Consider the following 56,625-nt stretch of genomic DNA (forward strand, 5'->3'; position numbering starts at 1 on the left):
CGCCATGGGACTGGATTGCAGCGGAGCCAAACTTGCCGACCACATGCGGCATGACAAGAAGATGGAGGGCGATACGCTGCCCTTCCTGCTGATGAGGGAAATCGGGCACGCTTATCTTGCGCGCGATGTTGCGCTGGATGATGTGGCGGCTTTTCTTGATGAACAGATGCACGAAAGCTGATCTAGTGTCATGACCGCGCAAACGATAATTCTCAATGGCGTAAGTAGTGCAGGAAAGTCGACGATTGCGAGAGCAATTCAAGCAAAGGCTGAGCGCCCATTTCTCCACGTTGCGATGGACGATTTCATCTCGATGGTCCCTAGCGGCAAAGAGTTCACATCGGATTGGTTTCCAGTCCAACACATGAAGGTTGCAGGCATCGAATTACCTAATATCGGGACCGGACCCAAAGGCGCGCGCCTGCTGACTGCGATGCGGACCTGCGTAAGTGGTCTCGCAGATTCAGGGCTGGATCTCGTGGTGGATGAGGTTTGCGAAGAAAGTCAAATTGCTGATTATCGATCCAGATTGTCAAAATCGCGTACCTTGTTCGTGAAAGTTGGCGCACCTATCAGGATAATCGAAAGCCGCGAAAAGTTGCGCGGTGACAGATTGATCGGACTGGCCCGCGCTCAGTCCATCAAGTTGCATCAAAATATCGAATACGACATGGAGGTTGATACATCGACCGATGAAGCGGAAGATATAGCAGCGCGTATTCTCGGCGAATGCGGCATGCGCAGCTAACTCGCAGATCTGGTCACTCACTGTCGATCACCTGCCTCGCGGCTGGATAATTTCGAGATTCGACTTCAAAGACGAAGCATAAGCTTCATGACCCTGTCGGGCGGCTGGGCAGTTTTGCGATTTTTGATCCGATTGTCGTCACATCCGCTTTATTGTTGGCCGTGAATTCGGCCATCATATCGTCGTGTTCGGCGAAAAGTGTCTCTATCGCCGGGCGCTGGTCGATAAGCAGATGCGCAATTCCAGGCGCAAGGCTTTCGCCGTCGCCAATCTGTCCAAGCAATGCCGCAATATCGCTGGCTGTTGCGTCGCGGGGTGATTTGAAGAAATTACCCCTGCGGTCGAAATATCCTGTCCCTCGTTTGGCCATGTCGTCTTCCCTTGCCGCGTTGAGCCGCGCAAAATTGCGCGATTCGCACCGCAAATAATCTCGCAAAGCAAGCAAGGTTGGTAGAGTGTTAACGTCCTTTTCTGTGCCAAATCGAGAGATTGTCGTCTCCATACAAAAATGCCGTAATATCGAATCAGCACCGATCGCAGAAAATTGCCGAGGCTTGTTCGAAAACAGAATCGCAGGATTTCGCGACCGGTTTATTCCAGTTCGAGGATGACCGCGTCGACCGCCAGGCTCTCGCCTTCCTGCGCGTTGATGGACGCAATCGTGCCCTCTTTCTCGGCGCGTAGGATATTTTCCATCTTCATCGCCTCAACCGTCGCAAGCGGCTGACCCGGCTGCACCTCTTCACCTTCGCCAACATGCAGCTTCACCAACATTCCGGGCATCGGGCAGATCAGCATCTTTGAAAGGTCGGGCGGCACCTTTTCGATCATGTGCTGTGTCAGCGGGGCGAGATCGGCCGGAAGAACCAGCGCCTCGTGAGAGGCCCCGCGTGTGGTCATTCTCCACCGAACGCCGGCCCGTTTGATCTGGACGGCCATTTCATTGTCGCCAGTGACCTGCGCAATCGGCATTCCGACTTCCCAGTCCCAAGTGCCGCTGACAGCCTCTCCATCGACAGTCGCACCGCCTGTCTCAAGCAATACGTCGAATGACCTGCCGTCCATCGTTACCATCCAGCGCGACGGCGGATTGTCGCAGCCATTTAGCTGCCCCGAAATCCGGCGCGCACGGACTTGCTGGGTGAATTCAGCGCCGGCAAACAGCGCCGCCAACTGGCGCTGCAACGCCTCGTCAGCAAATGCCCCTTCAAAGCCGTCGGGATATTCCTCCGCGATGAAACCCGTGGTCAGCTCCCCCGAGCGGAAGCGCGGGTGCTGCATGATCGCGCTCAGGAAATCGACATTGTGGCCCAGCCCCTCAATGCGGAAACGATCCAGCGCCTCTATTTGAAGATCAGCTGCCTCTTCGCGGGTCGGTGCCCATGTGATCAGCTTGGCGATCATGGGGTCGTAGAACATCGACACCTCGCCGCCTTCAAACACGCCGTCATCGACACGGATGCTGCCGGACCCGTGCGCGACGCCGCGCCGTGCCTTGCCCTGAACTTCGCCGTCATCGCTCCACCCTTCGACTGGCGGCGAGTAATGGACCAGGCGGCCTGTCGACGGCAGAAATCCGCGATAGGGGTCTTCGGCATAGACGCGGTTTTCAATCGACCAGCCGTCAATCCCGATATCGTCCTGCGTCATTGCCAGTTTTTCACCAGCCGCGACACGGATCATCTGTTCGACCAGATCAATGCCGGTGATCGCTTCGGTAACCGGGTGTTCGACCTGAAGCCGCGTGTTCATTTCAAGAAAATAGAAACTCTCGCCGGTCGGGTCCGCGCCGCTGACAATCAGTTCGACTGTGCCTGCCGAATGGTAATCGACCGCTTTGGATAGCGCGACGCATTGTTCGCCCATCGCTTTACGCATTTTGGGCGTGACGAAGGGCGACGGCGCTTCTTCGACGACCTTTTGGTGGCGGCGCTGGATCGAGCATTCGCGTTCATTCAGATACAGCACATTGCCGTGCTTATCGCCGAGGATTTGAATCTCGATATGGCGCGGGTTCTCGATGAATTTTTCGATAAACACGCGGTCATCGCCAAAGGAATTGAGCCCTTCACGCTTAGTCGCCTCGAACCCTTCGCGCACGTCTTTTTCCGACCATGCCAGGCGCATCCCCTTTCCTCCGCCGCCTGCGGAGGCCTTCATCATCACCGGATATCCTATGTCGTCCGAAATCTCGACCGCATGTTCGGTGTCGCGGATTTCCCCGACGAAACCGGGGACCACGTTTACACCGGCTTCACGCGCCAGTTTCTTCGATTCAATCTTGTCGCCCATTGCCGCAATCGCGGGAGCGGGCGGGCCGATGAATGCGATATTCTCAGCCGCCAGTGCGTCGACAAAGCTCGCGCGTTCGGACAGGAAACCATAGCCGGGATGGACCGCCTCAGCGCCTGTCTCCTTGCACGCGGCGATGATCTTTTCCGGGATCAGATAGCTTTCCGCAGCAGGCGCCGGGCCGATATGGACCGCCTCGTCCGCCATTTTGACGAACGGCGCGCGCGCATCGGCGTCCGAATACACCGCGACCGTGGCGATTCCCATTTTCCGGGCAGTGGTGATGACCCGGCAGGCAATTTCGCCGCGATTGGCGATCAGGATCTTGGAAAACAAACGGAACCTCCGACAGGATAACTGGCTTGCAAAAGCCTATGGCGTGTCATGCGCAGGCAGGCAACCTACCCAAACTGCCACCTATTCCGGGCCATCGGCAAGCGCGCGCAATTCTTCTGTCCGCGCCTTGGTCAAAGTGGTTTTGCACGTCGAGACAAGCAACGGTTCAAGGCTGCCTCCGCGCGCGGCATACCCATCGGTGCGGCAATGGGCGTCGCGATAGGCGATCCACGCGCGCTGCCCCTCAAGCAGAGACGCGAAATAGCCGGGCCTGTCATCCCAATCGGGCGTCCACCCATCGTCGCGAGCCTTCATTTTGGAGCTGGTAATTTTCCACTGCGCATTCAGATTGGCATCGGCTGCGCGGTATTCTGTCATAGCGCAGATGTTCATTTCCTGCTGGATACCGCGATCCGCGGCCTCTTGGTTGCAGACCGGTTCATATGGCTGCGCGCCTTGCAGCAGAAGCGAGAGTACGGATACGATCATTATATTCGTCCTTCTTCTCAGAAACTTCGAGCAAAACCGGTCAGAGCTGCGGCATAGTGCGGCGTGCCGCGACGTTCGCCTTCGCCAGTTACCAGGGACTGCACCGCTTCACCAAGGCTGGCGATACTCAACGGCGATAACGCGCCAAGCGGTTCGACATAGATGCCGATGGTGAACAGGATCGCGTCTGTATCCGGCAAGCGGCGCAAGGTCTGGCGCTCTGACCGCACGAACAGTGTCTCACCCGCATTATCCGACGTTACGTGGGCGAAAGGCTGATCCGGCAGCTCGCTGGCAAGCCACCTGCGCTCCCCCGTCGGCGCGATAAACCAATTGCAGCGGCCATAGATCGGCCCGGGTTTCAGCGTGTCCATGAACCGGTCCACCCCGCTCGCGAGGTGCTCTTCGTATCCGGCGATTGGGGAATGTAGCGCGCGCAGGGGCAGGCCGATCTTGTCCTTAGGCTTCCAGTCGGAAGGCCACGCGACCGCCGCGCCGATTAGGCGGTATACGTCCTCGTCCGGTTGCCGCGTAAGCAGGCACATATCCTCATGCGATGCTGCCGCTGCCTCCGCCAACCCGCCCCTTACGCCAACCATCGCTGCAAGCTCGCGCCCCGGCGCGTCGGCGTCTCGCGTCAATTGCACCCCAACGGGCCAGTCTGCGAACGCCGCCGCGCGCGCAGAAAGGTCCGGTTCGGGTTGCAGCCAATCGCCCTCATGGAGGCGCACCAATCCCATTTTGAGCTTTCCGCCCATCCGCGCCTTTGCCAGCAGCGCATCGACGGAAAAGCCCAGGGTCATCTGGCGGCGATCACTCTGCCGGTTCGCGAACCTTGCAGGCGCGCGCGGGCTCCTCACCCTGAAGCGCGGTCAGCCCTAGCTTTGCAAACAGCGCACCGTCGCTGTCATCGCCTGCGTTGGGCGCAGTGAGCAGCTTATCGCCGGTAAAGATCGAATTCGCCCCGGCCAGGAAGCACAGCGCCTGCGCGGCATCGCTCATGCTTTCGCGTCCTGCCGACAGCCGCACCATCGACCGCGGCATGGTGATCCGGGCGACCGCGACGGTGCGTACGAATTCGATGTCATCAATTTTGGCCATCGGCGTATCGGCCAGCATATCGCCCAGCACGGTACCCTTCACCGGAACCAGCGCGTTGACAGGCACGCTTTCAGGATGCTCCTCCAGCGTGGCGAGCGTATGGATGAAGCCGACGCGGTCCTCGCGCGTTTCACCCATGCCGACGATCCCGCCGCTGCACACATTGATGCCTGATTTGCGGACGTGATCCAGAGTATCGAGCCGCGACTGGAAATCGCGGGTCGAAATCACCCGCTCATAATATTCCGGGCTGCTGTCGATGTTGTGGTTGTAATAATCGAGGCCCGCTTCGGCGAGCATATCGGCCTGATGCGGCTCCAGCATTCCCAGCGTCATGCAGGTTTCCAGCCCCATCTCGCGCACGCCTTTCACGATTTCGACAATCGCTGGCATGTCGCGGTCTTTGGGATTGCGCCACGCGGCACCCATGCAGAACCGCTGGCTGCCGTGATCCTTGGCCTGCGCCGCTGATTGCAGCACCGCTTGCACATCCATCAGCTTCGTTGCCTCGACCCCGCTATCGGCCTTCACCGATTGCGAGCAATAGCCGCAATCCTCGGGGCAGCCACCGGTCTTGATGCTGAGCAGGGTGCAAAGCTGGACCTGTTCAGGCGGATGATACTCGCGGTGGATGCTGGCGGTTTGGAACAGCAGTTCAGTGAAGGGCAGGTCGAACAGTTCCGCGATTTCATCGCGGGTCCAGTCGGTGCGGGGGTGGGTCAAAGGAATGTGCTTTCGTTGATAGTGTTCTTCTCAGCCCTGCGAATGATCTGTCGGCAGAATGCCCACGATACTAGAGCGATAATGACAATGTTAATTGCGAACCAGACCCAAGCCATTGGGCCATCGGAATACGGGCCAGGCAACCCGAATAGTCTTCCCACAAATGTGTTCAAGAATTCGATGGCGTAACCAAGTGAGAAGAATAAGAATGTCAGAAGTGTAGCTGCGGCAATTTCAAGTTTTCTCACTCAGCAGCCTCGTCCAATCCTTCGCCCAAAGGCGGCATATTATGTCCGAGCAGCGTCAGAATATCCGCCGCGCATTCGACCACGTTTGATCCGGGGCCGTAAATACCCTGCACCCCTGCTTCGCGCAGGAAATCATAGTCCGATGCCGGGATCACCCCGCCTGCTGTCACCTTGATATCGCTGCGTCCCGCGTCTCTTAGCAAGCGGATCAGTTCCGGGATCAGGGTTTTGTGCCCCGCTGCAAGGCTTGACGCGCCGATCACATCGACGTCCGCTTCCAAAGCCATGTCGCGGGTTTCTTCGGGTGTCTGGAACAGCGGGCCTGACACAACCTCGAAACCCATATCAGTAAACGCAGATGCAATCACGTTCGCGCCGCGATCATGGCCGTCCTGCCCCATTTTGGCGACAAGAATGCGCGGCTTGCGGCCAAGGCGGCGTTCGACGGCATCGACACCGTCCGTGACCTGCGCCCAGCGGCGGTCGAATTCGTATGCGGTCTTGTAAACGCCTGTCACCGGCTTTGGCGTGGCGTCGTGGCGGCCAAAGACCTGCTCCATTGCCGCCGAAATTTCGCCAAGCGTCGCGTCTTGGCGTGCAGCCTCTACCGCCTTTGCCAGTAGGTTCACATCGCCTTTCGCCTCCATTTCGGCGAGCACTTTTGGCGGGAGCGGAACACCCCGCTCATCGCGGCCGTCACCCAGCGCCGCACGCGCAGCCGCAGGGTCGGTCGCCGCCGCCTCTCTCAGCGCCTCAAGCGCGGCCTGACACGCCGCTTCATCGCGCCCTGCCCGCACCCGCTCGATCCGGGCGATCTGATCCTTGCGCACTTTCGCATTGTCGATATCGAGCGTTTCAATCGGGTCTTCGGTTTCCTTGCGGTATTTGTTGACTCCGACGATCACGGTTTCGCCCTTATCAACGCTCGTCTGCTTTTCCGCCGCCGCGCGTTCAATCGCAGCCTTGGGCGCGCCGGTGGCGACATATTTGGTCATGCCGCCCGCTTCATCGACCTCGGCCATCAGCTTTTCAGCTTCTTCGACGAGCGTCGCTGTCAGCGCCTCGATATAATGCGAACCGCCCAGCGGATCGACGACATTGGTGATGCCGCTTTCCTCTTGCAGAACCAGCTGCGTGTTGCGGGCAATCCGCGCGGAGAAATCGGTCGGCAGCGCGATCGCCTCATCCAGCGCATTTGTATGCAGCGACTGCGTGCCGCCAAGCGTCGCGGCCATCGCCTCTATCGTGGTGCGCATCACGTTGTTGTAGGGATCTTGCTCTTGCAGGGAGACACCGCTGGTCTGACAGTGCGTGCGCAGCATCTTTGAGCGTTCCGTTTTCGCGCCCAGCCCGTCCATCACCTTGTACCATAGGGTCCGCGCGGCGCGCAGCTTCGCAATCTCCATGAAGAAATTCATGCCGATCCCGAAAAAGAACGAGAGCCGCCCTGCAAACGCATCAATATCCAGCCCGGTCGCCATCGCCTTTTCGGCGTATTCCTTGCCATCCGCGATGGTAAAGGCGAGTTCCTGCACCGCCGTCGCTCCGGCTTCGTGCATGTGATAGCCGCTGATCGAAATCGAGTTAAATTTCGGCATGTTGGCAGAGGTATATGCGATGATGTCCGAAACAATCCGCATCGATGGTTCGGGCGGATAGATGTAGGTGTTGCGGACCATAAACTCTTTCAGAATGTCGTTCTGGATCGTGCCAGAAAGCTTATCCTGCGAAACGCCGGACCGCTCCCCCGCGACGATATAAAACGCCATGATCGGGATCACTGCGCCGTTCATCGTCATGGAGACGGACATCGTGTCGAGCGGGATCTCATCGAACAGCACCTGCATGTCGGCGACCGTATCGATGGCAACGCCTGCCTTGCCCACATCACCGACCACGCGCGGGTGATCGCTGTCATATCCGCGGTGCGTGGCGAGGTCGAAAGCGACCGACAGCCCCTTTTGCCCCATCGCCAGATTGCGGCGGTAAAATGCGTTGGATTCCTCTGCGGTAGAAAACCCTGCATATTGCCGGATCGTCCACGGGCGGCCTGCATACATGCTGGCCTTCACCCCGCGTGTGAACGGCGCAAAACCGGGGAGACCCGGATCGAAATCCACGTGATCTTCTGCGGTATACAGCGGCTTGATCGCGAAGCCCTCGGGCGTTTCCCATGTCAGGTCGCGCCCTTTCGATTCCTTCTCGGCGAGGGCTTTCCAGTCGGCGGGGGTCGGTTTGTCGGTCATGTCAGGGGCTCTAACGGTATTGCGAGGTTCAAAAAAGGCCGCGCCGCAGATTTCATCACAATCCCGTCCCGACGGTCCACTGCGCGAATGCGATTGCGCCGCCGGTTACGGCAAACATCAGGCCGAACCAGCCCAGCAGCGCGCGGTCCATCTTTGACACGTCGGCGCGGGCTGGCGCGCGAACTGCGCCCGATGCGATGGTCAATCCAAACGCCGCGCAGACCGCGCCGATGATGATCCCGCTCAGGCCGGGTTCAATGCAGCCCGCCCCGCCATGCGTCAGGATTGTATTGCAGGGATCAAATGAAAGAGCCTCCAACCAAGAAAAAATGGCCGCACCGGTTGCCAGAGCTGCGAAGAGCGCGGTGAACAGACTTCCGGTCTCGCCCGATCCTTGTTCCCTGGTCATGTGTCAATCTGCCCTGCGATTACTGGCCTTTGAACTGCGCTTTGCGCTTTTCGAGGAAGGCTTTGCCGCCCTCTTTCGCATCGGCGCTGCGGCCTGCGATGTGCTGGGCCTCCGCCTCCGCAAGCAGGACATGCTGGAGATTGCCGTCGAGCGCGGTGGCGATGTTGCGCTTCATCGCGGCGTAGGCAAGCGTCGGACCATTGGCGAGCTTTTCTGCCAGTGCGCGCGCTTCGTCCATCAACGCATCATCGTCAACGCATTTGTAGATCAGGCCCCATTCCTCGGCCTGCTCTGCACTGATTTTCTCGCCCAGCATCATCATCCGAGTGGCGCGCGCGCGGCCAATCGCGCGGGCAAGTAGCCACGTGGAGCCACCATCCGGAACAAGGCCGATATTGACGAAAGCCTGCAGGAAATACGCCTTCTTAGCCGCGATCGTGAAATCCGCCGCCAGCGCGAGGCTGCACCCGACGCCCGCCGCAGGACCGTTGACCGCGCAGATCACCGGCACATCGGCGCGGATCAGATGACTGATCGCTGGGTTGTAATGATTGTTCAGCGCCTCATGAGAGCCGCCCTTGCCCGTCAGCGGATTATCGCCGCTGCGCGCGGAAAGGTCCGCGCCTGAACAGAAGCCCTTGCCCTCTCCTGTAATCAGGACGGCGCGGGCATCACCCAGATCGTAAAACACCTGCCCGATTTCGTCCGCCATTTGCGGCGGCATCGCGTTCAGCCGGTCGGGACGGTTCAGGGTGATGGTGGTCAGCGGGCCGTCTTTATCGACGCGAATGGTTTCGTAGGACATGTTTCTCTCTCTCGCTGGGCGATCCGGTCAGTTCGACCAGTGCGCATCCTCTTTCGGTGTTTCCATGATTTCTGTAAGCATGCCCTGCATGTCCTTTGGATGGACGAAAAAGATAGGAGTGCCATGCGCGCCAATGCGCGTTGGGCCAAGGATGCGTTTGCCCTTCCCCTCAAAGTCGGCGCGCGCCTCCTCGATATCGGGAACTTCGAAGCAGACATGATGCTGCCCGCCAAGAGGGTTTTTGGCGAGGAAGTTGTGGATCGCGCTGTCCGGGCCAAGCGGCTCGATCAGTTCAATTTGAGTGCCATCGGTGTAATTCTCACCTGGCGTGTCGATAAAGCAGACCTTCACGCCCTGTTCGGGCAGGTCGAACGGTGTGTGAATATCAGTCGCGCCCATCGTGTCGCGGTAATGCACAATGGAAGCTTCGATAGAAGGCGTTGCAACGCCGATGTGATTTAGGCGGCCGAGTTTCATTTCATAGCTCCAAGAAAGCTCTTACGCCCAACACTGTCATGGCAATTCCCATAAAAGTGAACACAACAAAGCAAAACCAGAATTGAAACTCATTCTTGCTTCTTGATGCCTGTGAAAGCTCCGGAAACTCGCCTCGCACGAAGCCCCGAAAGGCGTAAGCAAATGCGAGAGGTCCGAGGATCAAACCCCCGATGGAGCGATGTGAGATCGATGCGCTGTCCAACGGATCAGCGACGGCAAGCAGGGCCACAATGAGCACCACGCCGAAGAAAAGCATGTACTGCCGATCCTTTTCGCCCTTCTCACTCACAGCGGAATATTGTCATGCTTCTTCCAAGGGTTCTCTAACTGCTTAGTCCGCAGCTTCCTTAGCCCCAGTGCAATCCTCCGCCGCGTGTTTCGCGGGTAGATCACCTCGTCGATATAGCCGCGCTGTGCCGCGACGAAGGGGTTGGCGAAGCGGTCTTCGTACTCCTTCGTTTTCTCGGCGATCTTTTCTGCGTTGCCGCGGTCTGATCGGAAGATGATCTCTACGGCGCCCTTTGCGCCCATCACCGCGATCTCTGCGGTAGGCCAGGCGTAATTCAAATCCCCGCGCAGGTGCTTTGACGCCATGACGTCGTATGCGCCGCCATACGCCTTGCGCGTGATGATCGTGATCTTGGGCACGGTCGCCTCGGCATAGGCGAACAGCAGCTTTGCGCCATGTTTGATGATGCCGCCCAGTTCCTGAGAGGTGCCGGGCAGAAAGCCGGGGACGTCGACGAACGTCACAATCGGAATTTCAAACGCATCGCAGAACCGCACGAATCGCGCAGCTTTCTTCGATGAATTGATGTCGAGCACGCCCGCCAGCACCATCGGCTGGTTCGCGACTACGCCCACGGTGCGCCCCTCGACCCGGCCAAACCCGCAAATGATGTTCGCGGCATGGGCGGGCTGAATTTCGAAGAACGATCCCTCGTCCACCGTCTTCGCGATCACCTCATGCATGTCGTATGGCTGGTTCGCATTGTCCGGGATCAGGGTATCGAGGCTATCTTCTACGCGGTCGAACGGATCGTCCGTCGGCAGCGTGGGCACTTCCTCGCGGTTGGACAGCGGCAGGTAATTGAAAAACTCGCGCGTCGAAAGCAGCGTTTCGATGTCGTTTTCAAACGCGATATCGGCGACGCTCGTCTTGGTCGTGTGCGTCACCGCGCCGCCCAGTTCTTCCTGAGTGACTTCTTCATTGGTGACCGTCTTCACGACATCCGGGCCGGTCACGAACATGTATGAGCTGTCCTTCACCATGAAGATGAAGTCGGTCATCGCGGGCGAATACACCGCGCCTCCCGCGCACGGCCCCATGATGAGGCTGATCTGCGGCACGACACCGCTTGCCAATACGTTGCGCTGGAAAACTTCGGCATATCCGCCGAGTGACGCCACGCCTTCCTGAATACGCGCGCCGCCGCTGTCATTCAGGCCGATGACGGGTGCGCCAACCTTCATCGCGGTGTCCATCACCTTGCAGATTTTCTCCGCATGGCGTTTTGACAGTGAGCCGCCAAACACGGTGAAATCCTGGCTGAAGACATAGACAAGGCGGCCATTGATCGTGCCCGATCCAGTGACCACGCCATCGCCGGGGATTTTCTGTTCGGACATGCCGAAATCGACGCAATCGTGCTCGACATAGGCGTCCAGCTCTTCAAAGCTGCCCTCGTCCAGCAGCACGGATAGCCGTTCCCTTGCGGTCAGCTTACCCTTGGCATGCTGCGCGTCGATCCGCTTTTGCCCGCCGCCCATTTTGGCAGCTGCACGGCGGCGTTCCAGTTCGGCGATATTGGCGGACATGTCTGATCCCTGTTTGCAAACTTGATGTGTCGATGCCGGAGCCGCGCGGCAGCGTCAACGTATCAAAAACGCGGATCGCGCTAGAATTTGAGTGTGATGCTGCGGGCGAGTGCGGGAGATATCGACTCCGCAATTCGCAGTGTCTTGGTCATGCCGATATTGGCTTCATCACGGTCTTTTTCGATCGCCTCGACAATCTGCCGAGCGCATTCCTCCGGCGACATTTTCTTGACTGCCCTGCCGGCATTCATCTGAGTATCGACCACAGGAGGCAACGCCTCGATCACGCGGACATTGGTGTTTTTCATTTGTTCGCGCAGTGCCAGAGAATAAAAGCGCAGACCCGATTTCGTCGCGCAATAAACCGGCTGGCGCGCAGCAGGTGAGATAGCCAGGCCGCTCGTAACATTGACAATCCCTGCTTCGGGTTGTGCCTGCAGTCGCTGCGCCAATGCAGTGATCAAACGGATCGGCGCGTTCAAATTGGCGTAGATGCAAACGTCAGTGGCATCGGCATCCGGCGTGCCCTTGCGGAAATCGTGATCAACCAATTGTCCCGCATTGTTGATCAGCACGTCAAGATTGCGGGCGCCCCATGCCTCCAGCAGCGCATCGACACCTGCTGCATCGGAAAGTCCCGCCGAAATTGTCTCAAACCCTTCGCGTGCCATTGCCGCCAACCGATCAGGATTCCGCCCGGTCACAACGACCTTTGCACCCTTATCTTTCAGCTGGAGCGCCATTTCACGGCCTATGCCAGCGGTCCCGCCGGTAAGCAGGATTGTCTTTCCAGAGATTTCCATACGCCGGAGCGTACAACGATTATTTCATCAAAACCAGCTCTTCGGCAACGGTTGGATGGATCGCCGTGGTTGCATCGAAATCAGCCTTGTTCATGCCGGCTTTTACCGCGACCGCCGCGGTTTGCATGATTTCTGGAGCATAGGGACCGATCATGTGAACGCCTAAAATCTGACCATTCGCGCCGTCGCAGATCATTTTGACAAGACTGCGTTCGTTGCGGCCCGCCACAACGTTTTTCATCGGGCGGAAATCCGATGTATAGACCTTTACCTGGCCGTATTGTTCTTTCGCCTCGCGCTCATTCAGGCCCACTGACGAGATAGGCGGGTGGCTGAAGACTGCGCTTGGAATGCAGGAATGGTCGACCGAATACGGTTCGACATCGCCAAACACGCTGTCGGCAAACGCCTGTCCTTCGCGGATTGCAACCGGGGTCAGTTGCACGCGGTCGGTCACGTCGCCGACGGCGTAGATGTAATCGACATTCGTTTTGGAAAATTCGTCGACTTTGATCTCGCCCCGCTTGCCCAGTTCGACCCCGACATTTTCGAGGCCAAGCCCCTCGACATTGGGAACACGGCCAGTCGCGGCCATCACGAGGTCGAAAGTCCGCTCTTCCACGCCAGTCATCTTTACCGCGAAGGTGCCGTCATCGCGTTTTTCAAGCTTCTCGACCTCGGCACGGAAAAGGAATTCGATCCCCTTGGTCATGGATATCTGCATCAAACGGTCGCGCATGGAAAAATCGTAACTGCGCAAGATCACATCGGACCTGTTGGCCACCACGACTTTCGATCCGAATTCATTGAAAATACCGGCGAACTCGTTTGCGATGTAGCCGCCGCCCAAAATCAGGATGCAGCCTGGAACTTCGTCCAGATGAAATGCCTCATTCGAAGTGATAACATGCTCGTTGCCCGGAAAGTCCGGCACATGCGGGGTCGCCCCTGTCGCAATCAGGATGTGCTTCGCCGTTACCACCTTGCCGCTGGCTAGAGTGATTTCGTGCTCGTCAGTGATTTTGGCATGTTCGTGGAACAGCGTGACATCGTGCTTTTCCAGAGTTTCGGTGTAGACGCCCTCAATCCGGCCCACGTCCTTCATCACGTGATCGCGCAGCTTTACCCAGTCAAAGCTCTTGCCTTCGATGGTCCAGCCAAATTGCTGGCAATCCTCAAGATCTTCGGCAAATTGCGCGCCGTACACGAGCATCTTTTTCGGCACACAGCCGCGGATGACACAGGTGCCGCCAACGCGGTGTTCCTCTGCCGCAGCAACGCGTGCGCCATGTGCGGCAGCGACGCGGCTGGCGCGTGTGCCGCCCGAACCGATGCCGATGGTAAAGAGATCGAAATCGTATTCGGTGTCAGCCATGCATGATGCTCCTGATAATGATCTGCGCCCTATGGCGCGGCTGGCAGCAATTGCCAACCGCGCGGGATGCGCACCTTCCGTTTTCGGGTGCGCTGTTCGCAGTTCATACGCAGGGGGTTACGGAAGGTTTCGGATACGCCTCCGGTCTTAGTCGGAGCGACCACCGCCGCCGCCGCCGGGCTTACCGCCCCTCCCGCGGCCACCGCCGGGCCTTCCGCCACTGGGGCGGCCGCCACCTTGTCGGCCCCCGCCACCGGCATTCTTCGGCCTGCCCTGACGGTTGGGGTGCTTGCGCTTTGGCTTTCCGCCAGCGCCGCCGCCTGCGCCGTCTGGACGATCACCGCGCGGTTTGCCGCCGCCAGTTGGACGCGGCCTGATTTTCTTGTTCGACACGCGGTTCTGCCCCTTTGGCGGAGGCTTGGTCGGGCCGACCCCTTCCACAACGGCGCGAAAGTTTTCCGGCAGGTCCAGCCGCTCCAGCTCAGCGTCGGTGTTGCGCTGAATATCCTTGAGATACGACCGTTCATCCTCGGCGCAAAACGCGATGGCAATGCCTTCCCGGCCTGCGCGCGCGGTGCGTCCGATCCGGTGGACATATTGTTCGGGCACGTTGGGCAGTTCGTAATTGAGTACGTGGCTGACACCCGGAATATCGATCCCGCGCGCTGCAACGTCGGTTGCCACAAGAATGGCGACTTTGCCGCGCCGGAATTCATCGAGCGCGCGCTGGCGCTGCGGCTGCGATTTGTTGCCGTGGATGGCATTGGCGGCAATGCCGCGCTGGGTCAGCTTCTTCACTACGCGGTCCGCGCCGTGTTTCGTCCGGCTGAAAATCAGCACCCGCTCCATTTCCCCCGGCACATCGTGCTGGCCCGAAAGGATCATCTCGAGCAGAGCCTGCTTTTCGTCCTGCTGGACCATGAACAGGTACTGGTCGATCCGCTCTGCCGTCGTCGCCGCCGGGGTCACGCTGACCTGCACGGGATTGTTGCAGTAATTGCTGACCAGATCCTTGATCGCTTTCGGCATCGTGGCGCTGAAGAACAGAGTCTGGCGCTCTTTCGGGACAAGCTGGTTGATCCGCTTAAGCGCGTGCACGAAACCAAGGTCGAGCATCTGGTCTGCTTCGTCCAGCACCAGCACTTCGACACCGGAAAGGTTGAACGCTTTCTGGTCGATCAGGTCGAGCAGTCGGCCCGGCGTCGCGATCAGGATGTCGGTGCCGCGGTGCAATTTGTTCCGGTCCTTGTTCACCGAAGTGCCGCCTACGATGACTTGCACTTTCAGACCCGCCAGCGCGCCGTAATCCTTGGCGCTGTCAGCGATCTGTGTGGCCAGTTCACGCGTTGGGGCGAGGACCAGCATACGGCAGCTTTTGAACGGTATCTGGTTATCGGAATCGCGCAGCCGGTCGATGCTTGGCAGCATGAATGCCGCCGTCTTGCCAGTGCCGGTCTGGGCAATGCCAAGCAGGTCGCGCCCTTCGAGAACGGGCGGAATGGCCTGTTCCTGAATTGGGGTCGGCGTGTCGTATCCTTTCAGATCGAGCGCCTGGAGAACGGGCTGTGAAAGCCCGAGTGTTTCGAATGTCATTGAGTAAATACTCGCAATAAATGCGGTGCGGCGGCAGATTCCAGACGGAATCGCAGCGCAGCGCGGGGGGTTGAAACCGCCCGCGTGAAAAGGGAAGTCTGTTAGATAATCACAAGGTCATGCGCCGGGGCAGATATGTCATAACCGCCGCTTCACGCGAGGCTTGCATGCCTTGTTCGCCGCTCAGATGGGCCTGACGCGCGCAAAAGTCAATCGCGGTGTGCACTGCAGCATTGCCGCTACCGCACCGGATACGGCAACGGCACCGGAAGAAATCCGAAAGCCTTAGAGGCTGTCGCGCATCTCCTGAAACGATAAACGTGCCGAATAATTGGCAGCCACCGGCATATCGGCGGCGTCACGCGCTGGCTCGAACGTGTGATGTTTGAGCAGAACCGAACACATTTTCTGCTTCACGTACGCCCGGCGAAAATCGTCATCGATCGCGCAGCCGGTCACATCGCCGTTTTCGTTGACGGTCAGGGTGTAAGCAATGTGCGTGCGCCAGATCCGCAAACGGGATGCTGTCTTAAGGACCGCCCACTCGCCGTCGAATTCGACGAGCTTTACAGGTTCCGCCGCCATGTTCGCGGATGCTTTCGTCAGTTCGTCCTTAGCCATCGCTGCCGGTGTGATTGCGAGTGCAGCAATTGCAGCGAATGACGAAATGAGGCGAACCATCGAATATCCTTTGTTGTGGTTTGGCGACTTGAATTGGAAGCGCCGGATACTACGCAAAACACCTGCGCGCGCAATTATATCCTGCATAAAATGCTGCAGCGCAACGTAACGCGAAAATCTCGCGCTGGGTTGGAATAATCTTGCGAAGGCACCTCAGATAAATCCAAGCCCGTGAAACACGGTTAAGGCGCGTTAAGAGAATCGGGTCCGTTACAGCAGACCCGCTGCTTCCATGAGTGCCGTTGTAGACGGATCAAACTGACCCTCGCCTGAATCAAGCTGTTTCGCGATGGATTTGCCAAGCTCAACGCCAAATTGGTCAAACGGATTTATCCCCATCAGCACTGCGTTGGCGAAAGTGCGATGCTCATGAAACGCAATCAATGCGCCCAGCATCGCTGGATCGAGGTCATCGACGAGGAATATCGCGGAGGGCCGGTCGCCTTCGTAAGAGCGCGCCGGATCGTCGGAGTGCTGCCCCGCCATCAGCGCCGCACCCTGTGCAAGGCAATTCATAAGGAGTGCCTTATGGTGGGCCGGGTCAAGCTCGTCCCCCGGAGCAATGCTGGCAATAAAATCGACCGGGATCAGGTGCGTACCCTGGTGTAGCAGCTGGAACACCGCATGCTGCGCATCGGTCCCCACACCGCCCCATGTCACAGGCGCTGTCGGTCCGCTTACCGGATTGCCATCGGCGGTCACGCTTTTGCCGTTCGATTCCATTTCCAGCTGCTGGAGGTAATCGGGGAACAGCGCCAGCCGTTCATCATAGGCGAACACCGCGCGCGTCTGGCAGCCGCGAACCCGCGTGTAATACTGATCGGCAAAGGCGGCGAGCAGCGGAGCGTTTGCGCGCCCTTCGGTATCGCGGAAATGTGTGTCGATTGCGTGGGCGCCGGCAAGGAAGGCGCGGAAATCATCCATGCCGACCGCCATCGCAACCGGAAAGCCGATGCTTGACCAAAGCGAATACCGCCCTCCGACACTTTCGGGGAAAGGGAGTATCCGTGTTTCATCGACGCCCCATTCTACCGCCCGTTCCGGGTTCGCGGTCAATGCTATGACGCGGCCAGTCGGGTCGGTCACCCCTTCGTCCGCAAGCCATTTCAGCGCGCTCGCGGCGTTGGTCATCGTCTCCGTCGTGGTGAATGTCTTCGATGCGACAGCAATCAATGTCGCGTGCGGGTCACAGCCAGCAAACGCCTGCTCCAACGCCAGTCCGTCTATATTAGAGACGACATGCACGTCCACCAACGCCAGGTCGCGGGTCAAAGCATCCACGGCAAGGTCCGGGCCAAGCGCCGATCCGCCGATCCCGATATGGATAAGATGCTTTACCTCACCCAGCGCGCCCTGGTGGATTGCCTCCACCAGCATGCCCATGCGCGCCAGCAATGCCTCTGCCTCTTCGACCTGTGTTTCGGTGCCGCTGCCCCGCATCGCGCCGTGTGTCGCAGGCCGCCCCTCTGTCGGGTTCACGATCCCGCCATCGAACATGGCATCGCGTGCGGCCCCAAAACCGCTCGCTTCGACCAGCTCCTCAAACGCGGACAGTACGTCATCATCGAGATGCGTCTTGGACCAGTCGAGCAACATGCCATTGGTCCCGTGGCCGGGGATCTCAAACTCGAACCGCTGGCTCAGCTTGGCCACTCTGTCGGCATCTGCATCGAACAATTGCGCCAGCGTAGGCTGCGGCAAATCATTGAGACGGGACCAGATTTCATTGTGAGTATCGGAAGCCATGCAGCAAACCCCTTTGCGCGTTCAGTGTGTGCGAGTAAGGGGGCGGGCGATGGATGTTAAGACCCAATCTGCGACTTTGACGCAATCGGACGAAAATGCGTCCGGCGAAAGCTGGGGCAGCTTTGCGTTTTTCCTGCTGAAATTGGTCGTTGTGGTGTTCCTTTTCCGAACTCTGGTCTTCTCTCCCTTTTCGATTCCGTCGGAAAGCATGTTGCCGCGCCTTTGGAACGGGGATTACCTGCTGGCAGCAAAGTGGTCCTATGGCTTTTCCGGCAATTCGCTGCCGTTTGACGCTGGCCTGCCGCAAGGGCGCATCTTTGCAAGGGAGCCCGAGCGCGGCGATCTCGTCATCTTCAAACACCCCATCGACAACACCGATTATATCAAACGGGTGATCGGCCTGCCAGGTGACACGGTGGCCATCCTTGGCGGGCAGATCGCGCTGAACGGCGAACTGGTCCCGCGCCGCGCAGTGGGCGAATTTGACATTCCGATTTCTCAAAACACGACATGTGCGTGGGGCGGCGAAGAGGCCGTAAGCGGTGATGGAACGGCCGTGTGCCGATACAGCCAATTCGAAGAAACGCTGCCCGGCGGCAGAACCATCCCGGTGCTCGATTTCGGGCTGACGCAAGGCGACACGTTCAGCGCTGCAACTATTCCCGAAGGTCACATGTTCGTGATGGGCGATAACCGCGACAATTCGCGCGACAGCCGGTTCGAAGCGATGTCGGGCGATGCAGTCGGCATCGTCTCGCAGGACAGCCTTGTGGGTGAGGCTTCGATCATCATGTGGTCGACCGATGGCAGCGCCGAATGGCTGAAGCCGTGGACCTGGTTTACAGCCGCGCGCTGGGGCCGGATCGGAACCGTGCTGTGACCGCGCTCACCCCCGAAACGCGGCTGTGGCTGGAAGAGCACGGATTTTCCGTCAGTTCAGAGGCACCGTGGCTGGAGGCGCTGACACATGGTAGCTTTAACGGCGGGGCCAGCGACATCAGCGAGCGGGATTACCAGCGGCTAGAATTTCTGGGCGACCGCGTGCTGGGGCTGGCCGTAGCGAGCTGGCTTTACAGCGCGGGCGACGCACCCGAAGGCAAACTTTCCCAGCGCCTCAACGCGCTCGTCAGCGGGGCGACCTGCGCGCGCATTGCCCGCAATATCGGCCTTCCCGACCATATAAGGCTGGGCAAGCAGGCACGCGAGGATGGCGGGGCCGACAGCAACAATATCCTTGGCGATGTGATGGAGGCGCTGATCGGGGCAAGCTTTGTCGAACACGGCTTCGATACGACACGCGCGCTCATCTACCGCCTCTGGCAAGGCGAACTGGACGGCGATGCGGGCAAAGCAAAGCATCCGAAAAGCGCGCTGCAGGAATGGGCCGCAGGCAATCGCCGCGCCATGCCCAAATACGAAGTGACGGATCGCAGCGGACCGGACCACGCCGCCAGTTTCACCGTCAAGGTAAGCATTCACGGAGTGGGCGAAGCCGAAGGCGTCGCCACGAGCAAGGGCGAGGCTGAAAAGCACGCTGCAAAAGTATTTTTGGAGAAATTCGGGTGAGTTTGGAACAGGCGCCAGCACAATGCGGCGTGGTCGCGATTATCGGCGCGCCCAATGCGGGCAAATCAACTTTGGTCAATCAGCTGGTCGGCCAAAAGGTCGCGATCACCAGTGCCAAGGCGCAGACGACGCGCGCGCGGATGCTGGGCATCGCGCTATACGGAACGGTGCAGATGATCCTGGTCGATACGCCCGGTATTTTCGAGCCAAAACGCAGGCTGGACCGCGCCATGGTCAGCGCCGCATGGGAAGGCGCAGACAGCGCCGACGCGATTGTCCTGCTGGTCGATCCGATCAAACAGCGCCGCCACGAACTGATGCCGCTTCTGGAGGCGCTGTCGAAGCGGCCTGAGAAGAAAATTCTGATCCTCAACAAAGTCGACAAGGCAAAGAAAGAGCCGCTCCTCGCGCTCGCAGAGGAATTGTCGGCGCTGGCCGAATTCGAAGAGATTTTCTTTATCTCCGCGCTAACGGGCGACGGTGTGCCTGAAATAAAAGAGGCGCTGGCAAAGGTGATGCCCGAAGGTCCGTGGATGTATCCCGAAGATCAGGTTTCCGACGCATCGGAGCGCCTGCTGGCCGCTGAAATTACGCGTGAGCAGGTCTACGCCCAGCTGCACGAAGAGCTGCCCTATGATGCCGCAGTGCGCCCGGAAAGCTACACCGTGCGGCCTGACGGCAGTGTCGAAGTGCGGCAGCAAATCGTGATCGCCCGCGATAGTCAGAAACCGATCGTGCTGGGCAAAGGTGGTCAGAAAATCAAAGCGATCGGCGAAGCTGCGCGCGCCGAACTGGCGGAAATCTTGGGCGTAAAGGTGCACCTGTTCCTACACGTCAAAGTCAGCGAAGGCTGGAGCGATGACAAGGAAGTCTTCGAGGAAATGGGCCTCGACTGGGTGAAGTGAGGCTCCGGCCCTAACGCTTTTTAGCGATCTTGATCTTCTGCTGTTTGGCGAAATTCTTGGTCGAATCTTCGCTGCGGTTCAGCGCTTTTGCGATCTGTTTCAGGCCCTGCCCTTTGGAGGCGAGTAGCCTCAACCGCCCGGCTTCCTCCGCATTCCATGGTTGTTTGTGGCGCTCAAAATGTTCTTTGCTCATCAGCGCGGCCTAGGGCGTTGCATCCGCCATGGCGAGCGCAATCGGCGCTAATTGCCGCCCAGCTTTTCCAGCTTGGCTTTCAGCGCGCCCTCATCAAATGGCTTGACGATATAATCGTCTGCGCCCGCGCCAATGCCTTCGTGGATGTCCTTTGCCTCTCCGTTGGAAGTGCAGAAGATCACGATGGGTTCTTTCGGCGTTGGAATGGAGCGCAATTGGGTGACGAATTCGATCCCGTCCATTTCCGGCATGTTCCAGTCGGTAAGCACGATGGCCGGCATCGCTTTCTTACACTGGGCAAGCGCCTCTTCGCCGTTTTCCGCTTCGACCGGGACATAGCCCAGACTTTTCGCGATCTTCGATGAAACCTTGCGGATCACGCGGCTGTCATCGACGATCAGGCAGATTTGCGCGGCGTCTTTCCGAGCGCCATCATCACCGAAACGGTCGCGCATGACCTTTGCAGCGGCGACTATACTTTCGGTCTGCCCGTTGGCGGGATCGGGTTTAGGGGCGCGCGCAATTGCCTCTTCGGCCTGTCTGACAGCCTCGGGAGACGCATCTGGCGCATGCGCGGTGTCCGGCGCAGATTTGGAAGCAGAAGTGGCTTTGGCATCGGCTTCATCAGCCGCCGTCTGCGAACGCGCCTGGGTCAGACGTTCGGCAAGGCTCTTGCCTTCGCCAAGGTGCCGGTTGCGGTTTGGCCCTGCATTGCGTTTGATCAGATTTTGAATGGTTCGTGCTCCCCTCCGAGCGTGGCGAACTGGTCTTCGCCGCGTAGGTCGTGTCCGGAATCCTCGTCGTGCGATGTATCGCGCGTCATGTCGTCCAGCACCGGCTCACTAGCGCCTTCGCCGGGGGTCATCCGAACGTGCAAATAGGGCATCCAGACATCACCAAATTCAGCTTTCTGATACCACACATCGATGACATCATAGCTAGCCCACATCCCGTCCGGTTCGCGCAGGCGCAGCCCTTCACCGATGCGCGGTACCGCCGCAAAGCGGACGCGCGCCTGGTTCTGGTGGGTCTCGTTCTGAACTTCGATTTCAATCACGTGGCAATGTCCTCGATTCCATAAGGACATATTACGAGCCAATGCTTGACGATTTACGAACGTATCAGCGTGAAAACCAAGATTATAGAACTGGTTAATCCAAGGTTTCGGCTTACTTCGCCGGAGCCGCTTTCTTGGCGGCCGGTTTCTTCTTGGCGGCGGTTTTCTTTGCGGGTGCCTTTTTCTTTGCAGGCGCTTTTTTGCCCTTTTTCTTTGCCGGTCCTTTCGCCGCGCGCGCGTCGATCAGCTCGATCGCCTGCGCCGCCTCGATATCTTCCGGCTTCACATCTTTAGGGATCGTCGCGTTGACAGTGCCGTCGGTCACGTAAGGGCCATAGCGGCCCGGCATAACCTTGATCTCGCCGCCGCTGGTCGGGTGTTCGCCCAGCGTCTTGATCGGTTCAGCCTTACCTCGAGAGCCACCTTTCCGGTTCGCCGCCTCGGCCAGCATCGTGACCGCAGCGTTCATACCGGTGTCGAAGACATCGCGGGTGGATTGCAGTTTGGCGTATTTGCCATCGTGACGCAGATAGGGGCCGTAACGGCCGATGGCTGCCTCAATTTCCTTGCCAGTTTCTGGGTGCGCGCCAACAATACGCGGCAGGTCGAGCAGCTTGATCGCCCATTCCAGATCGAAATCGTCGAGGTCTTTGGGGATAGAGGCGCGCTGTTTCTTCTCATCGACCTCCATCTCGACATAGGGGCCGAACCGGCCCGACTTGCGGTGGATTTCCGCGCCTGTTTCGGGGTGCGTGCCCATCAGGCCGTCCTCGGCAGGATCTTCGCCGTCCGCGCCCGGCTGTGCGAAACGGCGCGTGTATTTGCATTCGGGATAGTTCTGGCACGCGACAAACGCACCAAATCGGCCCCCGCGCAGGTTGAGCTTGCCGCCCTCGCGCCCTTCCTGCTCGCAAAGCGGGCAGAAACGGGCATCCTTGCCGTCTTCGCGCGGCGGGAAGAGATAGTCGGAAAGGTATTCGTCGAGCACCTCGGTGACTTCGCTCGGCAGCTTTTCCATGACCTCTTCGGTCTTGGGTTTGAAGTCTTTCCAGAACTTGGCGAGCAAGGTCTTGTATTCCTCGCGCCCGTCCGAAACGACGTCCAGCTCCTCCTCCATTCCGGCGGTGAAATCATAGGCGACATATGTCGGGAAAAACCGTTCGAGAAACGCCGTGAGCAAACGTCCGCTTTCCTCGGCGTGAAACCGGCTTTTCTCCATCCGCACATAATCGCGGTCGCGCACCGTCTGGATGGTAGAGGCATAGGTCGATGGGCGTCCGATGCCCAATTCTTCCAGCCGCTTGACGAGGCTCGCTTCGGAGAAACGGGGCGGCGGCTGGGTAAAGTGCTGGTTCGCCTCAACTTCGTTTTTCGCCGGCACATCGCCGTCCTTCATCGCGGGCAGCAGGCCGTCTTCATCATCATCAGACTTGTCATCGAAGCCTTCCTGATAGACCGCGAAGAAACCAGGGAATTTGACGACCTGGCCATTGGCGCGCAGTTCATGCTGGCCGGTCGCCTCGCGCAGGGTGACGGTGGTGCGTTCTAGCTGGGCGGCGGCCATCTGGCTCGCCATCGCGCGCTTGAAAATCAGCGAATACAGCTTTGCCTCGTCCCCTGACCCAACCTTGTCACGGCTGAAATTGGTCGGACGGATCGCTTCGTGTGCTTCCTGTGCGTTCTTGGCCTTGGTCGAATAGAAGCGCGGCTTTTCAGGGCGGTAGTCATCGCTGAACCGTTCCGATATCGCATCGCGCGCAGCCATGATCGCGCTCATGTCCATCTGCACACCGTCGGTACGCATGTAGGTGATCGCGCCCGCTTCATACAGCGACTGCGCCAGCCGCATTGTGTGGCTCGCGGAAAATCCGAGCTTGCGCGAAGCCTCTTGCTGCATTGTCGATGTCGTGAATGGCGGCGCGGGGTTGCGTTTCAGCGGTTTGGTTTCGACGCCCTCGACGGTGAAGCGCCCTGCCTCGACAGCAGCTTTCGCCTCCATCGCGGCGCCCTCATTGCCAAGGCTCAGCTTTTCCAGCTTTTCGCCCTTGTACCGCACCAATCGCGCATCGAAGGCTGTCCCGTCATGCTGCAATTTCGCGAGCACCGACCAGTATTCATCCGCCCGGAAAGCCTCGATCTCACGCTCACGGTCAACAATCAGACGCAGCGCAACAGACTGGACGCGGCCTGCCGATTTGGCACCGGGCAGCTTGCGCCACAGAACGGGCGAGAGAGTAAATCCGAACAGATAATCGAGCGCACGGCGCGCCAGATATGCATCAATCAGCGGCTGATCGAGTTCGCGGGGAGACTTCATCGCCTCGGTGACGGCGGATTTGGTGATCGCGTTGAATGTGACCCGGTCCACCTTGGCCGGAAGGTTCTTACGCTTTCGCAACAATTCCTGGACGTGCCAGCTAATCGCTTCGCCTTCGCGGTCGGGGTCGGTCGCGAGAACCAGCCGGTCGGCATCCTTGGCCGCGTCGCTGATCTCCTTGAACCGCTTTTGCTTGTCGCGGTATAATTCCCAATCCATCGCGAAGTCTTCATCGGGCCGCACGCTGCCATCCTTTGGCGGCAAATCGCGAACGTGGCCGTAACTGGCCAGAACCTTGAAATCCTTGCCCAGATATTTCTCGATAGTCTTCGCCTTGGCCGGCGATTCAACAATAACAAGCTGCATGATGGTCCGGTCTATGTCCCTACACGTGTACGTACGCGCGAGAGTGGGATCGGGGCCCGCGCGCCGTCAAGTGGTCATTCAAGGGTGTCGATGAGTTGATCCATCTGCCCTGATTGCAGGCCATATACCGCAACGCCCAGCAATGTCAGCCATGCCGATGCAATATAAATCGCGGCATTCACGGCGATAAGGATTAGCGCGCCGCCAGCATCCACGGCAGATCCGGCATCGGGAACGGCAGTGAAGAGTGCGCCAAAGGCCGCGAAATGAATCGCGACCGGCGGCAACAACGCGATTGAGAGCGGCATTTGGGCGGGCTGCGACGCGTGCCAGCTCCACCGCATCGCGGCAACAGCCCCTTCATCAGTGGTGACAGCCCGCGCGTAGGCGGAGAGCCAACGCATCATCAGATACAGTCCGGGCAGTAGCAGTAAGAACAGGCCGAAAGTAACCGCAAAACTGATCAAAAGGCCAAGCCCGAAATAGGTGCCAAGCCCGCTTCGCATCCCATGGACAAGGAGACCGCCCGCCTTCATCACACCGACCAAGAGCGCAAAACCCAGTCCCCACATAACAATGGTCAGGATAAGGTTGGCCGCGTCGGCATCGTAAAAATAGATATCGAAAACCGAATATGTCGCGGTGTAGATTAAAACATAACCGATCAGATACGCGCTACCTGCTTTTGCAAGCCGCAGCTGTTCATCATGAATGTCTGCGAGGGTTAGCGGACCCAAGATCGCTACTCAAAGACCTCGGCCAGTTCATCGGCATTGTTATGCAGCAACCGGTACACCGCGACCGGAAACGCGATGAACAGGACGGTCGAAATGCCATCCGCCACGGCGACCGCAATTACGCCAGGAATTGATGTGAGCTGGTCTGCCAACGCGAACGCCCCGCCAATGACCGAGCTTATAATCAGCACTCCGACGAAGAGGATCAGCGCCGCGCCAAGGATCGACCAGGAATACCCGCGCACCCTGTTCCAGCTTTCCCCGAATGTATCCATCGCAGGCGTGTCGGCTTCCACGACCAGCGGCAAAACCATGACCCAACGTATGGCGAGGATTATGCCGGGCACGATCAGGATTAAAAATCCAAACACGATCCCGATGGAGGACAAAAGATAGATACCGAACCACGGCCAGAACCTGTCGAAACCGGGCGAAATTGTCTGACGGACGATGGCTGCAAGCAGCCAGTATAACAGCACCACACCGGCAATGGTCGATGCAATCACCACGATCACGGCGAGAATGCCCTTCGCCATCAGGCTTTCGGTCAGCATGAAGCCAAACCCGAAACCCATCGCGTTGCTCGAAGAGGGATCAATATAGGTGGTTATCGCGCCAATCGGAATCCACATGGCCAGAAAAATGCCAATCGCCCTGGCATTTTCGCGGATCTCTTCCACGGTCTGGTTCAGCAAATTGCCGAGCGTTGCTTGTTCATTCATTTTCCGGTTCGCCCCTGCTTGATCCCTTATCTGTCAGACTGCCTTGGTCAGGCTGATCAGTCCACCTGTATGTCGTTCAAGTTCCCCGGTAATTTCCAGCTCGAGCAGGGCCATGTGCACGGCTGAGGGGCTCGCACCCGATTGGCGGATCAGTTCATCAATCGCGATGGGGGCTGTAGAAAGCAGCCCTTCTATCGCTTCGGCTCCCTCCAGCGGATCGGCCTCCGCCAGTTCGCTGTAATCGAAATTGGCAGCATCCTCCGCCACCCGGAACGTGGACCGCGGTGCGCCGGTAAAACTTTGCAGCAATTCAATCACTTCTTCCGGGCTTTGCACCAACACCGCCCCGTCGCGGATCAGCTGGTTGCAGCCGAGCGAGCGGGTGTCGAGCGGCGATCCGGGTATCGCCATAACCTCGCGTCCCGCTTCGCCCGCCAGCCGCGCGGTGATGAGCGTGCCCGATTTGGGCGCAGCCTCTACCACCAGCGTTCCGCTTGCCAGACCTGCGATAATGCGATTGCGACTGGGGAAATGCCGCCCGCGCGGCTCGGTGCCCGGCGGCTGTTCTGCGATCAGCAGCCCCTCGTTTGCAATCCGCTCCTGCAAATCGGAGTGCTGCGGCGGATAGGCAATGTCGATGCCGCTCGCGATGACGCCGATGGTGCGCGGAAATGCACCCTCATGCGCTGCTCCGTCGATGCCGCGCGCTAGCCCGGAGACAACGGTAAAGCCCGCTTGCGAAAGTTCGGCGGCGAATTCGCGTGCCAGTTTGACAGCCGCCGCGCTGGCATTGCGCGCGCCAACCATGGCGACGCACGGCTCGCTCGCCAATTCCAGCTGGCCGCGGCAGGTTACGATGGGCGGCGCGCTTTCCAGCTCTGCCAGCAAAGCGGGATAATCCGCCTGATCGTGAAACAGATAGCGCGCGCTCGCTTGACGCACAGCGCCCACCTCGCGCTCAATCCGATCGGCAGGTGCGGCTTTATACGGCGATTTTCCGCGCGCCGCGAGGTCGGGCAGTGCCTCCAGCGCCTCTACCGCCGTGCCGAACCGCGCAAGCAGTTTGGCATAACTGACCGGCCCGATATTGGGCGATCGCAGCAGGCGAATGCGCGCAAATGCCTCTGCCTGCGATAGTCCTGTTGCGGCTGGCGCGTTCACTTTTTGCTGCCGACCTTCGGTTCCTCACCCTTCGTCAGGCGGGCGATGTTTTCGCGGTGGAGATAGACGATTAATCCGGCAATCGCGGCCAGAACGGGGAAAAACTGCGGAAAGCCAAACAGCGGAGCGGCAGCAGCGGCAGCGATAACCGCGCTCATCCCGGCGAGCGAGGAAATGCGGAATATCGCCAGCATCGAAACCCAGATCAGCGCATAAACAAGGCCCAGCGGCCACGCGAGGCCGAACGCAACGCCGGCATTGGTGGCCACGCCCTTGCCGCCTTTGAAACCGAGCCAAACGGGAAAACAATGCCCAAGCACCGCGCCGCCCGCAGCAAACGCCTTTGCCACGTCGCTGTTATCGCCCGCCCAAATCAATCCGGCGGCGAAAACGGGCGCGAAACCTTTTACGAGGTCGAGCAGCAATGTGCCCGCCGCCAGCCCTTTATTCCCCGTCCGCAGCACATTGGTCGCGCCGATATTGCCGCTGCCAATGCTGCGCACATCGCCCAGCCCTGCCGCCTTGGTCAGCAGCAAGCCAAAGGGTATCGAGCCTGCAAGATAGCCGAGCAATGCGGCGAATAACGGTTCCATGATGACCCCAATGTGCTGCGCGGACGGTCAAACGCCCGCTTTCCTTTTGCCGTTGCCTAAGTAATAGACCGCAGCGCGGCAAGTTTACAGCGGACAATTATAGCCATTTCAGACCCTTCTTCCCCTATCCTCCTCTTCGATTCAGGCATGGGCGGCCTTACCGTATTGGCTGAATTGCGCGAGGTTTTGCCGGATGCTCCGGTGATATACGCGGCCGATCTGGCGGGCCTGCCTTATGGGACGAAGACGGAGGCAGAGGTCGCAGCGCGCGTTTGCGGGTTGCTGGGGCGCATGGCCGAACGGTATCGCCCGCGCCTGATCTGCATCGCCTGCAATACAGCCAGCACAATTGCGCTGGGCATGGTCCGCGATGTGCTGGAAATCCCGATTGTCGGGACGGTGCCCGCGATCAAGCCTGCGGCGAAGCTGACGCAGACTGGCGTGATCGGCCTCCTCGGCACGGCGGCGACGGTTCGCCAGCCCTATGTTGACCGGCTGGAACAGCAATTTGCCGCCGATGCCGTGCTGCTGCGCTGCGCCGCGCCGGCACTGGTCGACCTTGCCGAGGCAAAGATTGCAGGCCGGGCCATCGCGTTGGATGACGTGCGCCGCGCCGCAGCAGGACTGCTCGATGCGCCGCGCGGCGGAGAGATCGACACGGTCGTCCTTGCCTGCACCCACTTCCCTTTGCTCGAGGAGGAGCTGGCGCAGATATTCGGCCCGCAGGTCCGCTTTGTTCACGGGGCAGAAGGGATTGCCCGCCAGATCGCGGCGTTGACCGATGGACAGCCTTTCGCCCGCGCTTGTCCGGACCGCGCGATTGTCACAGGCGATTCGGGCGCTTCGGGCATGGAACCGGTGAGGAAACACCTCAAAAAATACGGGCTCGATCAACTCGATCAGTTTTAACTGCGAGCGAATCGCAAAGATCGCGGTGGCAAACAGGGAACCGATTGCCTATTTCGTCGCTGTTGAACGCGGTTCCTAACGCCGCACTGCCGACGAGAGCGCACGTGAATTACGATAAAATTTTCGATTCCGCGATTGACCGACTGCATGAAGAAGGTCGTTACCGCGTCTTCATCGACATCATGCGGAACAAGGGCGCCTATCCCAATGCGCGCTGTTTTCACGGCCATAACGGCCCTAAACCGATCACCGTGTGGTGCTCGAACGATTACCTGTGCATGGGCCAGCATGAAAAAGTCATCGGCGCGATGGAAGAGGCGCTGCATGATGTTGGCGCGGGTTCCGGCGGCACCCGCAATATCGGCGGCAACACGCATCTTCATGTCGAGCTGGAGCGCGAGCTTGCCCAGCTGCATGGCAAAGAAGGCGCGCTTACCTTTACCAGCGGATACGTGTCCAACGATGCGACGCTTTCCACGCTGGGCAAATTGCTGCCCGGCTGCGTCATCTTCTCCGACTCGCTGAACCACGCCAGCATGATTGCCGGCATTCGCAATTCGGGCTGCGAAAAGCGGATTTTCCGTCACAATGACATGGCGCATCTCGAGCAGATGCTGGCCGCCGAACCTGCGGAAACGCCAAAAGTCATCGCATTTGAAAGCGTGTATTCGATGGAAGGCGATGTCGCCCCGATCCACGCGATCTGCGACCTTGCCGAAAAATACAACGCCCTCACCTATATCGACGAAGTGCACGCCGTGGGCATGTACGGCGAACATGGCGGCGGCATTTCAGAGCGGGACAGCGCGGCGCACCGGATCGACATTATCGAAGGCACACTGGGCAAAGCGTTCGGCGTGATGGGCGGTTACATCGCGGCCGATACCCGCGTGATCGACTGCATCCGCTCCTATGCTCCGGGTTTCATCTTCACCACATCGCTTTCGCCGGTGCTGGTGGCAGGTGTGCTTGCCTCGGTAAAACACCTCAAATCCTCCAGCATCGAGCGCAATGCGCAGCAACAGGCCGCCGCAATGCTCAAACTGAAATTCGCCGAAGCCGGTTTGCCAGTGATGGATTCAACCACGCACATCGTCCCATTGATGGTCGGCGATCCAGTGCACGCAAAGAAAATCAGCGATATTCTTCTGGCGGAATACGGCGTCTATGTGCAGCCGATCAATTTCCCGACCGTGCCGCGCGGCACGGAGCGGCTGCGATTCACCCCCGGCCCCCATCACACCGAAGTGATGATGGATGAACTGACAGACGCGCTGGTCGAAATCTGGGACCGGCTCGAAATGGATCTGGCCGAAGCTGCATGACCGCCGCCGCCCTAGCGTCCTTTGTTATCACGCAAAGCTGCGCTAGCTGCTGTCATCAAACGTGACATCAGGAGAGACTTGTGAGCGGCAATGCAGACCAGAAATACGATGAAGTTGTCCTCGGGCGGCGTTCAATCAGAGGCTATCTCGACAAGCCGGTTCCGCGCGCGCTGATCGAGGAAGTGCTGACGCTCGCGATGCGATCTCCCACCAGTATGAACACGCAGCCATGGCATTTCCACGTCATCACCGGGGAGCCGCTGGACCGCATCCGCAAGGGCAACACCGAGCGTATCCTTGCTGGCGAGCCAGACAGCCGCGAATTTCGGCGCGGGGAGCCATTTGCCGGCATCCACCGCGAACGCCAGATCGGCGTGGCAAAACAGCTGTTCGGCGCGATGGGCATAGAGCGCGATGACAAGGAAAAACGCCAGGACTGGGTGCTGCGCGGTTTCCGCCAGTTTGACGCGCCAGTCTGCGTGATCGTCACCTATGACCGGGAACTCGGCACCAGCGATGACACCGCATTTGATTGCGGCGCGGTCACCACCGCGCTCGTCAACGCGGCATGGTCACGCGGGCTTGGCTGTGTCATCAATTCGCAAGGGATCATGCAAAGCCCGGTGGTGCGCGAACACGCCGGAGTGCCGGACGATCAGGTCATCATGAAAGCAATCGCACTCGGCTGGCCCGACCCCGATTTCCCCGCAAACGCAGTGGTCAGCGAGCGTAAAAGCGTGGACGAGGCGGCGCGGTTTGTGGGGTTCGAATAGCCTGGGCCGCGCATCTCTTGGTCAGGCCACTGCGCCTTTTGTGTTCACAACCAGCGTATCGGCCTCGATGCAGCGCAGCAGGTCACTCGTCACGCTGCCGATAGTCGCTTGTTCGAACCCGCTTGCTCCGTGACTGCCGATCACGGCGAGGGCATCGGGCACGGTTTCTAGCCCGCGGCGCATCGCGACGGTCGGCCCGCCCTTGACCAGATCGAATGTGACCCCGCCTAGCCGCGGTTCTTTCACGGCAAGCGCGCTGATGAATTCTTCCATGTTCGACCGCTCGGCGCTTTCTATCTCGTCGGCGACATATTGGTCTTTCTGAAACGCCTGAAATGGCACGTGCCAGCCGTGGATGAGATGCATCTCTGCGTCCGGGAACATCCGGGCTGCGGTCAGGATTGCAAACTCCGACCCCTCCGAGAAATCCGTGCCCGCAACGATGTGGCTATAGGGGCCGTGCGCCCGGTTTTTCGTCACCAATACGGGCTTTTCGGTGTTACGCAGGACGTAATCCACCGCTGTGCCCAGCAGGTAATCGCCAATGGAATTGTAGCGCGCTGGGCCAATGACCAGCATCGATACGTCATCGACCATACAGGCATTTGCGATCGCTTTGGGCGGCGAGCCGGACACGAATTCAAATTCGACCGCTTCTGATAGCGGATCAGCCCCAGTCGCCTCACGCATCTTGCGATTAAGCTCCGCAATGTCGGGTGAATCATCTTCAGGAAGATTAGTTGCATGGACGAAGCGCAGCTTTGCGCCGGTCCGTTCGCTCAATTGTTTACCGCGATCAATCGCCCGATCCCCGCGTGAGCTGAAATCTGTGGCAACGACGATAACATCCCATGACATCGCATCTCTCCCCGACTGACAGGGAGATTGTGTATCATAAGCTGCAAATGTTTCTCAATAGCTTTGTGCGTCAGGCCGCTTATCTTAGCGAGACCACATTATCACTCGGTTCGCGCACACGGGTTCCGTTGAACAAGCTCAGCATAGGTTCGTCTGTCACAACGACGCATTCGGCATCGCCAAACCCGTTAAAGCCGGTTTTCATCGCCGCGCCGTATGCGCCCAGCATACCGATTTCGATGTAATCGCCAGCTTTGATATCGCCGGGAAGCGGGAACGGGCCTGCCATGTAATCGGCGTCATCGCAGGTCGGTCCGTAAAACGCGAAATCCTCCAGCGGATCGCGCAAATCCTCCTCCAGTGCGTTCACGGGGAAACGCCAAGCCACGTGCGCGGCATCGTATAGCGCGCCGTAGGCTCCATCATTGATGTACAGCTCATCGCCGCGCCGTTTCTCGACCCGCACGATCATGGAGCTGTATTCCGCGCACAGCGCCCGGCCCGGCTCGCACCACAGCTCTGCGTTATAAGCGATTGGCAGCGCGTAGAAATGCTGGTGGATGATCGCGAAATAATCATCGAGCGGGGGCGGCTCCATCCCGGGATAGATACTAGGAAAGCCTCCGCCCACATCGATCATGTCGATGACCACGCTGGCCTCTGCAATCGCGGCGCGGGTGCGATCCAGCGCCTGCACGAATGCGAACGGCGTCATCGCCTGGCTGCCGACGTGGAAACACACGCCCAGCCAATCACAATGCTGGCGGGCCTGCTGCAACAGCACAGGCGCTTCGGTAAGATCGCAGCCGAATTTGCTGGCGAGCGAAAGCTCCGAATATTCCGAAGAGACCCGGATGCGCACGCACAGGCGCAAATCGGTCGCCGCTTCACCGGTTTCGGGATCGCGGCAAGTCTCTACGATTTTTTCCAGTTCCTCCGCCGTGTCGAGGCTGAAGGTTTTGACGCCGTGTTCGAAATACGCCTCGCGGATCGCCTTGCGCGTCTTGATCGGGTGCATGAAGCACAGGCTCGCATCGGGCAGGACACCGCGCACCAGCCGCACCTCTGCGATGGAGGCGACATCGTAATGCGTCACGCCTGCATCCCACAATACCTCGATCAGGTCAGGGGCGGGATTGGCTTTGACCGCATACAGCACCTTGCCGGGAAATTTCTCGACAAAGAAACGCGCAGCGCGGCGCGCGGCGTGCGGGCGGTTCAGGATGACCGGCTCTTCGGGCGATAGCGCCCGTGCTACAGAAATGGCGTCAGAGTAGGTGTGCAATTCAAGGGACCCCCAGAAGGTTCAGCGTTTAACCAAACGGTTTTGAGGCTGCCTTGCGGTAAAAGTGTCCCTTGGGGCAGCGGAAGCGCGCATATAGCGATGCTGCGCGCTCTCGCAACTATAAATCATACACGCGGTGAAAGTTCCGTGATTTAGAACGAAATCGCTGGTGCCTGATCGACAGTGCCCTTTTCGCTATCGTCGAGCTGGTGGAAATCCGCCTGCTGAAACCCGAGCGCACCTGCGAAGAGCACCGCCGGGAAATTTTCACGCGCCGTGTTGAACCGCGCGACCGCAGCATTCAGCGCGCGGCGTGCCGCTGCCAGCTTGTCCTCGACATTGGCGAGTTCGCGCTGCAATTCCTGAAAATTGGCCGAAGCCTTGAGATCGGGATACGCCTCTCCGAGAGCCAGCAGGTTATCCAGCGCGATCTTCAGCCCCTGTTCGTCACCCGAAGAGGGCGAGCCTTTCGCAGCCTGATTGCGAGCGGAAATCACCGCCTCCAGCGTGGATGCCTCGTGACCGGCATACCCCTTCACCGTCTCGACCAGGTTGGGGATCAGATCGTGGCGCTGGCGCAATTGTGCATCGATATCGGCCACGCCCTGCCGCACATTCTGACGCAGACCCACCAGCCGGTTGTAGATACCCACGACCAGAACCGCCGCCAAGACGATCACTGCCAATACGATGATTGCGCCAAAACCCATTGTCCGCCCCTCCTTTACCGGGCAACTATATACTAACGGGGACAGGTTAAAAGATCGCATTGGCGCAGCACGCCGATGGGACAAGACGGCACGGGGGTGGCCACATTGATGCGGGCGGATGTTCAGGGATTGATGGCGGGGGAGCTGGGGGACTGGCTGTCCGATCAATCAATCATGCGCGAAAAGGCGAAAAAGACCGCATTTAACCGCTGGTTTTTCGGCGGGATCATTTTGCTGCCGATCCTTGCATTTCTATGGTTCGGCCCATTCGGCGAATGGCGCATGTTTGTCAGCTTTGCCGGGATCGCGGGGGTCAGCGCGTTCGGGTATCAGCCGATCCACGAGGCAAAGAAAGCGATCAAAGTCGGGATCAATTCGGCCATCGCGCGCAGCCTTGGCATCGAATACCAGCATGAAGTCGAGCCGGGTGCAGAATTCGAGGCATGCAAGCGATACGGTCTAGTCCCCGGATATGACCGCGACAGCTTCGAGGATCGCTGGTTTGGCGATGTCGAGGGGCATTCTTTCCAGCTGTACGAAACGCATCTGAGAGAGCGCCGCGGGTCAGGTAAAAATCGCCGCTATGTCACGGTGTTCCGCGGCGCCATTATCGCGATGGGTTTTGGCCGCCCGTTTCATTCGACCACCCTGCTCCAGCGCGCGGGAAAGCATAAATCATGGTTGGGCCTCGGCGGGCGCAAGGATAGCGTGACGTTCAGCGGCCACCGGCTCGATTACGTCGATCAGGTGCACCCGGCGTTCGAGGACGTTTTCGAGGTGTGGAGCGACGATCAGGTCGAGGCGCGCGTGATTGTCCACCCGTCCTATGTTGAGCACCTGCTCGCGCTGGAGCAGGCGTTTCACGGCGATGCGGTGCGCGCCCTGTTTGCACGCGGGCAGGTGATTGTGGCGGTCGAGAGCGGCAATCTGTTTGAGAGCGGATCGCTCGACGAAGCAGGTGATCATCAGCGCGTTGAAGCTGCGGCGGATCAATTCTCCGCGCTGGCCAAACTGGCCCTTGCCATCAACCAGAACGAGCGCGGTCGCACACTGGATGCGGACTAAGCGCGCTGCTTAACTAAGCCGTCCGCGAAAATCCTCGTAATCGAACCGCTTTACGCATTCGAGCGCGTCTGTTTCGCTGTCCCACAGCCAGATGCTCGGCAATTGCACGCCGTTGAACGTGTTGGTCTTCACCATGGAATAATGTGCCTGATCGAGGAATGCGAAGCGCGCCCCGGCCTCTGCGGGCACGGGCAAACGGTAATCGCCGATGACATCGCCGGCGAGGCAGGACGGCCCGCCAAGGCGGATCGGGATGCTTTCATCTTCAAGCTCGCCCATCATTGCCGGGCGATATGGTGCCTCCAGCACATCGGGCATGTGACATGTGGCGGAGATATCGGTGATGCCAATGGGCACTTCGTTAAAGCCGGTATCGAGCAGCGTGCCGACCAGAATGCCCGCATCGAGCGCAATGGCCTCCCCCGGCTCGATAATGATCTCCGCGCCTGTATCGGCGGCGGCATCGCGCAGAAATTCGGTTAGCGCATCACGCTCATAATCGGCGCGGGTGATGTGGTGCCCGCCGCCCATGTTGATCCATTTGAGCTGGCCGAACCACGGTTCGATCACGTCGAACACGCGGTCCCACGTTGCGCGCAGCGGTTCGAACGTCTGTTCGCACAGATTGTGAAAATGAATGCCCTCCACACCCTCCATCGCTTCTTCGGTCAACTGGTCGAGCGGGAAGCCTAGACGCGAGCCGGGCGCGCTGGGATCGTATTTCGCCACTTCACCAGTCGCGACCATCGGATTGATGCGCAGACCCACAGACACATCACCGCCGGTGGTTGCCGCATGGTCGAGAATATGCGCCGCGCGTTTCATCTGGCCGGGTGAATTGAAGATAACATGTTCAGACAGGCGGCAAATCTCGTCCAGTTCCTCCGGTTTGAACGCGGCGGAGTAGGTCGCGATTTCGCCGTCGTAAAACTCCGACGCCAGCCGCGCTTCCCACAGCCCACTGGTCGATACCCCGTCGAGGTATTCGCCCAGGATGTGCGCGGTCGACCACATGGAAAACGCCTTGAGCGCCGCGAATACCTTGATGCTGGCACCATCGCTCGCGGCTTCGTCACGGATACCCGCGAGGATCTGGCAATTCGCGCGCAGCTTTGCCGCGTCAACGACAAAAGCGGGGCTGTCGACGCGCGAAAGATCAAACTGGGCGAACGCGCCCGGATCACCGGCTTTGGTTTGCATGTGTGGGTCCTGTCTGGTTTCTCTGTCCGAAACAAACTCTAGAACGAAACCGGCCCATCCAGTTCAGTCACCTGCCATGGAAGACCGTGTTCGTTCAGCATTTCCATGAAGGGATCGGGGTCCATTTCTTCCATGTTGAACACGCCCTCTCCGCTCCATGTGCCGGTTACCATCATCGCAGTGCCGATCATTGCGGGCACGCCTGTGGTGTAGCTGACCGCCTGATTGCCGGTTTCTCTGTATGCAGCCTCGTGCGAGCAGATGTTGTTGATGTAGAACGTCTTCTCGCCTGAACCATCCAGCGCTTCGCCGGTGGCTATGCAGCCGATATTGGTGTTGCCCTTGGTCGTTTCGCCGAGGCTCTCCGGCTTTGGCAGAACCGCGGCGAGGAATTGCAGCGGCACGATTTCCTGCCCCTGATACCGGACCGGCTCGATGCTGGTCATACCCACATTCTGGAGCACGGTAAGGTGTTTGATGTATTCATCACCAAACGTCATCCAGAACCGCGCCCGCTCAATTTCGGGATTGAATTTGGACAGGCTTTCCAATTCCTCGTGATACATCAGATATGCCTGGCGCGTGCCGACCTTTTCAAAATCGAACGGGGTTGAAACCTGCATCGCAGGCGTTTCCACCCACTCGCCGTTTTCCCAATGCCGGGCCGGAGCGGTGACTTCGCGAATGTTGATTTCGGGATTGAAGTTGGTCGCAAACGCCTGACCATGATCTCCGCCATTGCAGTCGAGGATGTCGAGTGTGCGGATCGTCTTGAGCTTGTGCTTCTTCAGCCACATTGTGAACACGCTCGTCACACCGGGATCAAAGCCGGAGCCGAGCAGCGCCATCAGGCCCGCTGATTTGAACTTGTCGTGATAGGCCCACTGCCATTTGTATTCGAACTTCGCCTCGTCCTTCGGCTCGTAATTGGCGGTATCGAGATAATCTACGCCCGCCTCCAGACAGGCATCCATGATCGGCAAATCCTGATACGGGAGCGCGAGATTGACAACGTGGGTCGCGCCGACCTTTTTGATGAGGTTGACCATAGCGGGCACTTCTTCCGCGTCGATTTCGTATGTGGCGATGGTTTCGCCCGTGCGCTCTCTAACGCTCGCAGCGATGGCGTCGCACTTCGACTTCGTTCGGCTGGCGAGGTGGATTTCTGGGAAAATCTGCGGGTTCATAGCCATTTTGTGGACGCAAACCGAGCTGACGCCCCCTGCCCCGATCACCAGAACTGTCGACATAATCATGACCTTTCAAATTCGATTCTTGCGCGCTCACTACTGCAATGCGCTAAGTGGGACAAATGATCCGGTGTTTCCTACATCGGCGTCTTTCGGCAGGGTGAAATCATGGCAAATCCAATTCCAACACAGCCTATCGCTTCACGAGACGAAAATCGTTTGAAATCAGAGAATTCTTCTTCGCCAAGACCGTGTCACATGCGGTCCATGTCTCCCTACAAACCGGGGGCAACCGCATGAGCGATCAGGTTCGCAAACCCAATGCCGACGGTGTCGCAGCGGCGCTGGAAAGCATTCAGGCAATCCCGCTTGCGCCCACGCCCCTGCTTCCGGTCGAGATCGGCGGCGTGCAGGCGCATGTGAAGTGCGAGAACCTGCAACCCATCGGCGCGTTCAAGATCAGGGGCGCATGGTGGCGGCTCAAAAGTCTGGATGACGATCATGCCGTCGCCGTGTCGAGCGGCAATCACGCGCAGGGCGTGGCATGGGCGGCGCGCAAGCTGGGCCTGCGGGCAACCATCGTCATGCCGCGCGATGCGCCGCAGGTGAAACTGGACAACACCCGCGCGCTGGGCGCGGATATCGTGCTGTACGAACGGCCGGGGGAAGATCGCGACGGCGTGGCGGCGAAAATTATCGCCGAAAAAGGCGGCACGTTGGTCCATGCGTTCGGCGATCCTTGGGTCATGGAAGGGCAAGGAACCGCCGGGCTGGAGCTTGCGGCGCAACTGGGTCACGAGCCGAGCCGTATCATAACCTGCTGCGGCGGAGGCGGCCTCGCCGTGGGCCTGAGCCTCGCCTGCCCTGCAAGCGCAATCCATATCGTTGAGCCAGTGGGCTGGGACATGGTTGGCAAGGCGTTGGCCGCAGGCGAAATCGTCGAAGCTGCCGCAGACGCGCCGAAGACCATTTGCGACGCCCTGCAACCCAACGCGACCAAGCAGCTCAATCTCGACATGCTGGCCGGGCGGGCAGAACCGGGGATTACTGTCACGGATGAAGAGATTCGCGCGGCGCAGCGGTTTGCGTTTGCAAACCTGCACATCGTGCTCGAACCGGGCGGAGCAGCCGCGCTCGCCGCTGCACTGGCGAGCAAGGTGCCCGTCGACCCGGACACTGTCATCATGCTGACAGGCGGCAATGCCGATCCAGCCGCCTATGCCCGAACTATCGCAGCGGCTGAGACCGCAGAGGCGGTATAGCGGGTTTGACAATCCTCGCGCGCTTTCGCAGGGAGCGTGGCGATAGAGGGAAAAGGGGATCGCTTTCATGCAGGCACAAATGCTCGCGCCCGCCGCGATATTGGTGGTGTGGACGCTGATTGTCATGTTCTGGATCATACCGACGCGTTTTGGCGCGGTTGCAAAGATCAAGGACAATTCCAGCCTTTCCGGGCGCACGGGCCTGCGCGGCGGCGACCTGGAAGGCGTCATTCCGGACAAAGCAAATTGGCCTGCGCACAATCATACGCACCTGCATGAACAGCCGACGCTGTTTTACGCTACCGCAATTATGCTGGCGATTGCGGGCCCGGGTGCTCTCGATGTGACGCTGGCATGGGTATATTTGGCGCTGCGTATCGTGCATTCCCTGTGGCAGATACTCGTCAACACGCTGCCTGTGCGTTTCACCCTGTTCCTCGTCAGTTCGATAGTTCTGGTCGTCTTGGCCATCCGCGCGGTATTGGCGACTGTGTTCGCTGATCCAGCATCGCTTACCTGAATACAATTGATCGGAAAATTTGAGACATGATTGGAATGGATATCCTGCAACCGGCGGTCGCGCTGATGATCTGGACGATGATCATGTGGGCGTGGATGTACGCAACCCGAATTCCCGCAATGGGCAAAGCGCCCGATATCGAAAGCCCGGCCAAGCTGGTGGGCACCACCGGTTCTGAATTGCGCGCCAAATTGCCGGAAAAGGTCAATTGGAAAGCGGACAATTACAATCACCTGCACGAACAACCTACGGTGTTTTACGCGGTGGCAATCGTGCTCGCCATCCTTGGCTCTGGCGATGGGATGAACGCGTTTCTAGCGTGGATTTATGTGGGCCTGCGCGTGGCGCATTCGCTCGTGCAAGTCACCGCGAACCGCGTCATGGTTCGGTTTGTCCTGTTCGCGCTTTCCAGCCTCGTGCTGATTGCGCTGATATTCCATGCAAGCATCATGGTCTTCGACATTCACATTTGATGGTGCCGGGCGATGAGCGGCGGAGGGTGTTACTCCGCCGCTTCCACCTCGCGCTCTGCTGGCGCAGCTGCCATAGTGGCGAGGAAACGCTCCCCGTCCAGCGCGGCCATGCAGCCCATTCCCGCCGCGGTGACCGCTTGCCGATACACGTGATCGGTCACATCGCCAGCGGCGAACACGCCCGGCAACGCCGTTTTCGGGGTCCCCGGTTCCACATCGAGATAGCCGCTTTCGTCCATGGAAAGCTTACCCTTGAACAGTTCGGTCGCGGGGGCGTGGCCGATGGCTACGAATGCGCCGTCGACCTCCAATGTCGATTTTTCGCCGGTTTGCGTGTCTTCCAACGCGAGGTGATGCAGGGAGCCGTCTTCGCCCGCCTCGAAACTGGTGACCGTCTTGTTCCAGAGCGCGGTAATCTTGGGGTGGTTGAGCAGGCGGTCCTGAAGGATTTTCTCCGCGCGCAATTCATCGCGGCGGTGGATCAGGGTCACATCGTCGGAATGATTGGTCAGATACAGCGCCTCTTCGACGGCGGTGTTGCCGCCGCCGATAACCGCGACCTTCTTGCCCCGGTAAAAGAACCCGTCGCACGTCGCGCAGGCCGATACACCCTTGCCGCCCAGTTCCATTTCGCCTGGCGCGCCCAGCCATTTCGCCTGCGCGCCGGTGCAGATCACCAGAGTGTCGCCGACATATTCATCGCCGCTATCGCCGATCGCCGTATAGGGCGGGCCATTGTCGAGATCGACCGAGACGATGGTGTCCCACATCATGCGCGTGCCGACATGTTCGGCCTGCGCCTTCATCTCTTCCATCAACCACGGCCCCTGCACGACATCGCGAAAGCCGGGATAGTTTTCGACATCGGTCGTGATGGTCAACTGGCCGCCGGGTTGCAGCCCCTGCACCACAATCGGTTCAAGCATGGCGCGCGCAGCATAGATTGCCGCGCTGTATCCTGCCGGGCCGGAGCCGATAATAAGCATCTTGGTGCGATGGGTGGTGGCCATGTTTTGTATTCCTGTTGAACTGAAGCCCATGACTTAGGCGTTCATGCGCCGCGCTTCAATTCGCGCACGCAAGGATTGTCTTACGCATCCACAAGCTGTTCTTTGATTGCCGCCTGTTTCGCCGCATCCACCTGCAAAACTGCGTCCAGATAGCGGTCCGGATCGCCAAAGCGGCTTTGCACAGAATCGCGGGCTGCATTCAGAAACTCGGCATCCACGCCCATCAACACGCGCGCGGTCGCCTCGTCCCCTGCGCCATATTTTTCCCCGAGCAGTTGCATACCGTGGGCGATCCGTTCTTCGTTGCGGGGCGAATGATTGGTCAACAGGTAATCGTGCATTGCATCGTCAGGATGCACGCCAAGGATGTGGTGGAGCAGATCAACCGCAATGCCCGTGCGATCTTTTCCTGCGGCGCAATGAACCAGACTTGCGCCCTCCCCCGCAGCCAGCGCGGTAAAGAACCGGCGCAGGATTGAGTTCAGCCCCTCGCGGTCGGGCAGCGCGCCATACAGTTCGACCATAGCGCGGTGCGCGCTCGTCGCATCGATACTGCCCTCTGCTGCCTCTAAATGCGGGGCAAGCCCTGCCGTCTCCCCTTCGAAATACATCACCTCTGCGCCGAAATCATCGGGCCGCTGGCAAGTATGGCGCGCCCGCTCGCTATCTCCGCGCAGATCAATAACGTGTTTAAGCGATAGCGCCGAAACCGTCTCCAGATCGCTAGTGGTCGCGTCTGCATGGTGCCCGGATCGAAAGAGCAAACCGGTTCTGACCCGCCCGCCTCCGGTCACAGTGTATCCGCCGTAATCGCGGAAATTATGGATGCCTTGAGTAGGAAGGAACGGGTCGCTGGGCGTAGATCGAATCATGTGCGTGAGAGTGGCAGCGCCGCGCACCGCGCACAACCGCAGCGCGCGTTTGCATCCATTTCGTATTCACCAACCCTAGTGCGAATGCGTAGTGGCGCGAAAAGGGGCATTTGGTAACCATCGGAGTAACCATAACCGCGTCTACCCCAAGCAAAGCAATCACAAGGTGTTTCACAATGGCCCGCATACTCATCGCCGATGATGATGATCTGATTGCGCAGATGGCTTGCGACATCCTGCTTGATGCCGGACATGCCTGCGGCTGGGTGACCAGCGGCGAACATGCGTGGGATTTGATGGAGACGCGGCGACCTGACATCTTGCTGCTGGATCAGGATATGCCCGGAATGTCTGGCGTCACATTGCTGCGTAAACTTCGCGGATCGCAATTTTTCTATGATCTGCCCGTCATCATGTTCACCGCGATGACCGACGAAGCGGACGAGACCCGCGCCATTTATGCCGGCGCTCAGGAATACCTGCGAAAACCCTTCACTAAGCAAGGGCTGTTGAGCAAAATCACCGATGTGCTGATGCGGCGCGGGCGCGATTTGCATGTCGATCTGAAAACGCGCGTGGCGCGCGAAGCCGGTTTTCTTGAAGAAACAAGCAGTTTGAAACGGCGCTGGGTCTAAACTTGGCAGCCCGTCAGTCGGCAGCAAGATCGCCGCAGAAATCAGACGTCCACGCCTGCACATTGTCATCGCGCACGGTCTCGACCATCGCTTCATAACGCGATTTGCGCTCTTCCAATGGCATGTCGAGCGCAGTTTCGATTGCGCGGGAAAGCAGATCGGGACTGTGCGGGTTGACAATCAAGGCGCCCTTGCCATCGCATGACAGCTGATGCGCTGCTCCGGCAAAATCGGACAGGATAAGTACGCCCGGATCTTCAGGGTCCTGCGCCGCGACATATTCTTTCGCGACGAGGTTCATGCCATCGCGCAGGGGCGTGACCAGACCGATCTTGGCCGCGCGGAAAAATCCGTACAGCTCGGCATGGCTGTAACCCTGGTTGACGTAGCGGATCGGCACCAGATCAACTTCACTGCGCGCACCGTTGATCTGGCCCGTCTTCTGCTCCAACGTTCCGCGAATTTTCTGATAGCTTTCAACATCTTCCCGGCTGGGCGGAGCGATCTGGATAAACACCAGATCGCGCACGCGTTCGGGGTGTTGGTCGAAAAACCGGCCGATTCCATCAATACGTTCGGGCAGGCCTTTGGAATAATCGAGCCGGTCCACCCCGATCATCCCGGTGCGATGCCGGGTAGAGGCAAGCAGCCGCTGCGCGGCCTGACGCGCATCGCCGGTGTCGCCCTGTTTCTGGAAATGGTCCCAGTCGATCCCGATGGGATAGGCGCGCGCAATCGTGGTGCGACCCTCATGGGTGATGCGGCCCGTTTCTGGATCGACATCCGCTCCCAGTTCGGTCTGGCAATAGTGGACGAAACTGGACAGCCATTCCTCGGTCTGGAATCCGATAATGTCATAGCTGAGCATGGTCAGCACCAACCGTTCATGGAACGGCAGCGAAGTCAGCAGGCGTGTTGGCGGCCAAGGGGTGTGCAAGAAAAATCCGATACGGTTTTTCGCGCCGCGTTCCCGCAGCCGGCTGCCGATCGGGATGAGATGATAGTCATGCACCCAGACCAGATCGTCTTCTTCGATCAGAGGCAGGACGCTTTCAGCGAAGCGTTCATTCACACGCTCGTAACCGCGCCCGGTTTCATTCTCAAATTCAGCTAGGTCTATGCGGTAATGGAACAGCGGCCATAGGGTCGAATTGGCGTAGCCGTTGTAATATTCGTCCACGTCGCGGCTCGACAGATCGATGGTCGCTGTGGTCACGCCGTCACTGCGCACCAGGTTCATGTTTCCGGTGCGGTCTTCGCTTTCCTCACCCGACCAACCGAACCACAGCCCGCCGCGATCCTTTAGCGCCGCGTTCAGCGCGCCCGCCAATCCGCCCTGCGCACCCGCCGCGCCGCGCGCTTTGGGCACGGCCACTCGGTTGGAAATCACGACAAGGCGGCTCATGAAAAGGTTATCGCACTTCACTCCAGGATTTGGACAATAGACCGGCGCAGTTGATTACCCCTACCAGCGAGTAGGTCTGCGGGAAGTTCCCCCAAAGCTCTCCGGTTTCGTAATCGAGGTCTTCCGAAAGCAGGCCGGATTGCGTCGTGTGGCTAAGCATCGTGGTGAACAGCTTGCACGCCTCTTCGTCCCGTCCGGCGAGGTGCAGCGCCTCGATCAGCCAGAACGTGCAGACATTGAACGCGGTTTCCGGCGCGCCGAAATCATCCTCTGCAGCGTAACGCAGCATGTGGTCGCCGCGCCGCAAATGTTCCTCGACGGCGGCGAAGGTCTGCTGGAACCGTTCGTTATCGGGCGAGAGAAAACGCAATTCGACCATTTGAAGCAGGCTTGCGTCGAGATAGTCGCTTTCAAAACTCGCACCGTAATGCCCGCCTTCGCCGTTTTCTTTCCACGCTTCGGCTTCAATTTTGGCGCGGATGCTGTCGGCGCGCTCCCGCCAAAGCTGTGCGCGGTCCTCCTTGCCGATATGCGCCGCCACATTGGCCAGCCTGTCACACGCGGCCCAGCTCATCACGGCGGAATAGGTGTGCACTTCTTGACGGGTGCGAAATTCCCACAGGCCCGCATCTGGCTGATCGTGCATCGCCCAAGCCATTTTGCCGACCTGCTCAAGATTTTCGAAATCCCGCTCGTCCGCCATCCGAAGCAGGCGCGTGTCGAAAAAGCTTTGCGCGCTCGGCAAGACGATCTGCCCATAACAATCGTGCTGGATTTGTTTGTAGGCCGCATTGCCGCGGCGCACCGGTCCCATGCCGCGATATCCGGCGAGGTAGCTGGCTGTGGTTTCATCCAGCTCGCTTTCGCCCATCACCGAATACAGCGGCTGGATCTGCCCGCCGCGCGCACCGTCCACGATGTTGCGCAGATAGGTGAGGTATTTCTCCATCACATCGAGCGCGCCGAGGCGGTTAAGCGCTTGGATCGTGTAGTAGGAATCGCGGATCCAGCAGTACCGGTAATCCCAGTTCCGCTCCGAATCCGCAGCCTCCGGGATCGAGGTCGTCAGTGCCGCGACGATCGCGCCCGTTTCTTCATGCTGGCAGAGTTTCAGCGTGATGGCGCAGCGGATGACCTCTTCCTGCCATTCGAACGGAATCGCGAGCATCCGCACCCAGTTTTGCCAGTATTTGCGCGTCGCCTGCTCCATCGAACGGACTTCTTCGCGCAGATTGCCGACGAAAGGTTCATCCGGGCCGAGGAAGAAATGGGTGTCCTCCTCGATACGGAAAGTGCGCCCTTCCATAATGTAGCCGACCGGCGCATCGGTGGAGAGGCGCAGAGCCTGAGGTCCGACCAGATACCGGATGTGGTTCGTGCCGTGCGTGGTATCGGCAATCTGCGCGCCGTAATTCTTGACCGGGTTCAGCACCACGCGGATGCGCGGATTGCCGGATATGGGCCTTACGATACGAACATAGGCAACGGGCCGGTACATGCGGCCCGATCGTTCGTAGCGCGGACAGAAATCGAGGATCTCAACCGCGCTGCCATCGCTCGCCTCCAGCGTCGTGACCAAATGCGGCGTGTTGCGAATATATTCCTGCTTCGCGTTGCATTGCCCCTCCAGCTCGAATCGCCAGATACCCGCATCACGCTGCTCGCCGTTGAGCAGCGCGGAGAAAACCGGATCGCCATCAACGCGCGGCACACAGCCCCACACCAGCGCGCCAGTCTGGTCGATGAGGCCGGAAACCTGACAATTGCCAATCGGCCACAGTTCAAGATTGGGAAGGCGCGTTTCTGTCATAGTTCCAGCCATTTGTGCACGGATTGAACAGTGGGAAGGCGGAATACCGCGCGCGTATCGCTGCGCGTTCCGACTAGGATACCTGCCCCGCCGGCCGCCTCACATGCGGCAAAGCCGGCTTCGTCGGTCAGGTCATCCCCGATGAAGAATGGGCGCGATCCGGCGAAGGGTGGCTCTTTCATAAAAGCGGAGACCGCTGCACCCTTGTTCGCGGTTTTCGCCACCACTTCGATCACGCATTTACCGCCCTGCGCGGCCCAACCGTGTTTTTCAGCCAACTCATTTGCGAAATTTTCAGCAGCTACGCCAGCATCGGGTTTGGCGCGGTAATGCAGCGCGCCGCCATGCGGTTTTTCTTCGTAATCAATGCCGTGTTCCTCTGCGAATGCTCGCAGCGCCTGCTCGATCTCTTGCGGCAATGCCTTTGCGCCTGCGCCCACACTGATCCCGTCGCGGCGGCGCATGTCGGAGCCGTGCGAACCTGCCCCGGCGACCGGCAAAGGTCCAATATGCTTTTCGATATCGGACAATCCGCGCCCGCTCACCACAGCGCAGCGCCCACCCAACCGGTCCGCAAGCGCGCCCAGGGCATCGGCCAGCCCATCGCGCGGCTTGATCGCATCCGGCCCCGGCGCAAGCTCCACAAGCGTCCCGTCAAAGTCGAGAAACAGCGCCGCCGGACCAGCCTCGATCAGCGAAGCAAGCGAGGGCGGCGGGCCGGGATTGATGCTGGAATGCATGACATCCGGCATAGAGCGTCAGGCCGGGCCGTCAATAACTACGCTGCACTGCAACAGGATCAATCACCGCTGATCTGCAAGCAGCCCGCGCCCGATGACCTGCGCCTGTATTTCCGCCGCGCCTTCGAAGATGTTGAGGATGCGCGCATCGCACAGCACCCGGCTGATCGGATATTCCAGAGCATAGCCGTTGCCTCCGTGAATCTGCACGGCATTGTCGGCGGCGCTCCACGCCGTGCGGGCGCCAAGCAGTTTTGCCATGCCCGCTTCGATATCGCAGCGATTGCCGCGATCTTTCTGGCGCGCAGCGAAATAGGTCAGCTCACGGCTCATCACGATCTCCACCGCCATGAGGGCCAGTTTATCAGACACGCGCGGAAACTGGGTGAGCGGCGCGCCAAATTGCTTGCGACCGAGCGCATAATCAAGCGCAAGGTCAAAGGCATTCCACGCAACCCCGATTGCGCGTGCGGCGGTCTGGATACGCGCGCCCTCAAATGTGCGCATTAATTGTTTGAACCCCTGCCCCTCTGCCCCGCCGAGAAGCGCATCGCCGCGAACGGCAAAGCCATCAAAGCCGAGCGCATATTCTTTCATGCCGCGATAGCCCAGAACCTCGATCTCGCTGCCATCTATGCCTTCATCGGGGAAAGGATTGGCATCACACCCGCGCGTTTTTTCAGCGAGAAACATGGAAAGCCCGCGATAGCCCGGCTCATCAGGATTGGTGCGTACCAGCAATGTCATCAAGTCGGCGCGCGCGGCGTGGGTGATCCATGTCTTTGCGCCGTCGATCTGCCAATTGTCATCGCCTGCGGCTCGTCCGCGGGTCCGCACACTGGCGAGGTCCGACCCCGTATCAGGCTCTGTGAAAACAGCGGTGGGCAGGATGCTACCGTCAGCAATGCCCGGCAAAAATTTGGCTTTTTGCGCCTCAGTCCCGTTTTCGCCGATCAACTCGCCCGCAATTTCGGACCGAGTGCCTAGCGAACCTGCGCAAATCCAGCCGCGCGAAAGCTCCTCCGACACGACCGACATCGCCAGTTTGCCCAAGCCCAGCCCGCCGTGGCTTTCCGCGATACACACACCGAACACGCCAAGCTGCGCCATTTCAGCGATCACGCTGTCCGGGATCAGGTCATCGGCGAGATGCCATTCGTGTGCGTGCGGAGTAATCCGGTCGGCGGTAAAGGACCGGAATTGTTCGCGGATCATGTCCAGCGTATCATCGCCAAGCCTCTCGTCCGGGCGGATGCCTTCGCTCAGCAATTCGGCAAAGCGCGCGCGGGTTGCAGGTGTGCTGCCTTCATCGATGAACCGGCACACCGCCGCATTGGCGGCCAGATCTTCAGCAGCTGCCTGCGCGCCGAGCGCGGCTGGACGGACCACTTCGCTCGCGCTCATCGGCACGCCGTGAATCAACTGCGCGCAATATTCGCCGAACCCGATGCGCAAGGTCAGTTCTTCCGCTTCGCCATAGGCTCCGTTTTCCTCGGCGCGCGCAGCCCAGTCAGATAGAGCCTCCAATGCTGCGGCGCTGGACGCGATCCAGGCGAAACCGTGCACCTTGTGCTGTTCGCGCGTGATTGCTGCCGGATCGGTGCCGACATCATCGCGTACAGCGGCGCGGACTGCGCTGGTGTAATTCTTGGCTGCAAGCGCGGCATCGCGCGCCGCCGAAATCCATTCATTCATAGGGCAACTCGCTAGCAGAGCGCGGCGCGTGAGCAGGCCGCTTCAATTTGAGAGGGCGGGCGGGGCTTTCAGATCGCATGGGCTTTCAGCGCCTCGTAATCACCACGGCTTGCCTCCGCAACGCGCGCAAACTGCCCGTCCAGTTCGGGCAAATCGCCCCGCGGCGGTCCAAACCCGGTGGATGCGTTGACTTTGTCATACCAATGCGCACCCCACACGCCGTCTTCGGGTTTTGCGCCCGGCTCCCAAGACAGCATGGCCGGGTGCCAATCGATATTCAGAGCCTTGCAAAGCCGTTTGAGAACGCCCTCCGGGTTTTGCAGCACCGCATCACTATCAATGACCGGCGGAGCGGCGCCAGTGCGGTCTGCCTCTTCTTCAAAATATTGGCGCAATTTGGTAAAACCAAGCGCCTCTGGTTCGCGCAATTCATTCTTGCCACGGTAACTTGCGACAACTCGCTCAGGCGCGCGGATCAGGAAAGCGTGGCGATGGTCTGGAAAATTGCGGATCGAAACGGGGCCTATCATGTGGTGCGGCATATGCTTTTGATACCAGACTGCTTTGCCCTCTGGCACCGGACCGGACTGCGTACGAAGGATGCTGCGCCAGTCGCAGTCCATATCGGCGATGGTTTCCTGCGCCATCGGGTGCTGCTCTCCGCTGTTCTTTAGAAACGCGCCGTAGAACGGCTCATCAGACACCGTGCAGTCACGCCGCGCACCAAAACTGCGCATCATCGCGGTCGAGATATTGCGCGGGCCAGACCACATCGCGATCCTGATACTCACGCTGAAACGTCCCGGTCCATCAGCCCCTTGTACAGACGTTGCAAGCGTTCAACCATCGGTCCCCTGCCGTCTGTCAGACTACGCCCGTCAGTCTCTGTTACCGGAACAACGCCCGCAAATGTACCGGTCACAAACGCCTCATCCGCGCCGTATACATCGGTGAGGGAGAAATTCTTTTCGAACACCGGAATACTTTCTTCGCGGCAGATCTGGATGACATTGCTACGGGTGATCCCGCCCAGGCAATAATCACCGCTGGAGGTCCAGACCTCGCCCTTTCGCACGATGAAAAAATGTGTCGAATTGCAGGTCGCGACGAAGCCGTGCGGGTCCAGCATCAGCGCCTCGTCCGCACCGGCCTGCGCGGCCTGAATGCAGGCGGTGATACAGTTCAGCTTGCTGTGCGAATTAAGTTTTTGGTCCTGCACCGCTGGATCGCCGCGCCGCACATGCACCGTGAACAGGCGTATGCCGTGTTCGATGGTCGCAGGCAACGCCGCCTTGTATTCGGGGATGATCACGATGGTAGCCGGCGAAATGATTACGCGCGGGTCCTGATACGGCGTAGAGCGAATGCCGCGCGTCACCATAAGGCGGATATGCACGCCCTCCTGGTCCCGCATATCATTGCCGTCGATTACTGCCTCAAGCCGCCGGACAAGAGCTTCGCGTGAAAGGCCAATATCCATCGCGATCGCCTTTGCTCCTTCAAACAACCGGTCGAGATGCGCGTCCAGAAACGCAATCCGGCCACGATGCAGGCGCAACCCCTCCCAAACGCCATCGCCAAGCATGAAGCCGCTGTCGAAGACCGACACGCTTGCCTCGGCACGCGGAAACAGCGTCCCGTTCACATCGATCAGGATGGTTTCGTTGCGGGGATCGGGGGCGAAATCATGCGTGCCTTTAGCCATGCCTCCTTGTCTAGGCAGATCGGCGCGGCTGACAACCATCTGCGCATTTACGGGCGGCGCGATCCATCATCTGTCCACATTTCATCGCTAGCTTATTCTTGGCCTGCCGGCCGAGTAACGGTCGGCGCGGTTATTCCGCTAAATCTTTCTGATCGTGTCTGTCACGGCTCTGGTTGCCGCCGCCGCGATGGCGGGCCTGCCTGCACTCAGCCTTAGCCGAGGGTTCGAAGCCTATGTTGACGACCGTGACGCGCAGCAACTCGTCGAATTCGCTGCCGAAGCAGAAGTCGCGATTGCTCAGTCGCCGGAAAATCACGTGCGCGCAGCCCTGTCGCTGCCGCCCGGCAAATCGGCGGTAGACACAACCGAACCGCCCCGCAGCGGGACCATAATTGGTTTCAGCCAGGATTATGGATGAATTATGGGCGCGCCCTGCGATTGCAGAACGCGCCCATGAGAGTTTCAGAGCGTTTGTTACGCCTGCGCTGACATCATACGGACAGCGCGTCGCGAGTTACGACGGCAAAAATACCGCTTTGGCGTTGACGAATTCCTTCATGCCAAAACCGCCGTGTTCACGGCCATACCCGGAATTCTTCACTCCGCCGAATGGCATGGCCGGATCAGCCGCGCCGAATGAATTGATGCGGATCATGCCTGTATCGAAGTGGTCACGGGCAAGCCGGATCGCCTTATCTTCATCCTTGGTAAAGATACCGCCGCCAAGGCCGTATCGGCTATCATTGGCGATGCGCATGGCGTCCTCATCATCCTTTGCCCGGATGACAGATGCAACTGGACCGAACAGTTCATCGTCATAGGCCGGTGTTCCGGGAAGACAGTCTGCCAGAACGGTTGCGGGGTAATAGCACCCCTCTCGATCATCGGGATCGCCGCCGCACAGGATTGTCGCGCCGCCATCGACGCTCTTTTTCACCTGTTCGACTAGGGTTTCGAATTGCTCGTCACTCGATACCGGCCCCAGCTGCGTGTCATCGTCGCGGGGGTCGCCCATCTTGATTGCCTTCATCTGCTCGACGAAAGCCGAAACGAATTCATCGTAAACCGCGTCGGTCACAATAAAGCGTTTGGCAGATACGCAAGTTTCGCCGTTGTTATAAAGGCGCCCCTGCACACTGGTTTTCACCGCGAGGTCGATGTCGGCATCTTCCAGAACGAGATACGCATCGTTTGATCCCAGTTCCAACACGGTTTTCTTGAGGTTTTTGGCTGCCAGTTCGCCGATATGGCTGCCTGCGCCGTCGCTGCCGGTCATGGTCACTGCGCGCACCAGTTTGTGTTCGATAACCTTGTCCGACACGTCATGGCCGACCAGGATCACGTCGAACAACCCTTTCGGCAGACCCGCTTCGAGGCAAAGATCGCGCAGCAACAGCCCGCTGCCAGTGCAGATAGAGGCGTGTTTGAGAATGACCGCGTTACCGGCCATCAAGTTTGCCGCGAGCACGCGGAGCGGCTGATAGATCGGAAAATTCCACGGCTGGATGCTGTAGATCACGCCGATGGGAGAATAGGTGACGATCCCGCGTTTCTTGCCGCCACTGTGTTTGCGCTCTTCGTCAGCAAGCTCGCTCGGCCCATTATCAGCGGTGTATTCACAAATGCGGGCACAAATTTCGACCTCGGTATGTCCGTCTTTCAGCAGCTTGCCCATTTCAGCGGTCATCAATTGTGCGAACTTTTCCGAATTGTTGCGCAATGTCTCGGCGATCTTGCGCAGATACGGTGCGCGTTCTTCATGGGTGAGAGTGCGCCAATCCAGAAACGCGCGGTGAGCCGCCTCGATTTTCGAGAACGCCTGACTTTCGTTCATAGTCTCGTATGTTTCGATTTCTTCGCCAGTGGCAGGGTTTACGGTGGTGATAGTGGTCATTTGATGCCTTTATTGGTTGCGGCGCCCTCACCGCGAAACTCGAATTGGATCAAGCTTCGCGGGAAGCGCGCGGGGGGATTGGTAATGTAACGGAGTTCGGCCAACTGCGTTCCATTCCCGTCGCAGCCCGATTGCCAGCACACTTGCACCCGATGCGCGCGATTTTGAGTTTTTTGGGCTTTGACCCGGCGGGCTCCCGTGACAATAAGCACGGGTAAACAGACAAAACTTGGGAGCTCCTGAAATGAACCTTGAATTTTCCCCAGAGGAAATCGCCTTTCGCGAGGAGGTCCGCACCTTCATCGCTGAAAACCATCCTTCCCATCTTGGTGACTTTGGCATGCGCGAGGACATGACTCCCGAAGAGATGACCGCATGGCACAAGGTCCTTGGCGAAAAAGGCTGGTCGGTTCCCGCTTGGCCGGTCGAATATGGCGGCACGGGCTGGACCCCGACGCAGCGTTATATCTGGTCAGAAGAAAACGCCCGCGCGAACACGTTCATGCCGCTTCCATTTGGTGTTTCGATGGTTGGCCCGGTAATCTACACATTCGGCAATGAAGAACAGAAGGCCCAGCACCTGCCCGGCATCCGCAGCGGCGATGTGTGGTGGTGCCAGGGATATTCCGAGCCAGGCGCAGGATCAGACCTCGCCTCACTGAAAACCACTGCCGTTCGCGATGGCGATCACTACGTCATCAACGGCCAGAAAACATGGACCACGCTGGCACAGCACGCCGATTGGGGCTTTTTCCTGTGCCGCACCGATCCCGACGCTGCAAAGCCGCAGGAAGGCATCAGCTTTATCCTGATCGACATGAAATCGCCTGGTGTCGAAGTACGCCCGATCAAGCTGCTGGATGGCGGATACGAGGTCAATGAAACCTGGCTCACCGATGTCCGCGTGCCGGTAGAAAACCTTGTCGGTGAAGAGAACAAAGGCTGGACCTACGCCAAATTCCTGCTCGCCCATGAACGCAGCGGGATCGCCGGCGTCGCCCGGTCCAAGCGCGGAGTGGAAAAACTGCGCGAGATCGCAGCCGCAGAACAGGTCGAAGACACACCGCTGATCGAGGATTTCGATTTCGCGCGCAAAGTTAGCCAGCTGGAGATTGATCTGGCCGCTCTGGAGATCACCGAACTGCGCACGCTCGCGGGTGAACAGGCGGGCAAGGGTCCGGGACCGGAAAGCTCGATCCTCAAGATCAAGGGGACCGAAATCCAGCAGCGCCTCACCGAACTAACGCTGGAAGCTGTCGGTAGCTATGGAACGCCCTATTACGGCAACATCGCTAACATTTCCGGCAATGAAGGGTCCAACCAGTACCCGATTGGTCCGGATTACGCGCATCACGCCGCCGCGACCTATTTCAATATGCGCAAGACTTCGATCTATGGCGGGTCGAACGAAATTCAGCGCAACATCATAACAAAGATGATCCTCGGCCTCTAAAAGCACGAGCGACACCGGAGAGATATAGTGGACTTCAACTTCACCGAAGAACAGGAAATGGTGCGCGACGGACTTTCGCGCATGGTCCGTGAACAATATGATTGGGAAACCCGCCGCGTCGCCATCGAAAGCGAAGCGGGCTGGCGGCCAGAGGTTTGGGCAAAGCTCGCTGAACTTGGCATTCTGGGTATGCCATTCAGCGAAGAAGATGGCGGTTTCGGCGGCGGCGCAGTCGATGCGATGGTCGTCATGGAAGAATTCGGCAAAGGCCTCGTGGTCGAACCATTCGTGCCCACCGTTGTGTGCGCTGGCGGTTTCCTGAAACACGCCGGCACTGCGGCGCAAAAAGAAGAGCATATTGGCGGCATCGTCGATGGGAGCCAGGTGTTCGCATTCGCCTATGCCGAGCCGCGCGGCCGGTATGATTACGCCAATCTTGAAACCACCGCTAAAAAGGATGGCAGCGGATATGTTTTGAACGGTCACAAGGCTGTTGTCATCGGCGCGCCGTGGGCCAGCCACTTGGTCGTCACCGCCCGCACATCGGGCGGCCAGCGTGATGCCGACGGCGTGAGCGTTTTTATCGTCGACAAGTCAGCCGATGGCGTCGTCACCCGCGATTATGAAACCGTTGACGGGCGCCGCGCATCGGAAGTCTATTTCGAAAACGTGTCGGTTCCCGCCGAAGCTCTCATCGGCGACGAAGGGGCCGCGCTTCCGTTGATCGAACAAGTCACCGATGAAGCCATCGCAGCACAATGCGCCGAAGCCTGCGGAGCAATGAAAGTCGCGCACGCAATGACGGTCGAATATTCGCGCCAGCGCAAACAGTTTGGCGTTCCAATCGGTTCGTTTCAGGTCCTGCAGCACCGCATGGTCGACATGTACACCGAATACGAACAATCGGTCTCGCTCACCTATCTGGCGACCCTTCGGCTTGATGCCGAGGTTAATGAGCGTAAGCGCGCCGTTTCAGCGGCAAAGGTCCGCATCGGTCAGGCTGCCCATCATATCGGTCAGGAAGCAGTGCAAATTCACGGCGGCAACGGCGTGACCGATGAGTACGCCATCGGGCACTATTTCAAACGGCTGACGATCTTCGATTCCGAATTCGGGAACGTCGATCATCACATGAAGCGCCACATCGCGCTTTCGTAACAACAATACCGGGGCTGATGCCCTGCCAGCCAATCGCGTGCGCACCGGCAGACACGGTGCGCGCGCGATTGTTGTTTGGGGACACAGCCCGGAGTTTAAGTGCGTTCAGAACGCTGTCGGCACGATGATGACCGATTTGTGGCTGCGTCTAAGCCCGTGATTGAAATGCAGCGTCAGCGGCTCTCCCGAATTGGAATATTCGACGCTAAGGCAATTGCGTTTGTAGCCTTCATAAAACACGCTGCAAAGCTGATCGTGCGGCTGCCTGAACGGCGGGTCCGAGAAATGATCCATATCGCCAACAAACTGGATCATCACCGGTCCGGGCGTGCCTGCCTCCGTCGCCAGTTTGGGCACATTAAGTGTGACCGTGTCGCCGGATGAACCGTTTTCGCAAATCTTGCGGACAGTATCGTCGGGGAACGTGATATTGCGAGGCTCTTTGTAATCGAAGCCGACATTACGCGAGAGGCCGATAGTGCCGCCGCGCGCTTTCAACGTCGGACCGCCCTGCCACGCTTCTGTGCAGGTCGTTACCCCGTCAACTTCGCCGATGGTAATGACAGCGTAGCATCGGCGATAGGCATCGACGATGCGCCCGATGTCTCTGCTCATCATGGGCAGGAGCACCTCGTTCAAAGGCCCGTTTGCATCGCTGCCCGAAAGCGTCAGGCTGGTGGGAGATGCGCTGTCACCTTCAACCGATATCGTGACATTCTGTTGGCCGCCAGCGTTGATTTGAACCTGTTTTGATGGCGCCGCGAGGCTACTGCCGGTCAAGAATTGACGCTCTCCCCCGCGGAGCAAAAAGCCCGATGACCCGGCGTTTCCTTCCGAAAGTGAAAGTTTGGTCCTTCCATCGGCACTGCTGAATTCCCAGTCCATAAATCCCCCCAAGGTTGCAATCGCCAGCTGCGGATAGAGCGGCTGTCGGCGTTGACGATGGCAGATTTATCACGGCCCTCCAAACAGGAGGTCAGACACCGCAAAGACCGGCAACCAGACGCGCATCCGGAGCAGAACTGCCAACCGCATTATCCAGCCGCATATCCAGCTTTCCAATCAATTGCTTGCTGGCCAGATCGTGCAGCGCACCGCCAGTTTCCGCGAAGCTTTCCAGCCGCGACCTGCCGTCTCTCCATGATTGGACAGCCTTCGCGTTCTCGCCGGCAATCGCCTGCGAATCGCCCAACATCAGCGCCGCATTTACCGCCGCCAGTGTCAGGCCGAGCTCGCTTGGGTTATTGTCAGCAAGACCTGCCAGACGCCGGGCTTCGGATGCGACCTGTCGTAAAGCGGTGCGGCATTGCTGTATGGATGAAGCCCTGCGCGCATCGATTTGCGCTGTCAGAACGCGCGCATTGCCAAGCAGCTCTCCGTTCCATGCGAGCCTTGAGGGATCGTCTGCGGCCAATTGTTCAGCATATCGCCCAGCACGCCGGATAGCTGCCTCAGCGGACCGATCATCGCCCTTAGCCAGTTGCGCCCGGGCCAGAACCAGCTGCGAACGCACGAAACGATCCACGTTGGTCATGTCCGCCGCATCAAATTCGAGCGATTTCGCTGCCCCCTGCGCAGATTGCTGCGCCAGTTCCAGCCCTTCCTCGCTTCGCCCCGCGAGCAGGCGCATATCGGCCAGCTTGGCGCGATTGCTGACCCGCGATGCGAGGGCATAGGTGTCTTCAGGATCGTCTGCCAGCATCGCCTCGTAGATACTGTTTTCCTCCCCGAGCAAACGCGCGGCGGCATCATTCTTCCCATCGGCAGTCATCGCGCGCGCCATCCACGCGAGCGTGATCGCAAAATCGAACTTGTCCTGCCAATCTGCATCACGGCTGCTCGCCGCCTCGCGCTTGATCGTGATTGCGCGCTCCAGATTGGCAATCGCTGTATCCAGATTGCGCTGCTGATATTGCACAATTCCCAGATTGGCGACGGCTGACCCGTATTCCGCCTTCCATTCCGCAGTCGCATCGCTGCGCGCCGAAAGGTCGCGGAGCAGATCCGCTGCTGCATTCATCTGACGCAGCGCAAAATCCAGATCGCCTTGGACAAAGGCCGCATTGCCCAGCCCCTGAACGCTGTATGCGTGTTCGAGAACACGCTGCGGATTGTCAGGTTCAAATTCCAACTGGCGAGCCGACGCCTCCACCGACCGGCGATGCAGTTCCATCGATTTTTCGGTGTTGCCGCGGTCCTGCTCCAGATCGGCAAGCAGTTTGAGCACCCGCGAACGGCGACCCAGCGCATTTGCATCCATCGTGTAATTCGACTGGATTTCGTAATAGCGGTTGGCCCTGTCGGCGATGCCGCCCAGCACCTGCAATTGCACATTGGGCTGCAGGTTTTCGCGCAAGTCACTGATCATATATTCGACCAGTCCTTCTGCCTGATCGCGCTGGACCTGCGCCTCATTCCGCGCTTCAATCGCGAACCACGCCAGACCGCTCATGATGACCGCAAGCGACAGGGATGCCGTCACAATGATACGGCTGCGAATGGCGCGGCGTTTCTGATCCCGCCTGACCAGTTCATCAAGCTTCACGCCCAGCATCGCGGCGACCAGTTTCAGCTTCGCCGCCTGTTTGCCATCGCCGCTGCTGCGCGCATCAGCAGCAAGCGGAGTGTCTTCTTCGATATCGGTTATCGCCAGATTTTTATCAATTGCGTGGGTCAACGCGCGCGGAAAGCACTCTTCCGCCTCGCGTCCGGGTATCTTTGATGCGCCCGGCTCTCCACCGACAATCAGCGCAAGGATTTTTGATGGGTCACGGTGCGTTTTGAACCATGCAATTTCGAAATTTACCCATTCGGATCGCGCCGATGTCGGAGAACAAATTACAAGCAGGAATTCCGAGCCGGCCAGCGCGGCCTCGACAGCGGAACCGATGCTTGCGCCCGCTGCCTCTTCCTCCCGGTCCTTGAACAAAGGGCGCAGCGATTTCGGGATCGGGCCCAGCGCGCCGTCCTGTCCCACCAACGCTTTTGGCGTGCGGTAGGATTCGATGCTCTGGTGCGCCCACTTGCCCCATGCAGCGTCAGTCCAGCTGTAGCTGATGAAAGCCTTGTATTCGAATGGTTGCAAAGCCGGCCCTCCCCACTCGCCGACCATATCGTCAGCGGCGGGAAAAGCGAAATGCGCGATTTAGG

56 protein-coding genes (1 of these 56 only partly in view) are annotated in these 56,625 nt (G+C 59.1%); 17 read left to right on the forward strand and 39 right to left on the reverse strand.

Translation table 11 applies throughout. The features are described 5' to 3' along the window. A protein-coding gene (gene aroB / locus ACGHU1_RS02220) for a 3-dehydroquinate synthase (RefSeq protein ID WP_390582957.1) crosses the window boundary here: on the forward strand, positions 1–181 show its end. Its footprint begins 944 nt before the window's first position; 181 of the gene's 1,125 nt are visible here — the last part of the coding sequence; the start codon falls outside the window, past its left edge; it ends in the stop codon at positions 179–181. A gap of 9 nt (positions 182–190) precedes the next feature. Then, the gene (locus ACGHU1_RS02225; protein ID WP_390582959.1) at positions 191–748 is read left to right on the forward strand and encodes a chloramphenicol phosphotransferase CPT family protein; all 558 of its coding nucleotides are present in this window, start codon (positions 191–193) and stop codon (positions 746–748) included. 85 nt (positions 749–833) lie between these two features. Here the strand turns inward: ACGHU1_RS02225 and ACGHU1_RS02230 are convergent, their stop codons facing one another. From ACGHU1_RS02230 to pgi, 16 genes are all read right to left on the reverse strand, one after another. Continuing rightward, positions 834–1,118: a hypothetical protein gene (locus ACGHU1_RS02230; protein ID WP_390582961.1), complete on the reverse strand. Its 285-nt coding sequence runs from the start codon at positions 1,116–1,118 to the stop codon at positions 834–836. A 221-nt stretch (positions 1,119–1,339) separates the two neighbouring features. Beyond that, positions 1,340–3,376, reverse strand: coding sequence for a biotin carboxylase N-terminal domain-containing protein (locus ACGHU1_RS02235; protein WP_390582962.1), 2,037 nt, complete (start codon positions 3,374–3,376; stop codon positions 1,340–1,342). Between the two features lie 81 nt (positions 3,377–3,457). Continuing rightward, entirely contained in the window at positions 3,458–3,865 is a 408-nt protein-coding gene (locus ACGHU1_RS02240) for a lysozyme inhibitor LprI family protein (RefSeq protein WP_390582964.1), read from the reverse strand. Between the two features lie 17 nt (positions 3,866–3,882). Then, positions 3,883–4,668, reverse strand: coding sequence for a DUF3445 domain-containing protein (locus ACGHU1_RS02245; RefSeq protein WP_390582966.1), 786 nt, complete (start codon positions 4,666–4,668; stop codon positions 3,883–3,885). Positions 4,669–4,678: 10 nt separating this feature from the next. Continuing rightward, entirely contained in the window at positions 4,679–5,689 is a 1,011-nt protein-coding gene (bioB, locus tag ACGHU1_RS02250; protein WP_390582967.1) for a biotin synthase BioB, read from the reverse strand. Positions 5,690–5,933: 244 nt separating this feature from the next. Further along, positions 5,934–8,183: a methylmalonyl-CoA mutase gene (gene scpA, locus ACGHU1_RS02255; RefSeq protein ID WP_390582969.1), complete on the reverse strand. Its 2,250-nt coding sequence runs from the start codon at positions 8,181–8,183 to the stop codon at positions 5,934–5,936. Positions 8,184–8,238: 55 nt separating this feature from the next. After that, positions 8,239–8,592 carry a hypothetical protein gene (locus tag ACGHU1_RS02260; RefSeq protein WP_390582971.1) on the reverse strand — a complete coding sequence of 118 codons (354 nt, stop codon included), beginning with the start codon at positions 8,590–8,592 and terminating at the stop codon, positions 8,239–8,241. A gap of 19 nt (positions 8,593–8,611) precedes the next feature. Continuing rightward, positions 8,612–9,397: an enoyl-CoA hydratase-related protein gene (locus tag ACGHU1_RS02265; RefSeq protein WP_390582973.1), complete on the reverse strand. Its 786-nt coding sequence runs from the start codon at positions 9,395–9,397 to the stop codon at positions 8,612–8,614. Positions 9,398–9,424: 27 nt separating this feature from the next. Next, on the reverse strand, positions 9,425–9,874 hold the full coding sequence (gene mce, locus ACGHU1_RS02270) for a methylmalonyl-CoA epimerase (protein WP_390582975.1): 450 nt from the start codon (positions 9,872–9,874) through the stop codon (positions 9,425–9,427). A gap of 1 nt (position 9,875) precedes the next feature. Then, a complete protein-coding gene (locus tag ACGHU1_RS02275) occupies positions 9,876–10,151 on the reverse strand; it encodes a hypothetical protein (RefSeq protein ID WP_390582977.1) in 276 nt (91 codons plus the stop codon). A gap of 29 nt (positions 10,152–10,180) precedes the next feature. After that, positions 10,181–11,713, reverse strand: a complete 1,533-nt coding sequence (locus ACGHU1_RS02280; RefSeq protein ID WP_390582979.1) for an acyl-CoA carboxylase subunit beta — start codon at positions 11,711–11,713, stop codon at positions 10,181–10,183. 80 nt (positions 11,714–11,793) lie between these two features. After that, positions 11,794–12,516, reverse strand: coding sequence for an SDR family oxidoreductase (locus tag ACGHU1_RS02285; protein WP_390582981.1), 723 nt, complete (start codon positions 12,514–12,516; stop codon positions 11,794–11,796). Between the two features lie 19 nt (positions 12,517–12,535). Further along, a complete protein-coding gene (gene gorA / locus ACGHU1_RS02290; protein ID WP_390582983.1) occupies positions 12,536–13,891 on the reverse strand; it encodes a glutathione-disulfide reductase in 1,356 nt (451 codons plus the stop codon). Positions 13,892–14,038: 147 nt separating this feature from the next. Then, positions 14,039–15,484, reverse strand: a complete 1,446-nt coding sequence (locus tag ACGHU1_RS02295) for a DEAD/DEAH box helicase (protein WP_390582984.1) — start codon at positions 15,482–15,484, stop codon at positions 14,039–14,041. Between the two features lie 285 nt (positions 15,485–15,769). Beyond that, entirely contained in the window at positions 15,770–16,165 is a 396-nt protein-coding gene (locus ACGHU1_RS02300) for a hypothetical protein (RefSeq protein ID WP_390582986.1), read from the reverse strand. A 210-nt stretch (positions 16,166–16,375) separates the two neighbouring features. Beyond that, positions 16,376–17,911, reverse strand: a complete 1,536-nt coding sequence (gene pgi, locus ACGHU1_RS02305) for a glucose-6-phosphate isomerase (protein ID WP_390582988.1) — start codon at positions 17,909–17,911, stop codon at positions 16,376–16,378. 49 nt (positions 17,912–17,960) lie between these two features. On the opposite strand from pgi, the gene lepB reads away from it, so the two are divergent. From lepB to era, 3 genes are read left to right on the forward strand one after another with little or no spacing between them, the layout of a single operon-like run. Continuing rightward, the gene (lepB, locus tag ACGHU1_RS02310) at positions 17,961–18,791 is read left to right on the forward strand and encodes a signal peptidase I (protein WP_390582990.1); all 831 of its coding nucleotides are present in this window, start codon (positions 17,961–17,963) and stop codon (positions 18,789–18,791) included. Further along, complete coding sequence (gene rnc, locus ACGHU1_RS02315) at positions 18,728–19,477, forward strand: ribonuclease III (RefSeq protein WP_390582992.1); 750 nt, start codon at positions 18,728–18,730, stop codon at positions 19,475–19,477. Before lepB ends, rnc begins: the two co-directional genes overlap by 64 nt. Next, positions 19,474–20,382 carry a GTPase Era gene (gene era / locus ACGHU1_RS02320; protein WP_390582994.1) on the forward strand — a complete coding sequence of 303 codons (909 nt, stop codon included), beginning with the start codon at positions 19,474–19,476 and terminating at the stop codon, positions 20,380–20,382. The genes rnc and era overlap by 4 nt, the downstream gene beginning before the upstream one ends. Before the next feature lie 10 nt (positions 20,383–20,392). On the opposite strand, the gene ACGHU1_RS02325 is transcribed toward era, so the two are convergent. Then, positions 20,393–20,575 carry a hypothetical protein gene (locus ACGHU1_RS02325; protein WP_390582996.1) on the reverse strand — a complete coding sequence of 61 codons (183 nt, stop codon included), beginning with the start codon at positions 20,573–20,575 and terminating at the stop codon, positions 20,393–20,395. Positions 20,576–20,622: 47 nt separating this feature from the next. After that, positions 20,623–21,030 carry a response regulator gene (locus ACGHU1_RS02330; protein ID WP_390582998.1) on the reverse strand — a complete coding sequence of 136 codons (408 nt, stop codon included), beginning with the start codon at positions 21,028–21,030 and terminating at the stop codon, positions 20,623–20,625. 528 nt (positions 21,031–21,558) lie between these two features. Between ACGHU1_RS02330 and ACGHU1_RS02335 the strand changes: the two genes are divergently transcribed. Further along, positions 21,559–21,615 carry a hypothetical protein gene (locus ACGHU1_RS02335; protein WP_390583182.1) on the forward strand — a complete coding sequence of 19 codons (57 nt, stop codon included), beginning with the start codon at positions 21,559–21,561 and terminating at the stop codon, positions 21,613–21,615. 129 nt (positions 21,616–21,744) lie between these two features. On the opposite strand, the gene topA is transcribed toward ACGHU1_RS02335, so the two are convergent. The 5 genes from topA to plsY form a co-directional block, all read right to left on the reverse strand. Then, complete coding sequence (gene topA, locus ACGHU1_RS02340) at positions 21,745–24,315, reverse strand: type I DNA topoisomerase (RefSeq protein WP_390583000.1); 2,571 nt, start codon at positions 24,313–24,315, stop codon at positions 21,745–21,747. A gap of 74 nt (positions 24,316–24,389) precedes the next feature. Then, positions 24,390–25,052 carry a hypothetical protein gene (locus ACGHU1_RS02345; RefSeq protein ID WP_390583002.1) on the reverse strand — a complete coding sequence of 221 codons (663 nt, stop codon included), beginning with the start codon at positions 25,050–25,052 and terminating at the stop codon, positions 24,390–24,392. A gap of 5 nt (positions 25,053–25,057) precedes the next feature. Then, complete coding sequence (locus ACGHU1_RS02350) at positions 25,058–25,774, reverse strand: glycerophosphoryl diester phosphodiesterase membrane domain-containing protein (RefSeq protein WP_390583004.1); 717 nt, start codon at positions 25,772–25,774, stop codon at positions 25,058–25,060. Positions 25,775–25,807: 33 nt separating this feature from the next. Continuing rightward, on the reverse strand, positions 25,808–26,935 hold the full coding sequence (dprA, locus tag ACGHU1_RS02355) for a DNA-processing protein DprA (RefSeq protein ID WP_390583006.1): 1,128 nt from the start codon (positions 26,933–26,935) through the stop codon (positions 25,808–25,810). Beyond that, positions 26,932–27,528, reverse strand: coding sequence for a glycerol-3-phosphate 1-O-acyltransferase PlsY (gene plsY, locus ACGHU1_RS02360; protein ID WP_390583008.1), 597 nt, complete (start codon positions 27,526–27,528; stop codon positions 26,932–26,934). The genes dprA and plsY overlap by 4 nt, the downstream gene beginning before the upstream one ends. 147 nt (positions 27,529–27,675) lie before the next feature. Here plsY and murI point away from each other — a divergent pair, with 147 nt between their 5' ends. The 3 genes from murI to ACGHU1_RS02375 all read left to right on the forward strand — a co-directional run bounded on the left by murI (position 27,676) and on the right by ACGHU1_RS02375 (position 30,535). Then, a complete protein-coding gene (murI, locus tag ACGHU1_RS02365; protein ID WP_390583010.1) occupies positions 27,676–28,437 on the forward strand; it encodes a glutamate racemase in 762 nt (253 codons plus the stop codon). 104 nt (positions 28,438–28,541) lie between these two features. Next, the gene (gene hemA, locus ACGHU1_RS02370; RefSeq protein ID WP_390583012.1) at positions 28,542–29,762 is read left to right on the forward strand and encodes a 5-aminolevulinate synthase; all 1,221 of its coding nucleotides are present in this window, start codon (positions 28,542–28,544) and stop codon (positions 29,760–29,762) included. A gap of 80 nt (positions 29,763–29,842) precedes the next feature. Next, positions 29,843–30,535: a nitroreductase gene (locus tag ACGHU1_RS02375; protein WP_390583014.1), complete on the forward strand. Its 693-nt coding sequence runs from the start codon at positions 29,843–29,845 to the stop codon at positions 30,533–30,535. Between the two features lie 21 nt (positions 30,536–30,556). On the opposite strand, the gene ACGHU1_RS02380 is transcribed toward ACGHU1_RS02375, so the two are convergent. The 3 genes from ACGHU1_RS02380 to ACGHU1_RS02390 form a co-directional block, all read right to left on the reverse strand. After that, positions 30,557–31,393, reverse strand: coding sequence for a universal stress protein (locus ACGHU1_RS02380; RefSeq protein ID WP_390583016.1), 837 nt, complete (start codon positions 31,391–31,393; stop codon positions 30,557–30,559). Between the two features lie 79 nt (positions 31,394–31,472). Further along, a complete protein-coding gene (locus ACGHU1_RS02385) occupies positions 31,473–32,678 on the reverse strand; it encodes a type III PLP-dependent enzyme (protein WP_390583017.1) in 1,206 nt (401 codons plus the stop codon). 152 nt (positions 32,679–32,830) lie between these two features. After that, entirely contained in the window at positions 32,831–33,388 is a 558-nt protein-coding gene (locus tag ACGHU1_RS02390) for a LemA family protein (RefSeq protein ID WP_390583019.1), read from the reverse strand. Positions 33,389–33,484: 96 nt separating this feature from the next. Here ACGHU1_RS02390 and ACGHU1_RS02395 point away from each other — a divergent pair, with 96 nt between their 5' ends. Next, positions 33,485–34,453 (forward strand): DUF3137 domain-containing protein, encoded by a 969-nt coding sequence (locus tag ACGHU1_RS02395; protein ID WP_390583021.1) that lies wholly within the window; start codon positions 33,485–33,487, stop codon positions 34,451–34,453. Between the two features lie 9 nt (positions 34,454–34,462). On the opposite strand, the gene ACGHU1_RS02400 is transcribed toward ACGHU1_RS02395, so the two are convergent. Further along, the gene (locus tag ACGHU1_RS02400; RefSeq protein WP_390583023.1) at positions 34,463–35,653 is read right to left on the reverse strand and encodes a carboxynorspermidine decarboxylase; all 1,191 of its coding nucleotides are present in this window, start codon (positions 35,651–35,653) and stop codon (positions 34,463–34,465) included. 38 nt (positions 35,654–35,691) lie between these two features. Further along, on the reverse strand, positions 35,692–36,903 hold the full coding sequence (locus ACGHU1_RS02405; protein ID WP_390583025.1) for a saccharopine dehydrogenase family protein: 1,212 nt from the start codon (positions 36,901–36,903) through the stop codon (positions 35,692–35,694). A gap of 236 nt (positions 36,904–37,139) precedes the next feature. On the opposite strand from ACGHU1_RS02405, the gene ACGHU1_RS02410 reads away from it, so the two are divergent. The 3 genes from ACGHU1_RS02410 (at position 37,140) to ACGHU1_RS02420 (ending at position 39,098) form a co-directional block, all read left to right on the forward strand. Next, positions 37,140–38,105, forward strand: a complete 966-nt coding sequence (locus tag ACGHU1_RS02410) for a threonine/serine dehydratase (RefSeq protein ID WP_390583027.1) — start codon at positions 37,140–37,142, stop codon at positions 38,103–38,105. A gap of 67 nt (positions 38,106–38,172) precedes the next feature. Continuing rightward, positions 38,173–38,625: an MAPEG family protein gene (locus ACGHU1_RS02415; protein WP_390583029.1), complete on the forward strand. Its 453-nt coding sequence runs from the start codon at positions 38,173–38,175 to the stop codon at positions 38,623–38,625. Between the two features lie 26 nt (positions 38,626–38,651). Further along, positions 38,652–39,098 (forward strand): MAPEG family protein, encoded by a 447-nt coding sequence (locus ACGHU1_RS02420; RefSeq protein WP_390583031.1) that lies wholly within the window; start codon positions 38,652–38,654, stop codon positions 39,096–39,098. 29 nt (positions 39,099–39,127) lie between these two features. Here the strand turns inward: ACGHU1_RS02420 and trxB are convergent, their stop codons facing one another. Both trxB and ACGHU1_RS02430 read right to left on the reverse strand, forming a co-directional pair. Then, the gene (gene trxB, locus ACGHU1_RS02425) at positions 39,128–40,108 is read right to left on the reverse strand and encodes a thioredoxin-disulfide reductase (protein ID WP_390583032.1); all 981 of its coding nucleotides are present in this window, start codon (positions 40,106–40,108) and stop codon (positions 39,128–39,130) included. An 80-nt stretch (positions 40,109–40,188) separates the two neighbouring features. Next, on the reverse strand, positions 40,189–40,980 hold the full coding sequence (locus ACGHU1_RS02430; RefSeq protein WP_390583034.1) for a tyrosine-protein phosphatase: 792 nt from the start codon (positions 40,978–40,980) through the stop codon (positions 40,189–40,191). Between the two features lie 176 nt (positions 40,981–41,156). Here ACGHU1_RS02430 and ACGHU1_RS02435 point away from each other — a divergent pair, with 176 nt between their 5' ends. Continuing rightward, complete coding sequence (locus ACGHU1_RS02435; RefSeq protein ID WP_390583036.1) at positions 41,157–41,615, forward strand: response regulator; 459 nt, start codon at positions 41,157–41,159, stop codon at positions 41,613–41,615. A gap of 13 nt (positions 41,616–41,628) precedes the next feature. Here the strand turns inward: ACGHU1_RS02435 and ACGHU1_RS02440 are convergent, their stop codons facing one another. The 6 genes from ACGHU1_RS02440 to ACGHU1_RS02465 form a co-directional block, all read right to left on the reverse strand. Next, the gene (locus ACGHU1_RS02440) at positions 41,629–43,020 is read right to left on the reverse strand and encodes a trehalose-6-phosphate synthase (protein ID WP_390583037.1); all 1,392 of its coding nucleotides are present in this window, start codon (positions 43,018–43,020) and stop codon (positions 41,629–41,631) included. Between the two features lie 7 nt (positions 43,021–43,027). Continuing rightward, the gene (locus tag ACGHU1_RS02445; RefSeq protein ID WP_390583039.1) at positions 43,028–44,830 is read right to left on the reverse strand and encodes a glycoside hydrolase family 15 protein; all 1,803 of its coding nucleotides are present in this window, start codon (positions 44,828–44,830) and stop codon (positions 43,028–43,030) included. Continuing rightward, entirely contained in the window at positions 44,827–45,570 is a 744-nt protein-coding gene (otsB, locus tag ACGHU1_RS02450; protein ID WP_390583041.1) for a trehalose-phosphatase, read from the reverse strand. Before otsB ends, ACGHU1_RS02445 begins: the two co-directional genes overlap by 4 nt. A gap of 63 nt (positions 45,571–45,633) precedes the next feature. After that, positions 45,634–47,265: an acyl-CoA dehydrogenase family protein gene (locus ACGHU1_RS02455; RefSeq protein ID WP_390583042.1), complete on the reverse strand. Its 1,632-nt coding sequence runs from the start codon at positions 47,263–47,265 to the stop codon at positions 45,634–45,636. A 68-nt stretch (positions 47,266–47,333) separates the two neighbouring features. Next, positions 47,334–48,056, reverse strand: coding sequence for an HAD family hydrolase (locus ACGHU1_RS02460; RefSeq protein WP_390583044.1), 723 nt, complete (start codon positions 48,054–48,056; stop codon positions 47,334–47,336). Continuing rightward, positions 48,053–48,970 carry an aminotransferase class IV gene (locus ACGHU1_RS02465; protein WP_390583046.1) on the reverse strand — a complete coding sequence of 306 codons (918 nt, stop codon included), beginning with the start codon at positions 48,968–48,970 and terminating at the stop codon, positions 48,053–48,055. Before ACGHU1_RS02465 ends, ACGHU1_RS02460 begins: the two co-directional genes overlap by 4 nt. A gap of 154 nt (positions 48,971–49,124) precedes the next feature. On the opposite strand from ACGHU1_RS02465, the gene ACGHU1_RS02470 reads away from it, so the two are divergent. Beyond that, positions 49,125–49,388 (forward strand): hypothetical protein, encoded by a 264-nt coding sequence (locus tag ACGHU1_RS02470; RefSeq protein WP_390583048.1) that lies wholly within the window; start codon positions 49,125–49,127, stop codon positions 49,386–49,388. Positions 49,389–49,484: 96 nt separating this feature from the next. On the opposite strand, the gene ACGHU1_RS02475 is transcribed toward ACGHU1_RS02470, so the two are convergent. After that, positions 49,485–50,864: an NAD-dependent succinate-semialdehyde dehydrogenase gene (locus ACGHU1_RS02475; RefSeq protein ID WP_390583050.1), complete on the reverse strand. Its 1,380-nt coding sequence runs from the start codon at positions 50,862–50,864 to the stop codon at positions 49,485–49,487. 244 nt (positions 50,865–51,108) lie between these two features. Here ACGHU1_RS02475 and ACGHU1_RS02480 point away from each other — a divergent pair, with 244 nt between their 5' ends. Together ACGHU1_RS02480 and ACGHU1_RS02485 are read left to right on the forward strand one after the other, a co-directional pair. Beyond that, on the forward strand, positions 51,109–52,317 hold the full coding sequence (locus tag ACGHU1_RS02480) for an acyl-CoA dehydrogenase family protein (protein ID WP_390583051.1): 1,209 nt from the start codon (positions 51,109–51,111) through the stop codon (positions 52,315–52,317). Positions 52,318–52,344: 27 nt separating this feature from the next. Then, the gene (locus tag ACGHU1_RS02485) at positions 52,345–53,475 is read left to right on the forward strand and encodes an acyl-CoA dehydrogenase family protein (RefSeq protein WP_390583053.1); all 1,131 of its coding nucleotides are present in this window, start codon (positions 52,345–52,347) and stop codon (positions 53,473–53,475) included. Between the two features lie 105 nt (positions 53,476–53,580). Here the strand turns inward: ACGHU1_RS02485 and ACGHU1_RS02490 are convergent, their stop codons facing one another. Further along, positions 53,581–54,255: a hypothetical protein gene (locus ACGHU1_RS02490; protein WP_390583054.1), complete on the reverse strand. Its 675-nt coding sequence runs from the start codon at positions 54,253–54,255 to the stop codon at positions 53,581–53,583. A gap of 196 nt (positions 54,256–54,451) precedes the next feature. Beyond that, positions 54,452–56,560: a TIR domain-containing protein gene (locus tag ACGHU1_RS02495; RefSeq protein WP_390583056.1), complete on the reverse strand. Its 2,109-nt coding sequence runs from the start codon at positions 56,558–56,560 to the stop codon at positions 54,452–54,454. Positions 56,561–56,625: the final 65 nt, after the last annotated feature.

It is taken from the genome of Erythrobacter sp. MTPC3, assembly GCF_042854385.1.
Lineage (GTDB): Bacteria > Pseudomonadota > Alphaproteobacteria > Sphingomonadales > Sphingomonadaceae > Erythrobacter.

What these genes read in the sequence shown, in the direction of transcription:
- ACGHU1_RS02225 (WP_390582959.1), top strand. Translation starts at nt 191, where the DNA reads ATGACCGCGCAAACGATAATTCTCAATGGCGTAAGTAGTGCAGGAAAG.
- ACGHU1_RS02230 (WP_390582961.1), bottom strand. Translation starts at nt 1,118, where the DNA reads ATGGCCAAACGAGGGACAGGATATTTCGACCGCAGGGGTAATTTCTTC.
- ACGHU1_RS02240 (WP_390582964.1), bottom strand. Translation starts at nt 3,865, where the DNA reads ATGATCGTATCCGTACTCTCGCTTCTGCTGCAAGGCGCGCAGCCATAT.
- ACGHU1_RS02245 (WP_390582966.1), bottom strand. Translation starts at nt 4,668, where the DNA reads ATGACCCTGGGCTTTTCCGTCGATGCGCTGCTGGCAAAGGCGCGGATG.
- scpA (WP_390582969.1), bottom strand. Translation starts at nt 8,183, where the DNA reads ATGACCGACAAACCGACCCCCGCCGACTGGAAAGCCCTCGCCGAGAAG.
- ACGHU1_RS02260 (WP_390582971.1), bottom strand. Translation starts at nt 8,592, where the DNA reads ATGACCAGGGAACAAGGATCGGGCGAGACCGGAAGTCTGTTCACCGCG.
- ACGHU1_RS02265 (WP_390582973.1), bottom strand. Translation starts at nt 9,397, where the DNA reads ATGTCCTACGAAACCATTCGCGTCGATAAAGACGGCCCGCTGACCACC.
- mce (WP_390582975.1), bottom strand. Translation starts at nt 9,874, where the DNA reads ATGAAACTCGGCCGCCTAAATCACATCGGCGTTGCAACGCCTTCTATC.
- ACGHU1_RS02275 (WP_390582977.1), bottom strand. Translation starts at nt 10,151, where the DNA reads ATGCTTTTCTTCGGCGTGGTGCTCATTGTGGCCCTGCTTGCCGTCGCT.
- ACGHU1_RS02280 (WP_390582979.1), bottom strand. Translation starts at nt 11,713, where the DNA reads ATGTCCGCCAATATCGCCGAACTGGAACGCCGCCGTGCAGCTGCCAAA.
- ACGHU1_RS02285 (WP_390582981.1), bottom strand. Translation starts at nt 12,516, where the DNA reads ATGGAAATCTCTGGAAAGACAATCCTGCTTACCGGCGGGACCGCTGGC.
- gorA (WP_390582983.1), bottom strand. Translation starts at nt 13,891, where the DNA reads ATGGCTGACACCGAATACGATTTCGATCTCTTTACCATCGGCATCGGT.
- ACGHU1_RS02295 (WP_390582984.1), bottom strand. Translation starts at nt 15,484, where the DNA reads ATGACATTCGAAACACTCGGGCTTTCACAGCCCGTTCTCCAGGCGCTC.
- ACGHU1_RS02300 (WP_390582986.1), bottom strand. Translation starts at nt 16,165, where the DNA reads ATGGTTCGCCTCATTTCGTCATTCGCTGCAATTGCTGCACTCGCAATC.
- pgi (WP_390582988.1), bottom strand. Translation starts at nt 17,911, where the DNA reads ATGGCTTCCGATACTCACAATGAAATCTGGTCCCGTCTCAATGATTTG.
- lepB (WP_390582990.1), top strand. Translation starts at nt 17,961, where the DNA reads ATGGATGTTAAGACCCAATCTGCGACTTTGACGCAATCGGACGAAAAT.
- rnc (WP_390582992.1), top strand. Translation starts at nt 18,728, where the DNA reads ATGGCTGAAGCCGTGGACCTGGTTTACAGCCGCGCGCTGGGGCCGGAT.
- ACGHU1_RS02325 (WP_390582996.1), bottom strand. Translation starts at nt 20,575, where the DNA reads ATGAGCAAAGAACATTTTGAGCGCCACAAACAACCATGGAATGCGGAG.
- ACGHU1_RS02330 (WP_390582998.1), bottom strand. Translation starts at nt 21,030, where the DNA reads ATGCGCGACCGTTTCGGTGATGATGGCGCTCGGAAAGACGCCGCGCAA.
- topA (WP_390583000.1), bottom strand. Translation starts at nt 24,315, where the DNA reads ATGCAGCTTGTTATTGTTGAATCGCCGGCCAAGGCGAAGACTATCGAG.
- ACGHU1_RS02350 (WP_390583004.1), bottom strand. Translation starts at nt 25,774, where the DNA reads ATGAATGAACAAGCAACGCTCGGCAATTTGCTGAACCAGACCGTGGAA.
- plsY (WP_390583008.1), bottom strand. Translation starts at nt 27,528, where the DNA reads ATGGAACCGTTATTCGCCGCATTGCTCGGCTATCTTGCAGGCTCGATA.
- murI (WP_390583010.1), top strand. Translation starts at nt 27,676, where the DNA reads ATGGGCGGCCTTACCGTATTGGCTGAATTGCGCGAGGTTTTGCCGGAT.
- ACGHU1_RS02380 (WP_390583016.1), bottom strand. Translation starts at nt 31,393, where the DNA reads ATGTCATGGGATGTTATCGTCGTTGCCACAGATTTCAGCTCACGCGGG.
- ACGHU1_RS02390 (WP_390583019.1), bottom strand. Translation starts at nt 33,388, where the DNA reads ATGGGTTTTGGCGCAATCATCGTATTGGCAGTGATCGTCTTGGCGGCG.
- ACGHU1_RS02400 (WP_390583023.1), bottom strand. Translation starts at nt 35,653, where the DNA reads ATGCAAACCAAAGCCGGTGATCCGGGCGCGTTCGCCCAGTTTGATCTT.
- ACGHU1_RS02405 (WP_390583025.1), bottom strand. Translation starts at nt 36,903, where the DNA reads ATGTCGACAGTTCTGGTGATCGGGGCAGGGGGCGTCAGCTCGGTTTGC.
- ACGHU1_RS02410 (WP_390583027.1), top strand. Translation starts at nt 37,140, where the DNA reads ATGAGCGATCAGGTTCGCAAACCCAATGCCGACGGTGTCGCAGCGGCG.
- ACGHU1_RS02415 (WP_390583029.1), top strand. Translation starts at nt 38,173, where the DNA reads ATGCAGGCACAAATGCTCGCGCCCGCCGCGATATTGGTGGTGTGGACG.
- ACGHU1_RS02420 (WP_390583031.1), top strand. Translation starts at nt 38,652, where the DNA reads ATGATTGGAATGGATATCCTGCAACCGGCGGTCGCGCTGATGATCTGG.
- trxB (WP_390583032.1), bottom strand. Translation starts at nt 40,108, where the DNA reads ATGGCCACCACCCATCGCACCAAGATGCTTATTATCGGCTCCGGCCCG.
- ACGHU1_RS02430 (WP_390583034.1), bottom strand. Translation starts at nt 40,980, where the DNA reads ATGATTCGATCTACGCCCAGCGACCCGTTCCTTCCTACTCAAGGCATC.
- ACGHU1_RS02435 (WP_390583036.1), top strand. Translation starts at nt 41,157, where the DNA reads ATGGCCCGCATACTCATCGCCGATGATGATGATCTGATTGCGCAGATG.
- ACGHU1_RS02440 (WP_390583037.1), bottom strand. Translation starts at nt 43,020, where the DNA reads ATGAGCCGCCTTGTCGTGATTTCCAACCGAGTGGCCGTGCCCAAAGCG.
- ACGHU1_RS02445 (WP_390583039.1), bottom strand. Translation starts at nt 44,830, where the DNA reads ATGACAGAAACGCGCCTTCCCAATCTTGAACTGTGGCCGATTGGCAAT.
- otsB (WP_390583041.1), bottom strand. Translation starts at nt 45,570, where the DNA reads ATGCATTCCAGCATCAATCCCGGCCCGCCGCCCTCGCTTGCTTCGCTG.
- ACGHU1_RS02455 (WP_390583042.1), bottom strand. Translation starts at nt 47,265, where the DNA reads ATGAATGAATGGATTTCGGCGGCGCGCGATGCCGCGCTTGCAGCCAAG.
- ACGHU1_RS02465 (WP_390583046.1), bottom strand. Translation starts at nt 48,970, where the DNA reads ATGGCTAAAGGCACGCATGATTTCGCCCCCGATCCCCGCAACGAAACC.
- ACGHU1_RS02475 (WP_390583050.1), bottom strand. Translation starts at nt 50,864, where the DNA reads ATGACCACTATCACCACCGTAAACCCTGCCACTGGCGAAGAAATCGAA.
- ACGHU1_RS02480 (WP_390583051.1), top strand. Translation starts at nt 51,109, where the DNA reads ATGAACCTTGAATTTTCCCCAGAGGAAATCGCCTTTCGCGAGGAGGTC.